Here is a 57,293-nt window from a genome sequence, read left to right as displayed (position 1 = left end):
CCGCCGCGCAGTGGACTGGATGACGAGACGGTGAAGATGGTGCAGGGTTACCCGCGCATCCTTTATATCTCCTGCAATCCGCAAACGCTGAGCGACAACTTAGAGACGCTGTCGCAGACGCATGAGGTGACACGGCTGGCGCTGTTCGATCAGTTCCCTTATACCCACCATATGGAATGCGGCGTACTTCTGACGCGCAAAGCCTGAAAAAAAACGGGAACCCTGAGGTTCCCGTTGTTTCATCTCTCGCCTTTACTGATTGCGTTTGCGCTTGAAGCGCGTCGCAATCCAGAACACCAGCGCCACCATCAAAATGGTCGGAATGAAGTTCGAGCCGATATCCGGATATTCTGCCCGCACCAGTGCGCTATAAACCAGGATCCCCAGCAGGAAAAACGCCGCCGCCAGTCCCGGCATACCGTCAGGCATGTTGGTGTTCAGATAACGCTGATGCAGACACCAGGCAGCCAGGCCGAGCGCGATCAGCGGAAAAATCGAAAACGGAACAAAAGCGCTGAACAGCACGGAAAACGAGCCGTTAATCGCTAAACCGGTAATAAAAGCCAGTAACAATGTGCCTTTATCGCGGGAACTCGGGTGGGTCATGGCCTGATCCTTATTCATTGCTCTTCGGGTTTTTCCAGGGTGACCGCCAGTCTTTCTTGTTCCCGGCGGTACCAGTAATAGGCGCCTTTGGCGATCATGCGGAGTTGCAGCACCAGACGATCTTCCAGCTTACGGCGCTGTTCGGCATCGACATCCAGCGCTTCTGCCCCGGCGCTGAAGACGATAGTCACCATCGCTTCGGCCTGCGCTTCGGTAAAACTGCGCGGCATGCGATTTTCGACCTCAAGATAATCCGCCAGTTCAGCGATAAAATGCTGAATTTCACGCGCGACCGCAGCACGGAAAGCGGCAGAGGTGCCGGAGCGTTCACGCAGTAACAGGCGAAAGGCATTGGGGTTATTGCCGATGAATTCCATAAAGGTGGAAACCGAGGTTTTGATGATGCTGCCGCCCTTGGCGATACGCTGGCGCGCCTGGCGCATCAGCTGTCGCAACATCAGCCCGCTTTCATCCACCATAGTCAGACCCAGTTCATCAACATCCTTAAAATGACGATAAAACGAGGTCGGGGCGATGCCCGCTTCACGGGCAACCTCTCGCAAACTCAGGCTGGCAAAACTGCGTTCGGCGCTGAGCTGACTGAAAGCTGCTTCAATCAGTGTACGTCGTGTACGTTCTTTTTGTTGCGCTCTGACGCCCATTCTCTCAGCCTTTTGCGGTGTTGAGGGGGCACTATAACAAAATTTTCAGCGTACAGAGCAGCAAACTTTGTCACCGCCTGTGAACCTCACTCTTTGCCAAACTGTGATGAAAATCGCTGATAGAATTCAGAAGTGCGCGGCGAGATGTTAGAATCTCGTTGTAAAAATGTATAAATAATAGGACGTATCGGTATGCAAAAGTCTTACGATTACGATGCCATTGTGATTGGCTCAGGACCCGGCGGTGAAGGTGCGGCGATGGGGCTGGTGAAGCAGGGAGCGCGCATCGCAGTGATCGAACGCTACCACAACATCGGCGGCGGTTGTACGCACTGGGGCACCATTCCTTCTAAAGCACTTCGCCACGCCGTCAGTCGCATCATCGAATTCAACCAGAATCCGCTCTACAGCGACCACACCCGACTGCTCCGCTCCTCCTTCGCTGACATTCTTAATCACACTGAAAACGTGATCAGCCAGCAAACGGCGATGCGTCAGGGTTTTTATGAGCGTAACCGCTGTGAGCTTTATCAGGGGGATGCCCGTTTTGTTGACGCCAACACCATTGAGATTGAACAACCTGACGGCACGCGTGAACGGCTGACTGCGGAGAAGTTTGTCATCGCTTGTGGTTCGCGTCCTTATCATCCAGATGACGTCGACTTTACCCATCCGCGTGTCTACGACTCAGATTCAATCCTTAACCTGCATCACGAACCGGGCCACGTAATCATTTATGGTGCCGGGGTGATTGGCTGTGAGTATGCGTCGATTTTCCGCGGCCTGAACGTCAAGGTTGACCTGATCAACACCCGCGATCGTCTGCTGGCGTTCCTGGATCAGGAGATGTCTGACTCCCTCTCTTATCACTTCTGGAACAGCGGCGTGGTGATTCGTCACAACGAAGAGTTCGAGAAGATTGAAGGAGTGGAAGATGGCGTGATTATCCATCTGAAATCGGGCAAAAAGGTCAAAGCTGACTGTCTGCTGTACGCCAACGGCCGTACCGGTAACACCGATTCGCTGTCACTGGAAAATGTCGGACTGGAAGCGGATGGCCGTGGCCTGCTGAAAGTGAATAGCATGTACCAGACTGCACAGCCGCACATCTACGCGGTCGGTGATGTGATTGGGTATCCGAGCCTGGCGTCGGCTGCTTATGATCAGGGCCGGATTGCCGCACAGGCCATCGTCAAAGGGGAAGCCTCCGCGCACCTGATTGAAGATATCCCAACCGGCATTTATACCATTCCGGAAATCAGCTCCGTGGGTAAAACCGAGCAGCAGCTGACAGCGATGAAAGTGCCTTACGAGGTGGGTCGTGCGCAGTTTAAGCATCTGGCGCGGGCGCAGATTGTGGGTATGAACGTTGGCAGCCTGAAGATTCTGTTCCACCGCGAAACCAAAGAGATTCTGGGTATTCACTGCTTTGGCGAGCGGGCGGCCGAAATTATCCACATCGGTCAGGCGATCATGGAGCAGAAGAACGGTGGCAACACGATTGAGTACTTCGTGAATACCACCTTTAACTACCCTACCATGGCCGAAGCCTATCGCGTGGCGGCATTAAACGGCTTAAACCGCCTGTTTTAACGCCGTGTCGAAATGATGTTGCATGTGGGTTTTAATTGCCTCTGCCAGCTGTTCATAACGGCTGCGCAGAGGTGAACCCGGCCGGTAGACCAGCGCGATGGTGCGCTGAGGAACCGGTTTGTAGCAAGGCAGATAGCACACGCCATCGCGGATACGTTCTGGCGGTACCGCCAGCGCCGGAAGCAGCGTAATGCCGCTGCCTGCCGCCACCATATTACGCAGCGTTTCCAGACTGGTGGCCCGGAAATGGGTATCTTCATCCGCGCCCGCCTCAAAGCAGAAGCCCATCGCCTGGTCGCGCAGACAGTGGCCATCTTCCAGCATCAGCAGTTTCTCGCCAGCCAGATCGGACATCGGTACCCGATCGCGATCGCGCCATGGATGATCGGCATAGACCGCCAGCTTCATTGGCTCATCAAACAGCGGCACCTCGATAAAGGCTTCACTCTCTTTGACCAGCGCCAGAATTGCGCAGTCCAGCTTGCCGCTGTCGAGTTGTGCCAGCAACTGCTGGGTTTGCGCCTCATGCAGATACATTTCCAGTTTTGGAAACGTCTGGTGCAGCATCGGAATAATTTGTGGCAGCAGATAAGGACCGGTGGTTGGAATAAGGCCGATATGCAGCGGGCCTGACATCGCTTCCCCTTGCTGACTGGCCATCTCTTTCAGCACTTTCACTTCTCGCAGCACCGTCCGTGCCTGATCCACCAGCAGCAAGCCGGCCTGAGTGAATAGCACTTTACGGCTGGTACGCTCCAGCAGCATCACACCCAGCTCATCTTCCAGCTTACGGATCTGCCCGCTTAACGTGGGCTGGCTGACATGACACGCATCCGCAGCGCGGCGGAAATGACGGTGTTCAGCAAGCGAAACCAGATATTCAAGATCACGAATATTCATTATTACCCTCCAGACCACGATAGTCCGTGGCGATAGATAGAATAGCAATGAACGATTAGCCCTATCAAGGGTGGGCGGGAATAATGCACGCATCAAAATAAGCGGTTCGCCATTAAGGAGAAAAAATGTTTGCAAGTCAGGAAGGTAAAGCCGTTCCGCAGGTCACTTTTCACACCCGCCAGGGCGATCGCTGGATCGATGTAACCACCGATGAGCTGTTTAACAACAAAACGGTGATCGTTTTTTCTCTGCCGGGCGCGTTTACTCCTACCTGCTCATCCAGCCATCTGCCGCGTTACAACGAGCTGTCAGGTGTTTTTGCACAGCACGGCGTGGACAGCATTCTGTGTGTCTCCGTTAATGACACCTTTGTGATGAATGCGTGGAAAGCGGAACAGCGGGCAGAAAACATTACCTTTATCCCTGATGGCAACGGCGAGTTCACCCGCGGCATGGAGATGCTGGTTGAGAAAGCCGATCTCGGCTTTGGCCCACGCTCATGGCGTTACTCGATGCTGGTGCGTAACGGCGTAGTTGAGAAAATGTTTGTTGAGCCGAACAAGCCAGGCGACCCGTTTGAAGTGTCAGATGCCGATACCATGCTGCGTTATCTGGCGCCGGAATTTAAAGTGCAGGAGTCAGTGTCGGTCTTTACCAAGCCAGGCTGCCCGTTCTGCACCAAAGCAAAACAGCTGCTGATGGACCACGGAATTCAGTACGAAGAGATCGTGCTGGGACAGGATGCCACGACCGTCAGCCTGCGTGCCGTTTCTGGCCGGGCAACGGTGCCGCAGGTGTTTATCGGTGGCCGTCATATTGGCGGCAGTGATGACCTGGAGCAGTTCCTGCTGTCAGCGTAAACCTATCTCTGTGTCAGCCGGGAGTGCTGGCCCTTTGATGATGTGCCTATAACAAAAGTAGTAATTCTGAAGCTAGAGGTTGGCGGGCATGTAACATGCCCGCTTTTTTTACCTTGCGATCATCCCCGAGTGACAGATATCAGCCCCCAGGCAGTCCCTTCATTAAATCAGTCAGCAGGCCCTTTACCATAACCAGGCCTTCTTCATAACCGATGAAAGGGCCATAAACAGCACCTGCGACTGCGCCGGCAATCGCCCCGCCAATCATGCCGACCAGAGAGGTCAGACCGCCACCGATACCGATCAGGTCTGATGAGTTTGCGCCACGACCACCTAAAATCGCTAACGTCCAGGCCCCGACCACCGCGCCACCAATCGCACATACGGCACCTTCTGCAATATTAGCCAGTACATTATCGCCATAAGCACCGGAAACGGCATTAACTTCAAAAGCTTTTAACTCACGCATAAAATATCCCCTGTTTATTTATAAAAAATTTTTTGTCTATTATTCCATTCCACCAGATGCAATGGTCTGCGCCAGTTGAATAGCCAGAGGAAGGCTGTAAGAAAGCGAAACCAGCGAGCCACCAATAACGCCGCCAATTCCGCCAATTATTGCGGCGCCAGCAGCCCCTACTATCTGACCAATGAATCCCAGCCCAAAGACGCCCATTGCATCACCGCCGTGCAGAAAGCCAATAGCACCGCCCGCCGCCGCAGCGGCTACGCCGCAGAGAATTGCGCTGGCCAGATGATCGCCAATAAAAAACGCAATATCATTAGGTGTAGTTGTCGCACCTGAAATAGCAAACGTCTCATCAATCGTTAATTCACGCATAAGCCCTCCTGGCTCAAAAAATACATTAAATAAACACCTGTTCGATGCGTTGATAAAGTAGCTTCATTTTTTAGCTTAAGAAATAGTAAAAACTCCATAAAATGGGCAAATGTTATTTCGAGTGTTAAAAGAGCGCGTTTATACGCAAACCACATCCTCCTGACATTCTGTTAAATACTGTCCTGGTGGTGCGTTATAAGTGTGAGGATAATCTGCAGATAAAAGATAAGAATGATGAACAGGCACGGGAGAGGATTGACTGCTGCAAGGCTGGCAAAGCAAGCGCTTTGCCAGCCTGTTTTTTTATGCCAGGCGCTGCTTCGCCTCGCTGAGGGCATGAGCAACCTGCTGCGGTGAAACGCCACCCTGCGCATTACGCTTATCCAGACAGGATTGCAGCGCCAGAATCGGATAGACATCCTCTTCAATGACTGCACTGAACGGCTGTAACTGCGCCAGTGTCAGCGCTTCCAGCGCCACGCCCTGTTTGATCGCCTCTACCACCACTTCTCCGACAATGTGGTGCGCTTCACGGAACGGAACCCCTTTGGCCACCAGATAATCCGCCAGTTCAGTCGAGTTGGCGTAGCCCTGCTCGGCCGCTTCCTGACAACGCGGACGCTTCACCTGCAGGCCATCCAGCACCAGCACCGACATATGCAGGCAGTCGAGCCAGGTATCGAGCGCGTCGAATAATCCCTCTTTGTCTTCCTGCATATCCTTGTTGTAAGCCAGCGGCAAACCTTTCAGCGTCATCATCATGCCGGTCAGTGCGCCCTGTACCCGGCCGCATTTGCCCCGGATCAGCTCCAGCGCATCCGGATTTTTCTTCTGTGGCATCAGCGATGAGCCGGAGGTCACCTTGTCGGACAGTTCGATAAAGCCCGCTTCACCGGTGTTGAAGAAGATCATATCTTCGGCGAAGCGTGACAGATGGACCATGCCGATCGCGGCGTCAGAGAGCAGCTCCAGCACATGGTCGCGGTCAGAAACCGTATCCAGACTGTTGCGGGTCGCCGAGGCGAAACCTAACCAGCCCGCCAGTTGCTGACGATCGATTTCGTAGGCGGTACCCGCCAGCGCGCCGCAGCCCAGCGGGCTGACATCCAGCCGTTTCAGGGTATCCTGCAGGCGGCTTTCATCACGCGCCAGCATTTCGACATAGGCCAGACACCAGTGCGCAAACGTAACCGGCTGCGCCCGCTGCAGATGGGTGTAACCCGGCATCACTGCATCCTGGTTCGCTTCTGCGGTCGCAACCAGCGCCTGCTGCAGCTCACGCGTTGCGCCCAGCAGCGCGTCGACCTGCATTTTGCACCACAGCTTGAGATCGGTAGCGACCTGATCGTTACGGCTACGGCCGGTGTGCAGTTTTTTGCCCAGCGCACCGACTTTGTCGATCAGCTGACCTTCTACCCAGCTATGGATATCTTCAGCATCGCTCTGCAGAATCTGCTCAGGATTGGCGCGCACTTCCGCCAGCAAGGCAGTCAATGCTGCTTCCAGCTGCTGCTGCTCATCCTGGGTCAGGACATTCACCGTCACCAGCGCTTTGGACCAGGCGACAGAACCCATGATGTCCTGCTCCGCCAGGCGGTAGTCGAAGCGCAGCGAATCGTTGAACTGTTTGAAACGTTGATCTGCTGCCTGGGTAAACCGTCCACCCCAAAGTGCCATGGGAAAACTCCTTCAAATCGTTAAACAAAGGGCGGCATAAATGCCGCCCCTGATCTCAAACGGTGAGGCGAGGCGTACCTCGCCTGAGAATTACTTCTTCTGCTCGTTCAGGGCGCGGATGCGCGAAGAGAGCGAGAACAGACGGATAAAGCCGCCAGCATGACGATGGTCGTAAACTTCGTCTTCGCCGAAGGTCGCGAACTCTTCGGAGTAGAGGCTGTTCGGTGAACGCTTCTGCGTCGCCGTGGCCTGACCTTTGTAGAGCTGCAACACCACTTCGCCATTCACTTCTTCAGCCAGTGATTCCGCAGCGGCCTGAATTGACTTACGCAGCGGTGCGAACCAGCGGCCGTCGTAGACCACGTAAGACATCTCCTGACCCAGCTGCTCACGCCATTTGAAGCTATCGCGATCCAGTACCAGCTGCTCAACCGCACGCAGCGCGTTAACCATGATGGTGCCGCCTGGGGTTTCATAGCATCCACGGGACTTGATGCCGACCAGACGGTTTTCAACGATATCGATCCGGCCCACACCGTGTTTCGCACCGATCACGTTGAGTTTTTCCAGACACTGGAACGGGCTCAGTTTTTCGCCGTTCACTGCCACTACCCGACCCTTTTCAACGGTCACGGTGACTTCTTCCGGCTGATCCGGCGCTTCTAAAGGATCGACGGTCCAGACCCAGCAATCTTTATTCGGTGCATTAGCCGGGCTTTCAAGCACGCCGCCTTCGGTGGAGATGTGCCAGGCGTTTTCATCGCGGCTGTAGATTTTTTCCAGCGACGCGGTGGTCGGAATGTTGCGCTCTTTCAGGTAGTCCAGCAGCGCTTCACGTGACCGCAGGTTCCATTCACGCCATGGCGCGACCACTTTCAGCTGCGGGGCCAGCGCGGTGTAGGTGGTTTCGAAACGCACCTGATCGTTACCTTTACCGGTTGCACCGTGACAGAGTGCATCCGCGCCCACTTTCAGCGCCAGCTCAACCTGAGCTTTCGCGATGATAGGACGCGCCATCGAGGTGCCCAGCAGATAGGTGCCTTCATACAGAGCGCCGGTCTGCAGCACCGGGTAAACGTAATCGCTGATGAACTCTTCACGCAGATCAACCACGTGACACTCAGAGGCACCGGACTGCAGCGCTTTCTTCTCTACGCCTTCAAGATCGCTGCGCTCCTGACCGATATCGGCCACAAACGCCACCACCTCACAGCCGCCGTAGTTCTCTTTCAGCCACGGAATGATGGCGGAAGTATCAAGACCACCGGAGTAAGCCAGAACGATTTTTTTGATGCCTTGCGTTTGCATTTCGTAATCCTTGAATCAGAGTCGTTAAGCGAGAATCCGGGTGCCAATCGGCACGCCGTTAAACAGGTCAGGCAACCGCTCAGCGTGACGCCAGCTGGCGATATCCACCGGGCGGCCCAGCGTACGCGCCGCATCCAGCGCAGCGTGCACCTTCACAATCATGCCATCGGTAATAATGCCCTGGGTAATCAGCTGCTCAGCTTTGTCGGCGGTCATCTCTTCGATGCGCTGACCTTTGCCGTCGAGAATACCGCTGACGTCTGACAGCAAGACTAAATCAGCGCCAAGGGTCGATGCCAGCGCCGTCGCAGCCTGGTCGGCGTTGACGTTCATCAGTTCGCCGTCGTCAGTGATGCCGATAGAACTGACGACCGGCATATAACCAGCGGCCAGCAGGGTGTTCATCAGCGCCGGGTTACCCGGCATGGCGTGACCCACGTGGCCCAGTTCTTCATCAAACGGGGTGACGTTAACCATGCCGGCATCGCCAAGGCAGAGGCCAACCGCGTTGATGCCGGTTTTTTTGGCCCACGCCAGCAGGGTTTTGTTGGCAGTTCCCGCCAGCGCACCGGTAATAATGTCGATCTGATCGGCCGGCGTGACGCGCAGGCCGTTCTTTTTCTTCACCGGCAGCGCCAGCTTTTTCATCAGCTCATCCACCAGGCAACCGCCACCGTGAACAATAATCAGCGGACGCTGATGGGCACTGCGATAAGTCAGCAGCGCATCAAACAGACGGGCCAGCGCTTCTTCGCTGTCTAACAGCACACCGCCCAGCTTGATAATCAATGGATTGGTCATGGTTTACTCGTCCGTTAGGTCAGTGAGGTGGTTTCAGGGAAGCCGAAGCGGATATTCAGACACTGGACTGCCTGCGACGCGGCGCCTTTCAGCAGGTTATCTTCGGCGGCCACCACAATCAGGTGCTCATCCTGTACCTCAAAACCGATGTCGCAATAAGGCAGACCCACCACCGCTTTCAGTGCCGGAACGCCCTGCTCGTAGAGCCGGACCAGTGGCTTATCGTGATACGCGCGCTGGAACACTGCCGCCACGTCTTCGCGGCTCACGCCCGGATTTAACCGGCAGGTTATCGTCGCCAGAATACCGCGCGGGAAGTTGCCCAGATGCGGCGTGAAAATCACCGGCGTACCAAGATGCGCCACGATTTCCGGGTGATGACGATGGTTGAACAGACCGTAAGGCTGCAGGCTGACTTCGCAAAAGCTGGTGCCGACGCTGGCTTTACGCCCTGCGCCGCTCACGCCGCTGGTGGCGTTGATCACCGGCCACTGTGCCGTATTCAGCAGGCCCGCCTCCACCAGCGGTTTCAGCGCCAGCTGGGCCGCCGTCGGGTAACAACCCGGCACGGCCACCAGCTGTGCCTGCTTAATCTGCTGATGCTGATATTCCGCCAGGCCATAGACCGCTTTATCCAGCCAGTCGCCATGCTGATGGGTGAAGCCATAGAAGCGGGTATAAAACGCGGGATCATTGACGCGGAAGGCACCGGACAGGTCGAATACCACACAACCGGCCTTGAGAAATTCCGGAGCCAGATCGTGGCTGACTTCATGGGCCGTCGCCAGAAAAACCACATCCACTTTATCTGCCCATTCCGCCGCATGGCTCAACGGCTGTAGCGGCAGATCCACCACCCCTTTCAGCTGCGGATGCAGATCGGACAAGCGCTTACCCGCATCGGGACTTTGCGCCGAAACCGCTAAAGCGGTTATGTTGATATCTGGATGGCGATTCAGGAAGGTGGCGAGCTCTACGCCAGCGTAACCACTGGCACCCACGATCAGCGTATTCAACATCAGGCTGTAACCCTTTTTACAGTCACACGTTCCGGGTCGCGGCCTTGCCCCGTTGCCCACAATGTCGTTTGCAGCGATTTAAGGTTCACATGCAGACGACGTTAATGTATTTTTATTCACTATTAATGCATGAATATTGATACATCCTAACTCAAGGACCGTCAACAGTGAAGACAAAATTACCGCCTTTTATCGAACTCTACCGCCAGTTGATCGCCACACCGTCAATCAGTGCAACCGATGCCGCACTGGACCAGAGTAATGAAACTTTAATCAATTTGCTGGCTGGCTGGTTTCGCGACCTCGGCTTCAGCGTTGAAGTTCAGCCGGTGCCCGGCACCCGCAATAAATTTAATATGCTGGCCCGGACCGGTGACGGCGCAGGCGGGCTGCTGTTAGCCGGTCATACTGACACCGTGCCGTTCGACGATGGCCGCTGGACCCGCGATCCCTTTACCCTGACCGAGCACGACAACAAACTCTACGGCCTCGGCACCGCAGATATGAAAGGCTTCTTCGCCTTTATTCTCGATACGCTGCGGGATGTGGATGTCACGACGCTGAGCAAGCCGCTCTACATCCTCGCCACCGCCGATGAAGAGACCACCATGGCCGGCGCTAAATATTTTTCTGAATCGACCCAGCTGCGTCCGGATTGCGCCATCATTGGCGAACCGACCTCACTCAAGCCGGTTCGCGCGCACAAAGGGCACCTGTCGAATGTGATCCGTATCGAGGGGAAATCGGGCCACTCCAGCGATCCGGCGCGCGGCGTCAACGCCATTGAACTGATGCATGAATCGATCACCCATCTGATGCAACTGCGCAATACGCTGAAAGAGCGCTATCACCACGATGGTTTCGCTATTCCCTATCCCACGATGAACTTCGGGCATATTCACGGTGGCGATGCGGCTAACCGCATCTGCGCCTGCTGTGAACTGCATATGGATATCCGGCCGTTGCCGGGCTTATCGCTCAGCGATCTGGATGGACTGCTGAACGACGCGCTGGCCCCGGTCAGTGCGCGCTGGCCTGGCCGTGTGACGGTCGCAGAGCTGCATCCGCCGATTCCGGGTTACGAATGCCCGGCGAACCATGAACTGGTCAGCGTGGTCGAGAAATTACTCGGTACGCCAACCGAAGTGGTGAACTACTGCACCGAGGCACCCTTTATTCAGCAGCTCTGCCCGACGCTGGTACTGGGTCCGGGCTCGATCAATCAGGCGCATCAGCCAGACGAATTTATTGATACCGCATTTATTAAGCCGACGCGGGCGCTTATCAGTCAGGTTGTGCAGCATTTTTGTCACTGATTAACAGCAAATGGGGCATTTCACTGTGATATCAGTAAAATGCCCGGTCATTCTGCGGGATTTAACAATAAGAATAACTTATCCCGCTCCGTCCCAAATAAATTCCATGAATTTCGGTTAGTTAGCCGCATGTTCGCCCCACTTTAACGCATTTGACGTGGACAGGTTTACGTGGCTAGATAAAAGACGTTGTTATGCCCACCGGGTAACTATCCAGATATTTTCAGATTGCAGACAGGCGGCAACTGAGCAAATTCCCCGTACATTACCGGGAAGATAAAGTTGCTGCTTTTTCTGCTGCCTGAAAAGGGTCGGGTGTAGAAGTTTTTCAAGACGATAAGGGTGTCAGGGTCCAATGAACGAACAATATTCCGCAATGCGAAGTAATGTCAGTATGCTCGGCAAACTGCTCGGGGATACGATTAAGGATGCGCTGGGCGAGAACATCCTCGACCGGGTGGAAACCATCCGTAAGCTCTCCAAGTCATCCCGTGCAGGTAATGACACTCATCGTAAGGAACTGCTTAATACGCTGCAAAACCTCTCCAATGACGAGTTACTGCCGGTGGCCCGCGCGTTTAGCCAGTTTCTGAACCTCACCAACGTGGCTGAGCAGTACCAGACCATCTCGCACAGCGGTGAAGGCGCAAACCATCCTGAACTGCTGAAAAAGACCTTCGAGACCCTGAAACAGCAGAAAGATATCAGCGAAACCGCGATCCGTGAGGCGATTGAGTCGCTGTCGCTGGAGCTGGTGCTGACTGCGCACCCGACCGAAATCACCCGCCGCACGCTGATTCACAAGCTGGTGGAGGTCAACAGTTGCCTCAAGCAACTCGATCACAGTGACATTTCCGATTACGAACGTAACCAGATTATGCGCCGTCTGCGCCAGCTGGTGGCGCAGGCCTGGCATACCGACGAGATCCGCAAATATCGTCCGACCCCGATTGATGAAGCCAAATGGGGCTTCGCCGTGGTCGAGAACAGCTTATGGGAAGGCGTTCCGGCTTTTCTGCGCGAGCTGAACGAGCAGGTCGAAGAAGCCTTCGGGATTAAACTGCCGGTCGATTTCGTGCCGGTGCAGTTCACCTCATGGATGGGCGGCGATCGTGACGGCAACCCTAACGTCACAGCCGCCATTACCCGCCACGCGATGCAACTGAGTCGCTGGAAAGCGGCCGATCTGTTCCTGCGTGACATTGGCGTGCTGATCTCTGAGCTGTCGATGTCGGAGTGCAGCGAAGAAGTGCGCGAACTGAGCGGCGATCCGGACGCGCTGGAACCTTACCGGATGATCCTGAAACGTCTGCGCAGTCAGCTGATGACCACGCAGGCATTCCTTGAACGTCGACTGAAAGGCGAACGTCTGCCGCGTCCGGCGGACCTGCTGGTCTCCAACGACCAATTGTGGGATCCGCTGTATGCCATTTATCAGTCACTGCAGCAGTGCGGCATGGGCATCATCGCCAACGGCCAACTGCTGGATACGCTGCGCCGCGTGAAGTGCTTTGGCGTGCCGCTGGTGCGTATCGACCTGCGCCAGGAGAGCACCCGTCATACCGAAGCCATTGCGGAAGTGACCCGCTATCTCGGCCTCGGCGATTATGAAAGCTGGTCCGAAGCGGACAAACAGGCCTTCCTGATCCGCGAATTGAATTCAAAACGTCCGCTACTGCCGCGCAGCTGGGAACCCAGCGATGAGACGCGCGAAGTGCTGGAAACCTGCCGCGTTGCGGCTGAAGCCCCACAGGGCTCGATCGCCGCTTACGTTATCTCAATGGCGAAAACGCCGTCTGACGTGCTGGCGGTCCACCTGTTACTGAAAGAAGCGGGCATCAACTATGCCATGCCGGTGGCACCGCTGTTTGAAACGCTCGATGACCTGAATAATGCCAACGACGTGATGAGCCAGCTGCTGAGCATTGACTGGTATCGCGGCTTTATTCAGGGCAAACAGATGGTGATGATTGGCTATTCTGACTCGGCGAAAGATGCCGGCGTCATGGCAGCCAGCTGGGCGCAGTATCAGGCGCAGGATGCGCTGATCAAAACCTGTGAAAAAGCCGGGATTTCGCTGACGCTGTTCCACGGACGCGGCGGCACCATTGGCCGTGGCGGCGCACCGGCACATGCGGCTCTGCTGTCACAGCCACCGGGCAGCCTGCGTGGCGGCCTGCGCGTCACCGAACAGGGCGAGATGATCCGCTTCAAATATGGTTTACCGGAAGTCACCATCGCCAGCCTGTCGCTCTACACCGGCGCGATTCTCGAAGCGAACCTGATGCCGCCGCCGGAGCCAAAACGCGAATGGCGCGACATCATGGATCAGCTCTCTGCCGACTCCTGTGCGATGTATCGTGGCTATGTGCGTGAAAACGAAGATTTTGTGCCTTACTTCCGTTCAGCGACACCGGAGCAGGAGCTGGGTAAACTGCCGCTGGGCTCACGTCCGGCCAAGCGTCGTCCTACCGGCGGCGTAGAGTCGCTGCGTGCGATTCCATGGATTTTCGCCTGGACGCAAAACCGTCTGATGCTCCCTGCCTGGCTGGGTGCCGGTGCGGCGCTGCAACAGGCGATGGCGGCGGGCCATCAGGATCAGCTGGAAGCGATGTGCCGCGACTGGCCGTTCTTTTCCACTCGCCTCGGCATGCTGGAGATGGTGTTCTCGAAAGCCGACCTGTGGCTGGCGGAATATTACGATCAGCGGCTGGTCGAAAAATCACTCTGGCCGCTGGGCAAACAGCTGCGCGACCAGCTGGATGCGGATATCAAAGCGGTACTGACCATTGCTAACGACTCTCACCTGATGGCCGATCAGCCGTGGATTGCTGAGTCGATTGCGCTGCGTAACGTCTATACCGATCCTCTTAACGTGCTGCAGGCGGAACTGCTGCATCGTTCACGTGCTCAGGAAGCCCGTGGTGATGAGCCGGATGCACGCGTAGAGCAGGCATTAATGGTGACCATTGCGGGTGTGGCAGCCGGCATGCGCAATACCGGTTAAGCCGGTGCAGGCGCGGTATTCGCGCCTGCTACTGATAACAAAAAAGTCGGGATAAGCCCGACTTTTTTATTGGCTGGAGCGGTCGAATCAGGCGGCCGCGACGGCGGGACGCACCCCCAGAGTGTGGCAGATGGCATAACTCATTTCGGCACGGTTCAGCGTGTAGAAGTGGAAATCTTTCACGCCTTCGCGCGACAGAATCTTCACCATATCCATCGCGATGTTGGCACCTACCATTTTGCGCGTCTCAGCATCATCATCCAGCCCGGCAAACATTGCATTCATCCAGCCCGGCACGCGTACATTGGTCAGCGTGGCGAAGCGTTGCAGCTGTTTAAAGTTCGACACCGGCAGAATACCGGGCACGATCTCTACGTCGATACCGGTCGACACACAGCGATCGCGGAAGCGTAAATAGCTTTCGACGTCGAAAAAGAACTGGGTGATCGCCCGGTTCGCGCCGGCATCAATTTTGCGCTTCAGGTTAATCAGATCGGCCTGCGCGCTTTTGGCTTCCGGGTGGACTTCCGGATAAGCCGCAACCGATATATCAAAATCACCAACCTCTTTCAGCAGCGAGACCAGATCGCAGCCATACATTTCTGGCTTACCGCCGCCTGGCGGCAGGTCACCGCGCAGCGCCACGATATGGCGGATACCGTTGTTCCAGTAATCCTGCGCGATGGTGCGTAACTCTTCTCGCGTGGCATCGACACAGGTCAGATGCGGCGCGGCTTCCAGACCGGTGCGATCTTTAATCCCTTTGATGATGCTGTGGGTACGATCGCGCTCGCCAGAGTTCGCGCCGTAGGTGACAGAGACGAATTTTGGTTTCAGGCTGCTCAGGCGATCGATTGAGGTCCACAGCGTCGCTTCCATTTCGCTGGTACGCGGCGGAAAGAATTCAAATGAGACATTAATTTGCCCGTTCAGCTCTGCCAGGCTCTGGTTTAGCGCTTCGCGCTGATTGGCATGAAAGAAACTCATCCTGCATCCTCATCGATCACATCGGTTAACTGTCGATCTGTAAACATCCATACGTTTAGACGTCCAGATGTTCAAAATGACCGAATCCAGCATCAGCGTCAACTAAAAAATGATCAACGGCGGTGATAAATTTTCATTCAACCTGAAGGTAATTCATGATGGGTGTGGATTAAAGACGAGAACAGGCGCCGAAGCGCCTGAGAAGAAAGGATTACAGCAGTTGCGCCAGGCGATTGATATCTGACTGAATGGCGCCCGCTGTGACATCACGTCCCGCACCCGGACCGCGGATCACCAGCGGATTATCACGATACCAGCGGCTTTCAATGGCAAAAACGTTATCGCACGGCAACAATGCGGCCAGCGGATGCTCCGGTCGCACGGCTTCGACGCCGACCCGGGCTTTGCCGTTGCCATCAAAACGGGCAACATAGCGCAGCACTAAGCCCAGCTCCTGCGCAGCTTCCAGTCGTTGCAGCATCTGCTCATTCAGCTCTTCACCATTTTCAAAGAAATGGTCGATCGAACCCTGCTGGCCGTTATCCGGCACCAGAGATTCAACCCGAACCTGATCCGGTTCGATGTCGTATCCCGCTTCACGCGCCAGAATCACCAGCTTACGCATCACGTCCTGTCCGGAGAGATCGACGCGCGGATCGGGCTCGGTTAAACCCTGCTGCCACGCCTGATCCACCAGCTCGGTGAACGGCACCGTGCCGTCAAACTGCAGGAACAGCCACGACAGCGTGCCAGAGAAGATGCCGCTGATCGCCAGGATAGTGTCGCCGCTGTCGCGCAGATCGCGCACCGTGTAGTTAATCGGCAGGCCAGCCCCTACCGTGGCGTTATATAACCAGTGACGCCCGGTTTTGGTAAAGGCATCGCGGATTTGCCGCCACGTCTGGCTGTCCGACGCGCCCGCTACCTTATTAGCACTGATGACGTGAAAACCGTGACTGGCGAAATCGAGGTACTGCTGCGCCAGCGGCGTGCTGGCCGTAACGTCCAGCACCACTAAGTCGTCAAACGGGTGCGCCCGCATCCACAGGAACAGCGATTCTTCATCACGTTCTACCGCTTCATCATCAAAGAAGGCCAGCGCCCGGCTGGCGTCCAGTCCGTCGTAACTCAGCAGGCTACGGCGGCTATCGGCCACACCGGCCAGCACAAATTCAAATCCGGTACGGGCCGACAGGTTTTCGTGATCACGCGCAAACAGTTCCAGCCAGCGCGAACCGATATTACCTTTACCGAACAGCATCAGGCCAATGCGCTTTTCCGCCCGGAACAGCGACTGGTGCAATCCCTGGATCAGATGACGGGTCGGACCGACGCGCAGCACCGCCACCACGCTGATGTGCTCTTCTGACTGCCAGATAAACTCTACCGGCTGGTCTTTTAACTGCTGCCAGAAACGGTGGGTATGCAGCGGATTGCGGGTGACGCCCGCGCCCACCAGCGCCACCAGCGCCAGCCCATCACGCAGTTGCAGATGGCCCGGCAGACCGGCATCCTGGAGCAGCGAAAAAGCGCTGTTGACCACTTCTGAGGTGTAGCAGAGCTGCAGCAGTTGGCGGTCGGGATGTACACCCACCGCCAGCGGACGTAGCTGGGCGCGCTTCAGCAGCAGATCGATCTCTTTATGCAGCAGGCTGAAATCGTGCTGTTCCGGCAGCAGAATCTCAATCAGGCAAACGTCATCGTGACTGGTCACAATACGGGCGCCGGTACCGGAAGCCAGTACGCGCTCAATGCGGGTTGAACCCTGCTCCGGCTGGTAGCTGCAGCGCAGTTGCAGATCAATGTCGCTGCCCGAGACCGGCTGCAGTGTGCGGGTATGCAACACCGGGGCGGCAAGGCGCGCCAGTTCACTGGCTTCATCCAGCCTTAACAACGGCAGCAGACAAGCATCCGACACTTTACGCGGATCGGCACTGTACACGCCGGCCACATCGCTCCAGATGGTGACGCGACCAACGCCCGCCAGCGCGCCAATCTGCGTCGCGGAATAGTCGGAACCGTTACGTCCGAGCAGCACCGTTTCACCGGCGTCGTTACGGCTGATGAAGCCGGTCACCACGATGCGCTTGTGCGGATGTTGTGCCAGCAGGGTTTGCAGCAGTGGCCACGACTTGCCTTCATCCACCTGCGGTTGCGCGGCCCGTTCAGCACGCAGAAAATCGCGCGCATCCAGCCAGCAGGCCTGCATATCACGCTGGCTCAGCACCGCGGCCATCAGGCGGGCCGACCAGATTTCACCGTGCCCGACCACTTCGGCATACACCGCGTCCGTCAGCGTGCCATCCAGCAGGGCGGCCAGCTTCTCCAGATCGCGGATGAATGCCGAGACTAACGGTTCAGCGATCTCAGCAGGCAGCAGCGCGCTAATCAGCTCGCTTTGATAACGCCGTAAAGCCTGTTGCACCTGGTGCGCAGACAACCGATCGCTCTGGCTGAGCTTCAGCCAGCTAATCAGCTGGTTGGTGGTCGAGCCTGCCGCCGACACCACCATCATGTCGCCCGGCTGGCTGTAGTCCGCCATAATACTGGCCACACGCTGATAGCAGCGTGCATCCGCCAGGCTACTGCCGCCAAATTTATGCAACTGCCTGATATCCGGCGTTCCCGCGCCTGCTGAAATCGTCATGCTTAACCCTCGGCTGCGATCCGGAATGCATTATCCAGATCGGCAATTAAATCTTCGTGATCTTCGATGCCGACAGAAACACGCAGCAGCGTGTCGGAGATGCCGGCTGCGGCCCGTGCTTCTGCCGACATTCCCGCATGCGTCATGGTCGCGGTGTGGGAAATCAGACTCTCCACCCCGCCCAGTGATTCCGCCAGCGTAAATAGCCGCAGCGCTTTCAGGAAGCGGCGCAGCAGGGCCTCATCACCGTCGACCTCGAAGCTCAGCATCGCACCAAAACCGCGCTGCTGGCGCACTGCATGTTCGTGTCCGGCGTTTTCCGGCAGCGAAGGATGATACAACTTTTTCACCTGCTTCTGTTGCTTCAGGTAATCAACAATTGCTAATGCGTTGCGTTGCGCCGCAGCCATGCGTGGCGCTAAGGTACGGATGCCGCGCAGCAGCAGATAGCTATCAAACGCCGAACCGGTGACGCCAATGTTGTTAGCCCACCACGCCAGGTCGGTCGCCAGCTGAGGATCTTTGGCAATGACCGCGCCCGCCACCACGTCAGAATGACCGTTGAGGTATTTGGTGCAGGAGTGGATCACCAGGTCCGCGCCCAGTGCCAGCGGATTCTGTAACGCCGGACTCATAAAGGTGTTATCCACTACGCTGAGGGCGCCAGCAGCGCGTGCGGCGCCGCAGATCGCACTGATATCGACCACGCGCAACAGTGGATTGCTGGGGCTTTCGATCAGCACCAGCTTCGGTTTTTCATCCAACGCCGGCTGCAGCGCATTCAGGTCACCCTGATCGACAAATTTCACCCGATAAGCACCGCGCTTGCTCAGGCTGTCAAACAACCGGTAGCTGCCGCCATAACAGTCGTGTGGTGCCACCAACAGGTCGCCAGGCTTCAGGAACACCGTCGTCACCAGGTGAATAGCCGACATGCCGGTATTGGTTAATACCGCGCCTGCCCCGCCTTCCAGTTCGGCCAGCGTCCGTTGCACCACATCGCGGGTTGGATTACCGCGACGTGAATAGTCATGTGCGCGTGGCTCGTTGAAATCCAGGAAGTTATAGGTGCTGGAGAGGTGAATCGGTGGGACAACGCAGCCATATTGCTCGTCATCATTCAAACCGCTGCGTACTGCGATGGTTGCCTGTTTGCGCGTCATGGGGCTTATTGTTCCTGAAATGTGAAATGTTGAGGCACAGGATATCACCCTCTAATTAGACGTCAATACATCTGGACATCTAAATGTCTTTGCGTATAGATTGAGCAGAAACGCAATAACCGCTAAAATTATGCGTCATCGCCTGGCGCTCACCCGATAATTCAGACGCTGTGAGCGAAGAAAACCCGCCATATCAGGGGTCAGGCAGGGAAAAATCAGGCATAATTCGCTGATTTCCTCACTTTTAACGTTTATTAATTAAGGTATCCCATGGCTGAATGGAACGGCGAATATATCAGCCCGTACGCCGAGCACGGTAAGAAGAGCGAGCAGGTCAAGAAGATTACGGTTTCTATCCCATTGAGCGTGCTGAAGATTTTAACGGATGAGCGTACCCGTCGTCAGGTCAACAACCTGCGTCACGCCACCAACAGTGAGCTACTGTGTGAAGCGTTTTTGCATGCTTTTACCGGCCAGCCACTGCCAGATGATGTTGACCTGCGTAAAGAGCGCAGCGATGAGATTCCGGAAGAAGCGAAAAAGATCATGCGCGACATGGGTATCGATCCAGATACCTGGGAATATTAATCCGTCAGGCCTGTTTCGCTTAACATCGCTTTGTTTCAGATGAGCAGTCTCCGCAAGGGTGCTGCTCATCTGACCTTAATCTGTGGTGACGCATTTTCTATCTTCCCGCCTGCCCCGCCATTCTGACTTTTTTCAGTACGATTTATTCGTATAGTAATAACATCCATCGCATTTTTATATTATCGGGATATTTTCATTCCAGGATGAGATTATATTCAATTACTGAATGGAGGAATTACTATTGTTCCTGATTAGCTGACTCCGTAAGATTTCCGCCAAAGCAATGAGTCTGCAGGAAGCATGATGGCACTGAAATCTATAACAAAAAAACAAAAGCGCTTATTTTTAATTATTAATCTGTTTACCCTTTCGGCCTTTTCCTTTTCCGGCCTGGCAAATGCAGTGCTGCCGGTGGCAGAAAAAAACAGCGAAGCTAATGCACTTTTACAGGACCAGATTCGCAAACAACAGTTAATCCCCAAACCACAAAAAAGCGTATCTGAGAAAAAGGGTATTGAACGTCAGGCGATCCGTTTTCCACACGAATCGAATTGCTACCAAATTGATAAGGTTTATTTACGTCAGGATAGCAAAAAACTTCACCTTGAAAAATTACGTTATTTTACCTCTCAGGCCGAAGGTCAATGTCTGGGTATTGCGGGCATAAATCTGCTGGCAAAAACCCTGCAAAACGAAATTATCAGGCTGGGCTATATCACCACACGGGTTAACTTACCCAATCAGAATTTATCAGATCATGCGTTAACCTTTGAAATAAATGCCGGTAAAATTGGCAATATCGTGGTTAATAAAGCCAGCGGCGATTATATCAGTCTGCGTAATACCCTGCCGCTGAAAGCGGGCGACATCCTCGAACTAAGCGATCTCGAACAGGGCAGTTTTAATCTGCAGCGCGTACCGGGTTCGCAGGTCAGGATCAATGTATCACCTGGCCGTGAGAAAAATAAAAGTGATCTTTATATCCAGCGCGAACAAGATAAATACTGGCAGGTGGGGGCGTGGATCAATGATGCGGGTTCGGTCTCAACCGGGCGTTATCAGGGAGGCGCAGCACTCTATTTAAATAACATCACCTCACTGAGTGACACGCTATATGCTTCCTATGGCCACGACATCGCGCCAAAACATACCGTAAAAGGTAACAGTAATAAATCGATTGGCTATTCTGTTCCATGGGGTTACTGGTGGCTCGATCTGTACGCCAGCCAGAGCCAGTATCAACAATATATGATCGGTAACTGGACCAACTGGCGGCTGAATAACAAAAACAGCTACTACAGCGCGCAACTTAATCGCCTGCTCTCGCGTACCGAACATCAGACTACGACGGCTGGCCTGCAAATATTCAATACCGAATCCCGCTATGCGCTCAATGGTTTCGATCTCGTCAGCATGCATAAGAAAAATGCGGGATGGAAAGCCGTACTGCAACATCAGCTCAGTTACGATAATGCCGGTCTGGCAGCCAGCCTGAGTTACCAAAAAAAGATGCCATGGTTTAATAGTCATCAGACTGTTGAGCAGGAATATAAACTCATCGATAAAGAAGGCAGGATTGTTACCTTAGATCTGCAAGGCTCCGTGAACTTCCTTTTTTACGGTAACTGGCTGAACTATTCTCCCCATTTTAGCCTGCAATATTCACCCGATAATGTTTCTTCGCTGAGTCGTTTTTCACTGGCAAATCGCTGGACGGTACGCGGATTCGATGGTGAAAATTCGCTTCAGGATAATAAGGGATGGTACTGGCGCAACGACATCAGCTGGATATTTCCCGACAAGGCCATACAACCTTATATCGGCGTTGATGCAGGTCAGGTTTATGGCCATCAGAGTCAACAATATTACAACGGGAAAACGGTTATCGGCAGCGTCGTTGGCTTGCGAGGTAAATATCAGCAAACCTACCTTGATCTTTTTTCCGGCACGCCTCTTAAAAAGCCACAGGGCTTTCACACGGATCCCCTTACGCTGGGTTTCTCTCTGCAATGGAAATACTGAGAAAAGGAGGAAAATTTTACCATCACTACCGTTAAACAGAGTTTAAAAACATCATTACTTAAAGGGATAAAAATGAAAAGTCTTAAAATTAATTTATTATTTCTGGCGACGTTAGCTACGCTCAGCAGTCAGTCTTCCTTTGCTGCACTTGATCTTTACACCCATGCAAATGGTGCAACGGTGGTTAATATCAATAAAGCCGATGCGAATGGTCTTTCGCATAATATGTACCAAAAATTCAATGTCCCTACTCAGGGCATGGTGATTAATAACAGCACCACCGATTTAATCCGTGAAAGCGGTAATCTTTCTCACAACAGTAATCTGGACGGCCCTGCCAGCCTGATTCTTAATGAGATCATTTCAAAAAATCCATCTTATCTCAACGGTTATATAGAAGTTGCTGGCCAGAAGGCTGATGTGATTATCGCCAACCCTAACGGCATTAGCTGTTCTGGCTGCGGCTTTATTAATACCGGCCGGGCCACGCTCACCACCGGCACGCCAACCTTCAGCGATGGTGCATTTACCGGCTTTAACGTGGCACAGGGTTCGCTTGCTGTCAGCGGTGATGGCCTGAAAGGGGCAGATTATACCGACCTGCTGGCGCAGCAAATTAACATCCGCGGTCAGGTAGAGACCAGCCAGTTGAACGCTATCGCCGGTAGCTATGATTACAATATTGCTTCCGGCCAGGTGACGGCAGCGGAAAACAGCGTGCGTTACGCTAACAGTATTGATGTCAGCGCGCTGGGTGGCGTAACGGCGGGGATCATTCAACTGCAAACCACTGAGGCGGGTGCCGGGGTAAATAATAACGGCATACTAAATGCCGTCGGCCTTTCTATCACCTCTGATGGTGCGCTGATCAACAACGGCACCGTTGAAAGTGGCTTTATTAACGCCAAAACTCGCAGCGGAATTATTAATAATGGTCAGCTTTCTTCCCATCAGACAGTGCTGCAGACAGCCGGCTCGTTCACTAACAATGGCACAATTAAAACCACTGATTCTATTGATATCATCAGTGATGGGGCAGTCTTTAATAGCAGTCATGGGCAAATCGATGCAGCTGGAGATATCGGTATCATTGCTCAGGCCGGTAATATTGATAACGCCGGTAAAATCACCAGCGGGAAAGATCTGACAATGCTGACCGGCTTTGGACTGGTTGGTGAAGAAGTTAAAGCTAAATTCAACACCAGTCTGCTTAATTCCGGCTCAATGCAGGCCAATAATATCAGCCTGCTCGCGGTAAACGAGATTAATCTGTTGTCAGGTGGAGACGTCACCGCGCAAGGCGCAGCATATATTTCTGCTGCAAAAGTCTCTAACGACGCGGCCCTCATCGGACAGAGCGCTTCCGTCGCGGCTAAAGAGGTGCGGAATAGCGGGGTGATGCAGACTACCGGACTGTTAAGCGTAGAGGGCAAAAACGGGATATATAATACCGGCAGCATGGAAGCGGGAACGCTGGCGCTGATTACCGATGAGAAAATCAGTAATTCATCCTGCGTATGGTGGGTATTTTGCACCAAAGGCACCATGAAGGCCGATAAAATCACCATTACTGCGCCTAAGATCGCGAGTCTGCGTGAGCTGGATGGCAACTATACGACGCAGACCCTTGAACTGAATAAGCCTGTAGCACCATCAGAACCGGGCACCAGTTTGTAATAAACCTACCCGCCAGTAAAAAAACGCTATAAAAAAACCCAGCCGAAGCTGGGTTTTTCTTGCCGCCGAACCCGCAGGTTCAGGTGCCTTTTAATCTTATTTTTTAGCGCCTGGCACGCTGAAACGCTTGTTAAAGCGGTCAACACGGCCACCAGTTGCCACTTCACGCTGCTTACCGGTATAGAACGGGTGGCATTTACCACAAACGTCCAGGTTCAGTTCGTGAGTCAGTGTTGAACGGGTGTGAATCTCGTTGCCGCAGGTACATTTGATAGTAACTGCTTCGTATTTCGGGTGAATACCTTGTTTCATGGGAAACCTCAGATAAGGCCGTGTCGCTCTCCGTGCCAGGTCGTAACCCGCACAGCACCACACGCGGTTGAACAAAAAGGGTGGACTCCGGCAAGATCTTTCTCACCGAAGGCGCAACATTATACAGCTAACTTCTGATTGCTGCAAATCTCTGCTGAGATACCCGCCATCGGGGCCAGCGTGTACACTATCTTCCCCGATGATTGAGCCGGAAAGAGATTGCTATGCCCGTTGTTCAGGTTGCCCTGCCCGTCCCCTTGCCCCGCCTGTTTGACTATCTGCCTCCTGTGGGTGCGCAGCCAGTAATTGGCGGTCGTGTGAGCGTGCCCTTCGGCAATCGCAAAATGATCGGCATTGTCGTTGCGCTGCGTGACAACAGCGATCTGCCGGAAGCGCAACTGAAGCGCGTTGCGGAGGTGCTGGACAGCGAATCACTCTATCCGCCGTCGTTGTGGCGCATTCTCAACTGGGCGGCCAGCTACTACCATTCGCCGACTGGCGAAGTGCTGAGCCATGCGATACCGGTGCTGCTGCGTCAGGGTAAACCGGCGCAGGATAATCCATTATGGCAATGGGTGATCACCGAGCAGGGTCGCGCTACAGCACCCGAAAGCTTAAAACGCGCGCCGAAACAGCAGCAGGCGCTGGCCGCCTTACGTCAGCGGCCGCTCTATCGTCATCAGGTCAGCGAACACGATCTGACGGATGCGGCAATGCAGGCGCTGCGGGCTAAAGGTCTGTGCGATCTGCATGAACATCAGCCGCAGATGCATGACTGGCGCACCACCTTCGCGATCAAAGGCGAACGCCTGCGGCTGAATACCGATCAGGCGATGGCGGTCGGCGCAATCCGGGCAGAAGATGAACAGTATGCCGCGTGGCTGCTGGCGGGCATCACCGGCTCCGGCAAAACCGAGGTTTATCTCAGCGTGCTGGAGAATGTGCTGTCACGCGGCAAGCAGGCGCTGGTGCTGGTACCCGAAATTGGCCTAACCCCGCAAACCATTGCCCGTTTCCGTGAGCGCTTTGATGCGCCGATCGATGTGCTCCACTCTGCCTTAAATGACAGTGAACGGCTGGCGGTATGGCTGCGCGCGCGACGGGGCGAAACGGCTATCGTGATCGGCACCCGCTCGGCCCTGTTTACTCCACTGGCGCGTCCTGGGGTAATCATCATTGATGAAGAGCACGACAGCTCCTATAAACAGCAGGAAGGCTGGCGGTACCAGGCACGCGATCTGGCAGTATTCCGCGCGCATGAAGAGAACATCCCGATAGTGATGGGATCGGCGACACCGGCGCTGGAGACGCTGCACAACGTACGCAGCGGTAAATATCGTCAGCTCGACCTGACGAAACGCGCCGGCAATGCCCGACCGGCCCTGCAACAGTTGATCGATCTGAAAGGCGTGCAGCTGACTGGCGGCCTGGCACCGGCGCTGATCGGCAAAATGCGTCATCATTTGCAGGCCGACAATCAGGTCCTGCTATTTCTGAACCGCCGCGGCTTTTCACCGGCCCTGTTGTGTCACGATTGTGGCTGGATTGCCGAATGTTCGCGCTGTGACCGCTACTACACATTGCATCAGCATCACCGCCAGCTACGCTGCCACCATTGCGACAGCCAGCGACCGCTGCCTAATCAATGTCCGCAATGTGGCTCGACCCATTTGCTGCCGGTGGGCGTCGGCACCGAGCAGCTGGAACAGCAGCTCGGCACGCTGTTTCCCGGCATCCCGGTATCGCGCATCGATCGTGATACCACCAGCCGCAAAGGTGCGCTGGAGCAGCATCTGGCCGATGTTCATCGCGGCGGCGCCCGCATCCTGGTCGGTACCCAGATGCTGGCAAAAGGCCACCATTTCCCCGACGTCACACTGGTCTCGCTGCTGGATGTGGATGGTGCCCTGTTCTCCGCTGATTTCCGCGCGGCAGAACGGTTTGCCCAGCTCTACACGCAGGTTGCCGGTCGCGCCGGCCGGGCCGGTAAACAGGGCGAAGTGCTGCTGCAGACCCACCATCCGGAACACCCGTTGCTGCAGACCCTGCTGCATAAAGGTTATTTTGCCTTTGCCCAGCAGGCGCTGCTGGAGCGCCAGGCGGTGTTCCTGCCGCCATGGAGCCGCCACGCACTGTTCCGGGCGGAAGATATGGATAACCAACAGGCGGCGGAATTTCTGCAGCAGCTGCGAAATCTGCTGGAATCGAGCCCGCTGAATGACAGCGCGATGTGGTTTATGGGACCACTACCCGCCCTGCAGCCAAAACGCAGCGGCCGCTGGCGCTGGCAGTTGCTGGTGCAGCATCCTTCACGCCAGCGTCTGCAACAGTTACTGAGCAGCTCATTGCCGCTGGTTTCGACCCTGCCCGCCGCGCGCAAAGTAAAATGGACGCTGGATATCGATCCCACCGAGAGCTGATACGGCTGACACTGCGAGCCAGATCGAAAAAAGTCGCATAAGTCACAATTTTTATGCAAATTAAGTAACAACCAGCCGGGCAATCGTTAACAATGTTGCCCGGCTTGCTTTTAGGTCAGGCAAAACAGAATCGAACGCGCCATAACGCGTCAGGAGCATGTGTTGGAGCAGAATCAACAACCGCCCGCCGCCACCATGAAAGACGTAGCGGAAAAAGCGGGCGTCTCAACCGCCACCGTTTCGCGTGCGCTGATGAACCCGGAGAAAGTCTCTGCCGCCACCCGGCAGAAAGTTGAGCAGGCGGTTGCGGCGGTGGGATATGCGCCGCATGGGCTGACCCGCAACGCGCGCCGTAACGATACCCAGACCATTCTGGTGATTGTTCCCGACATCTGCGATCCCTTCTTCAGCGAAATCATTCGCGGCGTCGAAGTCACGGCGGCCGCAGAGGGCTATCTGGTCCTGATTGGCGACTGCGCGCACCAGAATCAGCAGGAAAGAACCTTTCTGAACCTGATGCTGACGCGGCAGATCGATGGCATGGTGCTGCTGGGTTCACAGCTCCCCTTTGATGCCAGCGTCGATGAACAGCGCAATTTGCCACCGATGGTGATGGCAAATGAGTTTGCGCCGGAAATGTCACTGCCCACCGTACACATCGATAACCTGACCGCCGCGTTTGAAGCGGTCAATCATCTGCTGCAGTTGGGACACCGGCAAATCGCCTGTATCGCCGGACCGGAAGAGATGCCGCTCTGTCAGTATCGCCTGCAGGGTTACGTCCAGGCGATGCGCCGCAGCGGCTTAACCGTCGATCCCACCTATATTGTACGGGGCGATTTTACCTTTGAAGCGGGCGTGGCGGCGATGAAACAACTGCTGTCGCTACCACAACCGCCACGCGCCCTGTTCTGCCACAGTGATATTATGGCGCTCGGGGCGATGAATCAGGCCAGACGCAGCGGACTGCGGATACCGGACGATCTGTCGGTCGTCGGGTTTGATGATATTGAGCTATCGCGTTACTGCGAGCCACCGCTGACCACCGTGACGCAGCCGCGTTATCAGATCGGCCGGGAAGCGATGTTGCTGCTGCTGGATGAGTTGCAGGGCAAACGCGTCAGCAGTGGATCGCGGCTGCTGGATGCCGGGCTGACCATTCGTGGCAGCACGGCGCCAGCAAAAAAGCGTGAAAAATAAGCGAAATCTGGCACTTTTTTCAGTAGATTCTTAAGGCGAACACTGCTGGTCAAAGTTCCGGCCCTTAAGTAACATGGCGGACTCCTTGCCGGGCGCGTAAAAACTATCGATTCGCCCATTTGGCACTATTTTTTGAAGGGTATCAGAACGAGAGTGGCACAAAAAGATTATGTAGGCCGCGGGCGTTCAACAGGGACGCGTCGCAAAAAAAGCCCCAGCCGTGGCAAGAAGAGTAAGGGCGGTTCGGGAACATCAAAATTGATGATTGTACTGGCGGTTGCGGTGTTGGTGACCTTTGCCGGTGGTTTATGGTTCCTGGCGCATCACAAGAAAGAGGACGTGCCGGTCATTACGGATCATAAAGCCAACGGTAATGGCTTACCGCCTAAGCCAGAAGAGCGCTGGAAGTACATCAAAGAGCTGGAAAATCGCCAGGTCACCGTGCCGACGCCTATCGAGCCCTCATCAGGCGGTGAAGTGAAGTCGCAGACGCAGCTGACCGACGAGCAGCGCCAGTTGCTGGAGCAGATGCAGGCCGACATGCGTCAGCAGCCAACGCAGCTGAACGAAGTGCCGTGGAACGAACAGACACCGGCTCAGCGTCAGCAAACGCTGCAACATCAGCAGCAGTTGCAGCAACAACAACAACGCCAGCAGTTGCAGGCGCAACAGCAGCAGCAACGTCAGCAACAATTGCAGCAGCAACAACAGCGTCAGCAGCAGCAGCAGCAGCAGCAGCAAAATGTACAGCGCCAGACGCAGCCTGCACCGATTACGCGTGAGCCGGTGTCACAACCGAAACCGCAGGAAACGGCGAAGGCCAAGCCCGCCGAGAAAGCCTCTTCTCAGCGCTGGATGGTGCAGTGTGGCTCCTTCAAAGGCACTGACCAGGCGGAATCGGTACGTGCTGGCTTAGCCTTCGAAGGTTTTGAAAGCCGGATTACTACCGGCGGCGGCTGGAATCGTGTGGTTATCGGGCCTTATAAAGACCGCGCCACCGCCGATAGCACCCTGAAACGCCTGCGCAGTTCCGGTCACTCCAGCTGTATTCCGCTCGCCGTCGGGGGTTGAAACCCGACAAACCCGCCCCATATCTGTTTGCATGATCCTCCGCGCCTGGTGCGCGGAGCCTTTTTCCGAATGCAACAAGGGGTCTGCCCGTGACAACAATAGTAAGTGTACGACGCAACGGCCAGGTAGTGATTGGCGGTGATGGCCAGGCTACGCTCGGCAATACCGTGATGAAAGGCAACGTTAAAAAAGTGCGTCGTTTATACAACGATAAAGTGATCGCCGGGTTCGCTGGCGGCACTGCAGATGCCTTCACCCTGTTTGAACTCTTCGAACGTAAACTGGAAATGCATCAGGGCCACCTGGTGAAAGCCGCGGTTGAGCTGGCCAAAGACTGGCGTACTGACCGCATGCTGCGCCGCCTTGAAGCATTACTGGCGGTCGCCGATGAGTCAGCGTCGCTGATCATCAGCGGCAACGGTGATGTCATCCAGCCTGAAAATGATCTGATCGCCATCGGTTCCGGTGGTCCTTTCGCCCAGGCAGCCGCCCGTGCGCTGCTGGAAAATACTGAGATGGGTGCACGCGACATCGTCGAAAAATCGCTGAACATCGCGGGTGATATCTGCATCTACACTAACCATAACGTTAATTTCGAAGAATTACCGTCCAAGGCGTAAGGATTAAAACATGTCTGAGATGACTCCGCGCGAAATCGTCAGCGAGCTGAACCGTTTTATCATCGGCCAGGACAGCGCTAAGCGCGCCGTGGCCATTGCGCTGCGTAACCGCTGGCGCCGCATGCAGCTTGACGAAGAACTGCGTCATGAAGTAACACCGAAAAACATTCTGATGATCGGCCCGACCGGTGTCGGTAAAACCGAGATCGCCCGTCGACTGGCTAAACTGGCGAACGCGCCGTTTATTAAAGTCGAAGCGACCAAATTCACCGAAGTAGGTTATGTCGGTAAAGAAGTGGACTCGATCATCCGCGACCTGACTGACTCCGCCATCAAAATGGTCCGCAGTCAGGCGATTGAAAAGAACAAATACCGCGCCGAAGAGATGGCGGAAGAGCGCATCCTTGATGTGCTGATCCCACCGGCGAAAAATAACTGGGGCCAGCCAGAGCAGGCACCTGAGCCGTCAGCCGCCCGCCAGTCTTTCCGTAAAAAACTGCGCGAAGGTCAGCTGGATGACAAAGAGATTGAGATCGACCTGGCCGCCAGCGGTCCGGGCGTTGAGATCATGGCACCTCCGGGCATGGAAGAGATGACCAGCCAGCTGCAGTCGATGTTCCAGAACCTCGGCGGCCAGAAACAGAAGCCACGCAAGCTGAAGATTAAAGAAGCAATGAAGCTGCTGGTAGAAGAAGAAGCGGCCAAACTGGTCAATCCGGAAGAGCTGAAGCAGGAAGCCATTGAGGCGGTCGAGCAGCACGGTATCGTGTTTATCGATGAGATCGACAAAATCTGTAAGCGCGGCGGCCAGAATGCCGGCGGCCCGGATGTATCACGTGAAGGAGTTCAGCGCGACCTGCTGCCGCTGGTTGAAGGCTGTACTGTTTCAACCAAGCACGGCATGGTGAAAACTGACCACATTCTGTTTATCGCCTCCGGCGCTTTCCAGGTGGCCAGTCCGTCAGATCTGATTCCGGAACTGCAGGGTCGTCTGCCGATTCGCGTTGAACTGCAGGCGCTGACCGTGAACGATTTCGAGCGCATTCTGACTGAACCGAACGCGTCGGTAACCGTGCAGTATAAAGCGTTGATGAACACTGAAGGCGTTAACATCGACTTCACCGCCGACGGTATTCGTCGTATCGCTGAAGCGGCCTGGCAGGTGAACGAGACCACCGAAAACATCGGTGCGCGTCGTCTGCATACCGTGCTGGAACGTCTGATGGAAGATATCTCTTATGACGCCAGCGATCGTCACGGCGAATCCGTCACCATTGATGCTGACTATGTCGGTAAACATCTGGATGAACTGGTGGCCGACGAAGACCTGAGCCGCTTTATCCTCTAATCGGCGCGATCAGCACTTTTCTGAAGCCCAGCCATCCGGTTGGGCTTTTTTATGCATGCTCTTGATGCAACGCTGCTTTTTTCCACTGATGATTTTGCCAACAATCAGCATAAAGCGATATACTTACCGCTCCTGTGGCAAACAGACGAAACCCTTATGAAATACGATACATCTGAACTCTGCGATATCTACCATGAAGAAGTGAATGTTGTTGAACCGCTTTTTTCAAACTTTGGTGGGCGCACTTCATTCGGTGGTCAGATTACCACAGTGAAATGCTTTGAAGACAACGGCTTACTTTACGACCTGCTGGAAGAAAATGGCCGGGGTCGGGTGCTGGTGATTGACGGCGGCGGCTCGGTGCGTCGGGCGCTGGTCGATGCCCAGCTGGCGCGCCTGGCGGCCACTAACGAGTGGGAAGGCCTGGTGATTTACGGTTCAGTTCGTCAGGTTGATGAACTGGAAGAGCTGGAGATTGGCATTCAGGCGATCGCGGCGATCCCGGCTGGCGCAGCCGGTGAAGGGATTGGTGAAAGCGATGTGCGCGTCAATTTTGGCGGCGTCACCTTCTTTTCCGGCGACCATCTCTATGCCGATAACACCGGTATCATTCTGTCAGAAGACGCGCTGGACCTCGAATAACGCCAGCCATGAAAAACGGGTGCCTGAGCACCCGTTTTCACGTCAGCTGAGGCTTCAAACCTCTTCCATTTTTCCCAGCAATGCGCGCAGACGTTCCTGCCATACGTGTTGCTCTTCTTTCAGGTGCTGATTTTCACGCATCAGCGCATCGTGGTTGCCCGCGACTTGTTGCGCATCGTTACGCAGTGCGTTGTTCTGCTCTTTCAGCTCTTCGATTTCCATCTGCAACAGGGTGATGGTATCAATCGCCTGCTGTACTTTCGCTTCCAGTTTCTCAAACACTTCAAATGACATCTTTCTGACCTCTCCTAAATTCCTGCAAGGCGTTGATGATGCCAGCGTAAGCCAGCAACGTTGTCCCGATTGTATGTAGCCTCACCCCGCAAGTCCAGCAACGCGGGCGCGCCGGGCGCAGTCTGTAACACTTTTCAGCCAATCCCTAAGATTCCGCTGCGCTTATCGCGGCTGCACTTTTGCCGCCTGCACCGGCCGCGGCAGTAAGTGCCGAATGATGATTTAAGAAAGCCAGAATACGCGAAAACGCGCATTTTTATGACGCAGTACACAAAAAACGATTTCGCTATTTCTCGTTTATGTTCGTTAACGATAAATTTACATCAGCCCTACAATAAAGCTGGGTGACTCATGGACTGAGAACAAAAACTGATAAAATTTAACCTCGCTTCAGGAACAATTATTATGAGTCAGACAACTAACACGCTCAAAGGTCAGTGTATTGCCGAATTTCTGGGGACCGGCTTGATCATTTTCTTTGGTGCAGGCTGTGTAGCTGCGCTGAAACTCGCCGGCGCCGCCTTCGGTCAGTGGGAAATTTGTATTATCTGGGGCCTGGGTGTTTCCATGGCCGCCTACCTTACTGCCGGTATTTCAGGTGCGCATCTGAATCCGGCTATTACCGTTGCGCTTTGCCTGTTCGCCAATTTTGAAGGGCGTAAAGTCGTTCCCTACATCGTGGCGCAGGTTGCCGGCGCTTTCTGTGCTGCCGCGCTGGTGTACGGTCTCTACTACAGCCTGTTTATCGACTACGAGCAGAGCCATCAGATGGTGCGCGGCACGGTTGAAAGTCTCGACCTGGCGGGCATCTTCTCTACCTACCCTAACCCGCACATCGGTGTTGGTCAGGCTTTCCTGGTTGAGATGGTGATCACTGCAGTATTAATGGCGGTCATTATGGGCCTGACGGATGACGGCAACGGCATTCCACGGGGTCCGCTGGCACCCCTGTTGATCGGCCTGCTGGTAGCGATTATCGGCGGCGCGATGGGTCCCCTGACCGGCTTCGCCCTGAACCCGGCACGTGATTTCGGACCGAAGATCTTCGCATGGCTGGCAGGCTGGGGTAACGTTGCCTTTACCGGCGGTCGTGACATCCCTTACTTCCTCGTGCCGATTTTTGGCCCGCTGGTTGGTGCTTGCCTGGGTGCAGTCGCTTATCGCGTACTGATTGCCCGTTACCTGCCAGGCACAGCTCAGGAACCGGCCAGCGTTCCAGCAGAAAAACCGGTTGCGCGCGCTCAGCAGCGTAAAGCGTAAGTTTCACCTTTTATCATCAGGACAGAATTTATGACTACCACCGATAAAAAATATATTGTCGCGCTCGATCAGGGCACAACCAGTTCACGTGCGGTGATCCTCGATCACGACGCCAACATTGTAGCGGTATCGCAGCGTGAATTTACCCAAATCTACCCGAAAGCGGGCTGGGTTGAGCATGACCCGATGGATATCTGGGCGTCACAAAGCTCGACGCTGGTTGAAGTGCTGGCGCACGCCGACATTCGCTCTGATGAGATCGCAGCCATTGGTATCACCAACCAGCGTGAAACCGCCATCGTCTGGGACAAAGAGACCGGCAAGCCAATCTATAACGCCATCGTCTGGCAGGATCCACGTACCGCTGATTATTGCCACAAGCTGAAGAAAGAGGGGCTGGAAGAGTATATCCAGCACACCACCGGCCTGGTGATTAACCCGTACTTCTCCGGCACCAAAGTGAAGTGGATCCTCGACCATGTGGAAGGCGCGCGTGAGCGTGCAAAACGTGGTGAGCTGCTGTTCGGTACCGTTGATACCTGGCTGGTATGGAAAATGACGCAGGGTCGGGTGCATATCACCGATTACACCAACGCCTCACGTACCATGATGTTCAATATCCACAAGCTGGAGTGGGATCAGCGCATGCTGGATATCCTGGATATCCCGCGTGAAATGCTGCCGGAAGTGAAATCATCGTCAGAAGTTTACGGCCAGACCAACATCGGGGGTAAAGGCGGTACGCGTATTCCTATCGCCGGGATTGCCGGTGACCAGCAGGCCGCGCTGTATGGCCAGCTGTGCGTTCAGCCTGGCATGGCGAAAAACACCTACGGTACCGGCTGCTTTATGCTGATGAACACCGGCACCGAAGCGGTCACCTCCACGCACGGCCTGCTGACCACCATCGCCTGCGGTCCACGCGGTGAAGTGAACTATGCGCTGGAAGGCGCAGTGTTTATCGGTGGTGCCTCCATTCAGTGGCTGCGTGATGAGATGAAGCTGATCAGCGATGCGGCTGACTCTGAATACTTCGCCATGAAGGTGAAAGATACCAACGGCGTTTACATGGTCCCGGCCTTTACCGGCCTGGGTGCGCCTTACTGGGACCCGTATGCCCGCGGCGCCATCTTCGGCCTGACGCGTGGCGCCAATGCCAACCACATCATCCGTGCGACGCTGGAGTCTATCGCCTATCAGACCCGCGATGTGCTGGAAGCGATGCAGAACGATGCCAACACCCGTCTGCAGGCGCTGCGTGTGGATGGCGGTGCGGTTGCCAACAACTTCCTGATGCAGTTCCAGTCTGACATTCTCGGCACCCGCGTTGAGCGCCCGGAAGTGCGTGAAGTCACGGCGCTGGGCTCTGCCTACCTGGCAGGTCTGGCAGTCGGCTTCTGGCAGGATCTGGATGAAGTCCGCTCTAAAGCGGTGATTGAACGTGAGTTCCGTCCAAGCCTGGAAACCACCGAGCGTAACTTCCGTTATGCCGGCTGGAAGAAAGCCGTCGCCCGTGCTCAGGCATGGGAAGATCAAGAGTAAGATCAACGCCCGCGACCGTTGCTGTCGCGGGCCTTTTCCCCGCCGCTCTCCCCCGCTGTGTTACACTGCCTGCCTGTTTTTTGTCAGGTAGATGCCATGAAACGAGAACTTGCGATTGAATTTTCCCGCGTAACCGAGGCTGCCGCGCTGGCAGGCTATCACTGGTTAGGACGCGGCGACAAAAATGCGGCCGACGGTGCCGCTGTCCATGCTATGCGCCACGTACTGAACTCGATTGAAATCGACGGTCAGATTGTGATCGGTGAAGGCGAAATCGATGAAGCGCCGATGCTCTACATCGGTGAGAAAGTCGGTACCGGGCGCGGCGATGCGGTCGATATCGCGGTCGATCCGATCGAGGGCACCCGGATGACCGCCCTCGGCCAGGCAAACGCTTTGGCGGTAATGGCCGTCGGCGACAAGGGCAGCTTTCTTCATGCACCCGATATGTACATGGAAAAGCTGATTGTGGGTCCGGCTGCGCGTGGGCAGATCAATCTCGACCTGCCGCTGGAAACTAACCTGCGAAATATTGCCGCGGCGATGAATAAACCGCTGGCACAGTTAACCGTGTCGATTCTGGCGAAGCCGCGCCATGACGCGGTCATCAGCGAGCTGCAACAGCTTGGCGTGCGGGTATTTACCTTCCCGGATGGCGACGTCGCGGCCTCAATCCTGACCTGCATGCCGGACAGCGAAGTGGATGTGATGTATGGCATCGGCGGCGCACCGGAAGGCGTGGTTTCAGCGGCGGTGATCCGCGCGCTGGACGGCGATATGCAGGGCCGGTTACTGCCGCGTCATCAGGTTAAAGGTGACAGTGAAGAGAACCGGCGGCTGGGCGAACAGGAGCTACAGCGCTGTGCTGAGATGGGTATTGAAGCGGGTAAAGTGCTGCCGCTGGATGAGATGGCGCGCAACGACAATGTGGTGTTTGCCGCCACCGGCATTACCAGCGGCGACCTGCTGAAGGGCATCACGCGTCAGGGCAATATCGCCACCAGTGAAACCCTGCTGATTCGCGGTAAGTCACGCACCATTCGCCGCATCCAGTCGATTCACTACCTCGACCGTAAAGATCCGGCGCTCCATCCGTTTATCCTGTAACCGGCTGGTTGCCGCGCTCCGGCTGACGTGAGAGCGGCAACCAACACAGCAGCATCACCAGCGCAGTAAAGAACATCAGCATTCCGAGGCTGAACTGATCGTGCTGCGGCATCAGCGCCGACAGCCACGCCACCAGACCGGATCCGAGATTCTGCATCCCGCCAATCAGTGCGCCCGCGCTGCCAGCCAGCCAGGCGTAAGGTTCCATTGCGCCCGAGGTTGCCAGCGGGAACAGCATGCCGGCACCAAAGAAAAACAGCGCCGCCGGCACCAGCAGCGTCCAGATATTCATCACGCCAAACCAGGCCGGCACCCACATCAGCACTCCAGCCAGCAGGCAGCTATTAACGCCCCACCACATCAGGCTGTGCCAGGAGCCCTGCTCGCGTCCGGCGAACCAGGCACCAAAAAAGGCCGCCGGAATCGGCAGGATAAACAGAATGCTGACGGTCAGGCTGTTCAGGCCGAGCACGCCGCCCAGCAGTACGCCACAGCTCGACTCAAACACCGCAATCCCCGCCAGCGCGCCAATCAGCAGTACAATATAGCGAACGAAATTGGCGTCACTCAGCAAACGGACATAGCGCTTAAAGAACGGCGTGACTTCTGCACTGTAGGGACGGGTTTCCGGCAGCCAGCGCGCCATAGAGGCGGTGACGGCCAGGCAGAGCAGCAGCAGGAAGGCGAAACAGGCATGCCAGCCAAACAGCTGTGTCAGCAGAGCGCCAATCACCGGTGCCAGCAGCGGGCTGACCAGAATCCCCATATTAAGCAGGCTGTTGGCCCGGCGTAGCGCGTGTCCCTCGTAGAGATCGCGCGGCATGGTACGGGCCATTACGCCCGCTACGCCGGTTCCCAGTCCCTGCACCGCGCTGCCAAGCACCAGCATATTAAGCGACGTGGCCATCAATGCGGTGATCGCGCCGATCATAAAGATCATCATCCCCGCCAAGATCACCGGCCGGCGTCCGACACTGTCCGACAGGGGACCGTAGATCAGCTGCGATCCACCGTAGGTCATCAGATAGGCTGCCATCACCCGTTGCAGCGCACCATCGCGTACGTTTAGCGCGTCAGCCATGGCGGCCATCGCCGGTACATAGATGGTCTGCGCCATCTGCCCGACTGCCACCAGCACAATCAGCATCACCAGCAAGCGGCGATTTTCCAGTTTATTCATCATGATTGAGTAACATATCTGTCTGAGAAAAGAGGTTAAAACAGCCGTTAACCGGCTGAGTGTTTCGTTATGGCGTGAAAAATATCAGGATTAAATGACAAAGCGAGAGGCAGCGAAAAAGGGTCGGACTTGCGCCCGTCAAGTTTATGCACCAGCTTGTAAAGGTAACGCAACAGTTTGTCGATTAGAGCCTTTGTCCGGACGCAGGGTAGCAATCTCGCGGCACAGTCGCGAAAATAGCCATCTGCCTGAATAATCAACAACCAGGGAGTGATTATGGCCGAGTGGGTCAATGCTCAAGTGAAGGAAGTTAAAAACTGGACGGATGCGCTGTTCAGCCTTCGGGTTCAGGCGCCAGTCGATCCGTTTATCGCCGGCCAGTTTGCCAAGCTGGCGTTAGAAATTGATGGCGAACGTGTCCAGCGTGCTTACTCCTACGTCAATGCGCCTAAAGATGACCTGCTGGAGTTCTATCTGGTCACCGTACCGGACGGCAAGCTCAGCCCGCATTTACACGCGCTGCGTCCTGGCGATCAGGTAATGGTGACCAAAGAGGCGGCCGGTTTCTTTGTGCTGGATGAGGTACCGGACTGCCGGACCTTGTGGATGCTGGCGACCGGCACCGCCATCGGTCCTTATCTTTCTATGCTCCAGCAGGGCGAAGGTCTGGACCGGTTTGAAAATATCGTGCTGGTTCATGCGGCGCGTTACGCTGCTGACCTGAGTTTTTTGCCGCTGATGCAGCAGTTACAGCAGGTTTATCACGGCAAGCTGCATATCCAGACGGTAGTCAGCCGCGAACAGATCGCCGGTTCACTCACCGGCCGGGTGCCTGCGCTGATTGAAAATGGCGAACTGGAACGCGCAGTGGGATTACCGCTCGATGCCGACAGCAGCCACGTAATGCTGTGCGGCAACCCGCAGATGGTGCGTGATACCCAGCAATTGCTTAAGGAGACGCGCGAGATGCGCAAACACCTGAAGCGCAAACCGGGCCACATCACCAGCGAACATTACTGGTGAGCCGCCTGCCAGTAACGCACAGGCTGCGCCGCGGCACCAAACCGGTTATCGCCGGGGGTGCCGCGAAACACGCCGAGATCGAGTAGCAGTCCAGCCAGTATCACAAATGGAATGGCCCGTCCCACCAGCCACGGCAGGATGCCGTCTAACATGCTCCAGTTTCCCGCCACCAACAGCCAGGCTGCAATCAGTAAAAATCCCCAGTAGCCGCGACGATTACGATCGTGCAGACGCTTTACCAGCACCGCGCTGGCGGGCCACAGCAGGCATACCACGCCGAATGCGGCCATTTGCGTATCCAGCCACTCATTCGCCGCTAAAACGAATAATAAGGTGGTCGTCAACAGCCAGACCGCCTGCCAGATCCAGAAGTCACGTCGCCCCAGCCGGCCACGATAAGAAAAACACCATTGTTGTAACGTCATGCATTATTGTCCCAGCAGAAATTAAAGCCGCCGCGCTTTTGACCTCGCGGATAAAAACCGTTCTAATTTGGGCCTGAGTTTACTGGTTAGGGTCGACAAAATGAAGAATTTGCCTGGCGCACTGCTGTTATCGCTTGCGCTGACGGTTCCGGCATTTGCCGCCGATCCGCAACCGCAGGATCGGGCCGACGCGCTGCCCGCTGCGCCTTATCTGCTGGCGGGTGCGCCCACCTTTGATATGACGATCGGCCAGTTTCGCGAAAAGTACAATCTGGCTAACCCGGCATTGCCGCTGCTGGAGTATCGCGCCATCGATAATCGCGGTGACAAAAGCAACCTGACGCGCGCCGCCAGCAAGATTAACGAAACCCTGTATGCCTCGACGGCGCTGGAGCCGGGAACCGGCAAAATCAAAACGCTGCAGATTACCTGGCTGCCGCTGCCCGGTCCGGATCAGAGTGCGTCACAGGAGAAAGCGCTGGCCTATATGACCGCTTCGCTGCGCTTCTTCGTCCCGGGTTTAAGCGCTGAAGAGGGGCGTAAAAAGCTGGATGGATTGCTGAAAGAAGGTAAGGGATCGCCCTACTATGCTCACGTCGAAGGCGCGTTGCGTTTTGTGGTGGCTGACAATGGCGACAAGGGATTAACCTTTGCGATTGAACCGGTCAAACTGGCGCTCGCGACCCCCTGATGATGTGGGCAAAAATGACGAAAAGCAAAGCCATCGCCACATTTGATCTCTATACTGTCTGGCAGACAACGCTGCCAGCTGGCAGTGATTTTTCATGTATCGCGTTATGCGGAGGATAGAATGCGACATCCACTGGTTATGGGTAACTGGAAGTTGAATGGCAGCAAGCAGATGACAGCCGAACTGATCGACGGTCTGCGCAAGGAACTGTCCGGCGTTGATGGGTGTGGCGTTGCCATTGCACCGCCAACCGTCTATCTCGAGCAGGCGAAACATGCCATCTCTGGTAGCCACATCGCACTGGGTGCGCAGAACGTAGACGTTAACCTGTCTGGCGCCTTCACCGGTGAAGTTTCTGCCGAGATGCTGAAAGATATCGGTGCGAAATACATCATCATCGGTCACTCCGAACGCCGCACCTACCATAAAGAAAGCGACGAATTCATTGCGAAGAAATACGCAGTGCTGAAGTCAGTGGGTCTGGTACCGGTGCTGTGCATTGGCGAAACCGAAGCAGAAAACGAAGCGGGTAAAACCGAAGAAGTCTGCGCGCGTCAGCTGGATGCCGTGCTGGAAACGCAGGGCGCCGAAGCGTTTAAAGACGCGGTCATCGCTTACGAGCCAGTCTGGGCTATCGGTACCGGTAAATCAGCGACCCCTGCGCAGGCGCAGGCGGTGCATAAATTTATTCGTGATCATATCGCGAAGAAAGATGCGGCGATCGCTGAACAGGTCATCATTCAGTACGGCGGTTCGGTCAACGATAAAAATGCTGCTGAGCTGTTTACCCAGCCCGACATTGATGGCGCGCTGGTTGGCGGTGCGTCACTGAAAGCCGATGCGTTTGCCGTGATTGTTAAAGCGGCAGCAGCGGCGAAAAATGCCTAAGCGCTAATGCGCACCCTGAAGGCGGCTAATTAAGCCGCCTTTTTTATTGGCGAGATCAGCTGACAGCGATGATCCTGCACCTCTTCCGCTGAACCACGGTTCAGCAGCAGCCAGTTACGCTCAATCGCCATCAACACCAGCCGTCCGTCAGATAAACCCGCCAGCGCCAGACCATATTTTCCCATCGCCGTACGTGCCTGTGGCACCTCATCCGCCAGACGGATGAAAACGCTTTGCTGTGCCAGCTCTGCGGGCGTCAGCGTGCGCAGCCAGTAGCGATGATTGCGCAGCGTGGTCGCCTGCCACCGCGCCGTAAGCTGCGGCATCAGCTGATCAAGCTGCTGACGCACATCCGGCCGTAAACAGGAGAGATGAATATGGAGCTGGTTCTGGGTGCGGCCGTACTGTGCGTTGATCGCCAGCGAAAGCACCCGATCGTCGATCGGTGAGCCGCGCCGTTGCGCCAGTAACTGGCGTTCATGCCAGGCGAAAGCAAAATAGTTGGGCGTGGTGGTCTTCAACAGCTGCGGACTTTCAATGCCAGTGATTTTATCGAGCGGGATCAGCAGATATTGCAGCGGGCCGTGAATATCTTTCAGCGTGGCGTAGCGATGCTGCAGATCAACCCGCTGGCAGGGAGCCGGCTCGCCATGCCGCAGCTGATTGGGCAGACACTTTTCGCTGACGATTTGCCACAATGCATCGGCGTTTTTTTTGAAATGAAGGGCGGCGGCCAGCATGCCCGCAATCACCAGTATCAGCAGAAACGCAATCAGACCGACTGCGCGACGACGTGGCTGCATAACAATGCTTCCTGTGGGATTCAGCAGCCTGCATCCTCGCCTGGCGATACGCTAATGTCACGGAGAATTGTTTGGGCGGGCCAGCAAATGGCGATGAACGGGAGAGCACAGAGACGCGGCCAGCGCAGGGCGCGCTGGCCGCACCCGATTACGGTTTCATTACCTGGTCGTAGCTGCCGCCATCGGCGAAGTGCGCTTTTTGTGCCTGGGTCCAGCCGCCAAATTTATCCTGAATGGTAAACAGCTTCACTGGCGCAAAGGTGCTGGCGAATTTTTTCGCTACTTCAGCATCACGCGGGCGATAGTAGTTCTGCGCAGCGATGGTCTGGCCTTCTGGCGAGTAGAGATATTTGAGGTACGCATCCGCCACCTTGCGAGTGCCCTTCTCATCCACCACTTTGTCGACTACCGATACGGTGGGTTCGGCCAGAATAGATTCACTCGGCGTAACAATCTCGAACTTGTCTTTACCCAGCTTGTTAACCGCCAGATACGCTTCGTTTTCCCAGGCGATCAGCACATCACCGATACCGCGCTCAACAAAGGTATTGGTTGCGCCACGCGCGCCGGAATCCTGCACTTCAACGTTTTTAAACAGCGCCCGGACGTAGGCCAGTGCTTTAGCCTGATCGCCGTTATTGTGATCCAGTGCCCAGCCCCAGGCGGCCAGATAGTTCCAGCGTGCGCCGCCAGACGTTTTCGGGTTCGGGGTAATCACCGATACGCCCGGCTTGATCAGATCGCTCCAGTCATGGATCCCTTTGGGGTTGCCTTTGCGTACCAGGAAGACGATGGTTGAGGTGTACGGTGCGGAGTTGTCGGGCAGGCGCTGAAGCCAGTTTTTGTCGATACGACCACGCTCGGCAATCGCATCTACGTCGGATTGCAACGCCAGGGTGACCACATCGGCACGAATGCCGTTGATGACCGAGGTAGCCTGCTTACCGGAACCGCCATGAGACTGACGGACCACGACGTTATCGCCGGTTTCCTGTTTGTAGTGCGCACTGAACGCTTTGTTGTATTGCTCATACAACTCGCGTGTCGGATCGTAGGAAACGTTTAATAACTGGATGTCTTTCGCCAGCACGCTGGTTGAGGCCAGCAACAGGGTAATTCCGATACTCCACTTGTTCATTACGCACTCTCCCAATATCGTTATGGGCTAAGCGTGACATAAACCATTACAGAGCTAAAAGAATTAAAAATAAGCTGTTATAACCGTGCGGAATATACAGGCGAGCAGATCGGGCGTGCTGTACTGCACGCCCGCAGAAGGGATCAGTAAAGCTGTTTAGCGGTATCCAGCCAGTCGCGCTTGAACGGACGCTTCATATTTTCAATCGCGTCGATGATGTCGTGATGCACCATCTTCTCGTTCTGGATGCCGACGCAACGTCCGCCGTAACCCTGCATCAGCAGTTCAATGGAGTAGGCTCCCATGCGTGACGCCAGAATACGGTCGTAAGCACAGGGTGCGCCGCCACGCTGAATATGACCCAGCACGGTTGAACGGGTTTCGCGTTTGGTTTCGGTTTCGATGAAGCGTGCCAGATCGTCGATATCGCAGATATGTTCGGTGATCGCCACGATAGCGTGCTTTTTACCTTTGGCGATGCCGGCTTTGATCTCCGCCACCAGCTCTTCGCGGGTGTAAGGGATTTCCGGCAACACGATAAATTCGCAGCCGCCCGCAATCGCCGCCGCCAGCGTCAGGTCACCGCAATAGCGGCCCATCACTTCAACAATCGAAATACGCTGATGCGAAGAAGAGGTATCGCGCAGACGGTCAATCGCCTCGACCACGGTTTCCAGCGCGGTGAAATAGCCAATGGTGTAATCGGTACCGGCTACGTCGTTATCGATGGTGCCGGGTAAACCGATGCAGGGAAAGCCCATCTCAGTCAGGCGTTTGGCGCCCATATAAGAACCGTCACCGCCAATAACCACCAGCGCATCGATGCCACGCTTTTTCATGTTTTCAATCGCGACCTGACGCACATCTTCATTACGGAATTCAGGAAAGCGTGCAGAACCGAGGAAGGTGCCGCCGCGGTTGATCATATCAGAGACGCTATAGCGATCGAGGTTGATCATGCGATCTTCATACAAACCCAGATAACCGTCATAGATCCCAAAAACTTCCAGTCCTTCACTCAGCGCGGAACGTACCACTCCACGAATAGCTGCGTTCATGCCTGGGGCGTCGCCGCCGCTGGTCAATACACCAATTTTTTTGATCATGACAACCTCTGGATTGTTCAAAACTAAGGGTTAATCCTGCCTGTCGATCGCTGCTGAGCATCATTCTTGCGATTAGCGCGACACGTGATGGCAGATAGTATATCAAAGGCTTGCTGCTGAATTGATTCAGGTCAGACAACTTTTCACTATTTTTTGCAGCAATGTTAGCGTTACGTCATGCCTTTCGTATCAGCTTGATTCATTTAAGTTAAAAACCTAAAGAATCTTCTCTCTCGAACGGTACCACAGAACAGGGATCCTGATGGATAATTACGTCCGAACCGGGAAATTCTTTGCGTAATGCTTTCTCAACCTGGTCGGCAACACGGTGTGCCTGCACCAGCGGCAGCTGATCTTCCAGCTCCAGGTGTAGCTGAATAAATTTGGTGGGTCCGGACTGGCGGGTACGCAGATCGTGTACCCCCTGAACCCGCGGCCACTGCGTCGCTATCGTCAGAATCCGCTGCCGTTCCTCTTCCGGTAACGCGCGATCCAGCAGCGCCTGTACCGCCTCATATCCCATCCGCAGCGCGCTGTAGAGAATGAACACGCCAATGCCCAGCGCAAACAGCGCGTCCGCGCGGGCGAAGCCGTAACCGCTCAGCACCAGCGCGATCAGGATGGCACCATTCATAATTACATCTGACTGATAGTGCAGCATATCGGCCCGGATCGCCTGGCTGCGGGTTTTGCGCACCACCCAGCGTTGAAAGGCCACCAGTATCAGGGTCGAGGCCAGTGCCACCACGGTTACCACGATGCCGACGCCAGGCGCACGGAGTACGTTTGGTGAAGCGAGATGTTGCAGGCCGGTCAGAAACAGGAACAGTGCGGAGCCCGAGATAAACATGCTTTGCGCCAGCGCCGCCAGCGATTCCGCTTTGCCGTGTCCGAAGGTGTGGTTTTCATCCGCCGGTTGCAGCGCATATCGCACCACCAGCAGATTGGTCAGCGAGGCGGCGATATCGACCAGTGAATCGACCAGCGCAGCCAGCAAGCTCACTGAACCGGTGTACCACCAGGCGAAAATCTTTACGATTAACAGCACAGACGCAAGGATAGTCGCGGCCAGAGCAGCACGCTTTACCAGTCGACCATAAGAGGGTTGCATGCCAGGTTCCGTATGCAGCATCAAGGGAGATGCGCACCCAAATGAAAGAATGGCTAAAGTTTAACACTGCTGTCAGAAGACCGCTTAATTGTGATCAAAGAGAGGGATGTCGGCCGGGGAGAACGCGATAATAAAAACAAGCCCCGACCACAGCAGGAGGACGGGGCACAGTGCTTAACACATCAGGGCCAGCATTATTTCATCTGCCAGCCGCGTCAGGGCGTGAGACAGCAATTACTTTTTGCCGCCTTTTTTTCCTGCTTCTGATGCTTTTTCACGATCGTTTTTGAAATTTCCGCCGCCGCTGTTCTGGCCGCCTTTTTTACCAGCTTCAGATGCTTTCTGCGGATTTTCTGCGAAATTACCTGAACCACCACGATGCTCTGCCATAACTTACTCCGTTAATAGATTCATTCAGGACGACATAATGTGGTTGTTGCTCCCTGAGACTTCGCGAAGACACTTCACTTCCCTGCAGTGACAGGATTAAGTGTAGAAGCTGGACCTGATCCAGCAAGCGCAACGCGGGGAATGCAGGCCGTTGAAAACCCAGGTTAATCTGATGACTTCCGCGCATAAGTTCATATATATCAATTCGTTAATAAATTACCTGCAGCGGCAAATACTCCCGGTGCGCTTAAGCGCAGTCATCGTGCGTAAACAGAGTTAAACGGCGGTGATCGGTAGCGCAGGCTGACTAAGCGCTAATCAAATGGCGTTTTTATTGCGGAGTGATGATTACTGTCAAAGCAAAAAAACCAGTAAAAAGATAAAAAAAACCCCCGCATCATGCGGGGGAAGACAGGGATGGTGTCTATGGCAAGGAAAACAGGGATACTATGTTACTGGTTACTGCTGGTACTACTCACTGCTTGCAGTGATGATGCTGACTGCAAATTCGATAAATGACGCAGCTCATTCAGTCGCTGCTGGTAGTTCTTCTGCAACGTGGCCTGCTGGGCCGGCGTTAGCAGATGAAACATTTGATTCTGTACACGCGCCATCTCGACCTGTTGTTCAACCTGAACTCTGGCGATGGTTTCCGCCTTCTCGCGGATGGCCGTTTCGTTAAATTTGTCTGCAGTCACTAACTCATGCAGAGCGGCGATATCATCAAGACGGACCGCCGGGCGTTCGTGTCGGGCCTGTTGCATCAGGTCACGCATCTGCTGACGCTGCTGTTCGGTCAACTCGATGCCCTCGAACATGTGGCTTTGCGGATTTTGCGTCATACTGCCTGTCGGCAATCCGCCATGATGCATCTCGTCAATCGTCGTCGTATCTTTTGCACCTGCGCTGGCGAGACTGAGAGCCATCGCTGAGGCAAGGACGACGGCGGTTAATGTGCGCATCGTTTACTCCAGTTCGTTCCGTTTTGCGATTCAACGAGAGCCAGTGTACGGCGATAGCTGCAAACATCCGTCAGGGGGTGTAAAACTACGTAAAGCGATGGATAGGTGCGCCAGGAACACGGTATTTTGCCTGCGGAGGGCTACAAAAATGAATAAAATCCTGTTGGTAGATGATGACCGCGAATTAACTTCGCTTTTAAAAGAACTGTTAGAAATGGAAGGGTTTGAGGTGGTGGTAGCCAGCGACGGTGAACAAGCGCTGAACCTGCTTGATAACTCCGTTGATCTGCTGTTACTGGATGTGATGATGCCGAAGAAGAACGGTATCGACACCCTGAAAGAACTGCGACAGCAACATCAGACTCCGGTCATCATGCTGACCGCGCGCGGTAGCGAGCTGGATCGCGTACTGGGCCTCGAACTGGGCGCGGATGACTATCTGCCTAAACCGTTTAACGATCGTGAGCTGGTGGCCCGTATCCGCGCTATTCTGCGCCGCTCTAACTGGAGTGAACAGCAACAGCAGCAGGACAACAGCTCACCGACGCTGGAAGTCGACTGCCTGCGGCTTAATCCGGGTCGCCAGGAGGCCAGCTTTGATGATGTGACGCTGGATCTGACCGGCACCGAATTCACCCTGCTCTATCTGCTGGCACAGCATCTGGGTCAGGTGGTGTCGCGTGAACATCTGAGTCAGGAAGTGCTGGGTAAACGCCTGACGCCGTTTGACCGGGCGATTGATATGCACATCTCCAACCTGCGCCGTAAGCTTCCTGAGCGTCGTGATGGTCATCCATGGTTTAAAACCTTACGCGGCCGGGGCTACCTGATGGTTTCGGCATCATGATTGGCAGTCTGACCACCCGCATCTTTGCCATCTTCTGGTTAACCCTGGCGTTGGTATTGATGCTGGTGCTAATGGTGCCCAAACTCGATTCCCGACAGATGACCTCGCTGCTTGAAAGTGAACAGCGGCAGGGCATCATGATTGAGCAGCACGTTGAAGCCGAGTTGTCACAGGATCCGCCTAACGATCTGATGTGGTGGCGCCGGTTATTCCGTGCAGTAGAAAAATGGGCGCCGCCGGGTCAGCGGCTGCTGTTAGTGACCAGCGAAGGCCGGGTAATCGGCGCGCAGCATAATGAAATGCAGGTTATCCGCAATTTTATCGGCCAGTCCGATAATGCGGATCATCCGCAGAAAAAGAAGTATGGTCGGGTTGAACTGGTGGGGCCGTTTGCGGTTCGGGACGGTGAAGATAACTATCAGCTCTACATGATTCGTCCAGCCAACAGTTCTCAGCTCGATTTCATCAATCTCCTGTTTGATCGCCCCTTATTGCTGCTGATCGTGACAATGCTGATCAGTTCGCCGCTGTTGTTGTGGCTGGCCTGGAGCCTGGCACGTCCGGCCCGTAAGCTGAAATATGCTGCCGATGAAGTCGCCAGCGGTAACCTGCGTCAGCATCCGGAACTGGAATCGGGCCCGCAGGAGTTCCTGGCTGCCGGCTCCAGCTTTAATCAGATGGTCAGTGCGCTGGAACGGATGATGACCGGTCAGCAACGTCTGCTGTCAGACATCAGCCATGAGCTCCGTACGCCGCTTACCCGACTGCAGCTGGCAACGGCGCTGCTGCGTCGTCGTCAGGGCGAGGGCAAAGAGCTGGAGCGCATTGAGATGGAAGCGCAGCGTCTGGATGGCATGATTAACGACCTGCTGGTGCTGTCGCGCACCCAGCATAAAAATGCGCTGGTCAGTGAGGCGATGAAGGCGAATCAGCTGTGGAACGGGGTGCTGGAAGATGCCCGCTTCGAAGCCGAGCAGATGGGCAAGAAGATGGACATACCTTATCCGCCGGGTCCATGGCCGCTTTACGGCAATCCGCACGCGCTGGAGAGTGCGCTGGAGAATATCGTGCGTAACGCGCTGCGTTATTCAAACAGCCACATCAGCGTCAGCTTCTCGGTCGATATCGCCGGTATCACGGTACATGTCGATGATGATGGTCCTGGCGTCAGCCCGGAAGATCGCGAACAGATTTTCCGACCGTTTTACCGTACTGATGAAGCGCGCGATCGCGAATCGGGCGGCACCGGCCTCGGTCTGGCCATCGTCGAAACCGCCGTGCAGCAACATCGCGGCTGGGTTAAGGCCGATGACAGCCCGCTTGGCGGCCTGCGCCTGACGATCTGGTTACCGCTCTACTCCTCCGGTCGACAATAATTTGCTATGCTTCGGCCCTCGTTATTGGGGGCCTTATGCTTAACATTGTGTTGTTTGAACCAGAAATCCCGCCTAATACCGGCAATATCATTCGCCTGTGCGCCAATACCGGCTTTCAGCTCCACCTGATTGAGCCACTCGGCTTTGCCTGGGATGACAAACGCTTACGTCGTGCCGGTCTGGATTATCACGAATTTACCGCCATCAAATTCCACGCAGACTATGCGGCATTTCTGGCGGCAGAATCGCCCGCGCGGCTGTTTGCCCTGACCACCAAAGGCACGCCAGCGCACAGCGCAGTGCAGTATCAGGCCGGGGATTATTTACTGTTTGGTCCGGAGAGCCGCGGATTGCCGGCTGAGATTTTGCAGGCCTTACCGGCACAACAGAAGATTCGTATACCGATGCAGGCCGAAAGCCGCAGTATGAATCTGTCGAATGCGGTCTCGGTGGTGGTGTATGAAGCGTGGCGCCAGCTCGATTACGCTGGCGCACTGATTAAAGGCTAGATGCCGTCGCCAAACTGAAAGCCCGCCAGGCTGCCGTTGAAGTGCTGATCCATATCCATTGACGGCTTATCACTGCCGGGTTTACCCACGATGCGCGCAGGCACGCCTGCGGCGGTGGTGTGCGGTGGCACAGGCTGCAGGACCACGGAACCCGCGCCGATTTTTGCTCCGCGTCCGACCTCAATGTTACCGAGGATTTTCGCCCCGGCACCAATCATCACCCCTTCACGGATTTTTGGATGACGATCGCCGCTGGTTTTGCCGGTCCCGCCGAGCGTAACTGACTGCAGGATCGAGACATCATTCTCAACCACTGCCGTTTCACCAATCACAATGCCGGTCGCATGGTCGAGCATGATGCCGTGACCAATGTTAGCGGCAGGATGGATATCAACCGCAAATGAGACGGAAATTTCATTCTGCAGATAAACCGCCAGCGCACGGCGTCCCTCGTTCCACAACCAGTGGCCGATACGGTACGCCTGTAAGGCGTGGAAGCCCTTAAGATAGAGCAGCGGCGTGGAATATTTGTCCACCGCCGGATCGCGCTGACGGACCGCCTGAATATCATAGGCGGCTGACAGAATCATCGTGGGGTCTTCGCGATACGCTTCTTCGACAATTTCACGGATGGCGATCGCGGGCATAATCGGATTGGCCAGCTTATTAGCCAGCATATAACTCAAGGCACTACCGAGATTCTCATGCTTAAGCAATGTCGCGTGGTAAAAGCTGGCCAGCATCGGCTCACAATCAGCCAGGGCTCGCGCTTCTGCTTTGATATTATTCCAGACCAGTTCTAACTCATCAGACGACATTGCTGTTTTCTCCCGATAAAAAAAGCGCCTGAATGGGCGCTACAGGTGATGACGCTACGCTTCCTGCTTTAGCTATTGCTGTTTTCGTCCTTCCTTGTCCGCCCCAGCAGGCTTAATGCTGCATCCCGCGCGGGTTTTTCGCAATACAACACCTGATAAATCTGCTCGGTGATCGGCATTTCGACGCCGACACGCGCAGCTAACGCTCTGACTTCTTTGGTGTTTCGGTAGCCTTCTACAACTTGTCCGATAATGCGTTGCGCGCTATCTACATCCTCACCTTGTCCCAGCATCATGCCAAAACGACGGTTGCGCGACTGATTATCGGTACAGGTCAGTACCAGATCGCCCAATCCCGCCATGCCCATAAAGGTGGTGGGATCGGCACCCAGCGCCGCGCCAAGACGGCTCATTTCCGCCAGCCCGCGCGTAATTAATGCGGTACGTGCATTGGCACCAAAACCGATGCCATCCGAAATACCGGCACCGATAGCAATCACGTTTTTCACCGCCCCGCCCAGCTGTACGCCGATAAAGTCAGGGTTGTTGTAAACGCGAAAACTTTTACCACAGTGCAGCTTCTGCTGCAGATCGTCAGCAAACTGCGCATCGGTCGCCGCCAGTGCAATCGCGGTCGGTAAACCTGCCGCCAGCTCTTTCGCAAAGGTCGGGCCAGAGATCACTGCCAGCGGAATCGCCTCGCCAACGATCTCACGCGCCACATCCTGCAGCAGACGTCCGGTCTCTTTTTCCAGCCCTTTGGTCGCCCAGACAATACGCGAATCGGCACGCAATTCCGGCTTGATCTGCTGCAGCACATCACCAAAGACGTGACTCGGCACCACAATCAACAGATCGCGGCTGGCCGCAATGGCTTTCGCCAGGTCCGGCTCAAGGGAGAGATTATCAGGGAACGGCACATCGGGCAGGAAGGCGGTATTACAGCGGTCAGACTGAAGTTGCGCCAGGTGCGCCGGGTTATGTCCCCACAGCAGCACCGGATGGCCGTTACGGGCCAGGGTAATCGCCAAAGCGGTGCCGTACGAGCCGGCACCGATGACGCTAATCGAAGCGTGAGTAGTCATCAGGCATCCTGATGTGGTTCGGCGCCTTCTTCACCTTGCTGCTGCTGCAGGTAGTTCATGAACAGCGCATCAAAGTTAACCGGCGCCAGGTTCAGCTGCGGGAAAGTACCACGTGAAACCAGGCTGGTAATGCATTCGCGGGCATACGGGAACAGGATGTTCGGGCAGTAAGCACCCAGGCAATGGGCCATCTGCGTGCCTTCGATACCGCTGATAGTGAAAATACCGGCCTGCTGAACTTCACACAGGAAAGCGGTCTCTTCACCCACGGTTGCGGTTACAGTCACACGCAGCACGACTTCATAAACTTCGTCAGCCAGTTGGGAAGATGCAGTATCCAGATCCAGTTTTACGTCCGGCTCCCACTCTTTCTGGAAAACCTGCGGCGCGTTAGGCGCTTCAAATGAGATATCTTTGGTGTATACGCGCTGAATCTGGAATTGCATTTCGTTAGTGTTGTGTTCTGACATGTGACCAGGTCCTATAAGTGAGAATGTCCGGCGTAAAATTACGCCTGCAGTAAAGGATCTAAACCTTCGCGATTATCGAGTGCAAATAAGTCGTCGCAGCCGCCAATGTGCTGCGCATCAATGAAAATCTGAGGCACGGTAGTACGACCGCTGCGCTTAATCATCTCTTCACGTTTCGCCATGTCCCCATCAATGGGAATCTCCTGGAACGATACGCCTTTTTGCGTTAACAGCGCCTTCGCCCGATGGCAGTAAGGGCAGGTCGCTTTGGTATACATCTCGACATTTGCCATGATTTAGCACCTCAGTAAGATTATTTACCGCGAATTAACGGCAGATTTTCACCGCTCCAGCCGCTGATGCCGTCTTTCAGCACCGATACCTGAGTAAAGCCAGCAGCACTCAGATGGGCAGCAGGATCGGCCGCGCTTTGTCCGGTCGCGCACACCACGATGATCGGCTGTGCTTTATGTTTTTCCAGTTCGCCTAAGTTGCCTTTTTTAATCTCTGCGGCTGCCACATTCAGCGCGCCTGAGATATGCCCTCTGCGAAAATCGTCGCGCGAACGCACGTCTACAACTACCGCGTCCTCTTTGTTAATCAGGCGGGTTGCTTCACCGCGGCTGATGGTTTTTACCTTAGAGAACATTCCTTTAACGGTAGTCACAATCACCAGAATGAGTAAAACAACCCATGCCAGACTGAGGATGGGGTGATTGCTTGCAAACTGCATAATTTCTTGCATGAGGGGTAACGACTCCAGACCGGGCTAATAAGCTAAAACAAGGGTTCTGAGTATACCTGCGCCACTTCTCATGTACAGATGCTAAGCGGCCAGAGTGGCAATTTGAGTAGCATTTTCCAAAAAAATCTGGCTAAAGCACAAAAATGGCGTAACGCTTAGGCGATGTCCTGTAAAAACCGGACATAACTGGAAAAGCAAATGCCGGTGCGGTTTACTGGTAAGCGGCGGTTCATCGTGGAATAATCATTGGCCTATGAAGGGAAAAACAACCGTTTCGCACACAAGGACCCGTCGCAACGGCGATAACCTGCCGTTGTCCACACATCTGTCCACCCTCTCCCTTAGCCTGCTTTGTGCGGGCGTACTGTTATTGCCAACCGCCGCGCGCAGTGCGGAAGACAGCAAATCTCAACTGCAATCTATTCAGCAAAACATCGCCGAAAAAGAGAAAAGCGTTAAAGCGCAAAAACTACAGCGCAGCAAACTGCTGGATCAGTTGCAGAGTCAGGAAAAAATCATCGCTCAGGCCAGCCGTCAGCTGCGCGAAACCCGGAATAGCCTGACAGCATTGAACAATGACATCAGCCAGCTCGCCAGCTCGATCGCCCGGCTTGAAAAGCAGCAGACACAACAGGAAAAGCTGCTTTCACAGCAGCTCGACGCCGCGTTTCGCCAGGGCCAGCATAATGGCCTGCAACTGCTGCTGGGTGGCGAAGAAAGTCAGCGCAGCGAGCGCATTCTGGCCTATTTCGGTTACCTGAATGCCACGCGTCAGAAGAGCATTGAGGCGCTGCAGCAGACACGACAGGATTTGAACCAGCAGAGGGCCTCGCTGGAGCAGAAGCAACAGCAGCAGAAAGGCCTGTTAGCCCAGCAGCAAAGCCAGCAGCAGAAACTGCAGCAGGCGAGCGCAGCACGTAAGAAAACCTTGTCGGTACTGGAAAGCGCGCTGGAAAAAGATCAGGCCGATCTGGTGGAGATGCGCCAGAACGAAACCCGCCTGCAGGACAAAATCGCCCGGGCAGAGCGTGAAGCACGGGAACGTGCTGCCCGCGAAGCGCGTGAAGCGGAAAAAGTGCGTCAGCGTCAGGCGCAGGCGAAAGCCAAAGGATCAAGCTATCAGCCGACCCAGAGTGAACGCGAGCTGGTCGCCCGAACCGGCGGCCTGGGTCGCGCGGGCGGTCAGGCCTTGTGGCCGGTACGCGGACGTATTGAGCATCGCTTTGGCGAACAGCTACAGGGTGAGCTGCGCTGGAAAGGGCTGGTGATTGATGCGCGCGAAGGCACCGAGGTGAAAGCCATCGCCGACGGTCGCGTACTGATGGCCGACTGGTTACAGGGCTATGGTCTGGTGGTGGTACTGGAGCATGGTAAAGGCGATATGAGCCTGTATGGCTACAACCAAAGCGCTCTGGTGACCGTCGGTGCACAGGTGAAAGCCGGTCAGCCTATTGCGCTGGTCGGTACCAGCGGCGGCCGTGGCACACCGTCGCTCTATTTTGAAATTCGACGTCAGGGACAGGCCGTCAACCCACTCCCGTGGTTAGGAAAATAAGTTTTGCTACAACTTCGAAAAATCTCCGTACTGCTGAGCAGTTTGCTGCTCAGCTACGCTGCCCACGCCGGCAAACTCGCGATTGTGATTGATGATGTCGGTTATCGTCCGACCGAAGAGAACAAGGTTCTGCAGATGCCGCAGGCGATCTCGGTTGCCGTGCTGCCCAATGCGCCGCACGCGCGTGAAATGGCCACCAAAGCGCATCAGAGTGGCCACGAGGTATTGATCCATCTGCCGATGGCACCGCTCAGCAAGCAGCCGCTGGAGAAAGATACCTTAACGCCGGAGATGAGCAGTGAAGAGGTAGCACGCATCATGCGTAATGCAGTCAGCAACGTGCCTTATGCGGTGGGTCTCAATAACCATATGGGCAGCAGAATGACCTCCAGCCTGCCCGGCATGCAAAAAGTGATGCAGGCGCTGAACCACTACAATCTCTACTTCCTGGATAGCATGACCATCGCCAACAGCCAGGCAGTGCCGGCGGCGCAGGGTACCCAGGTCAAAGTGCTGAAGCGCAGAGTTTTTCTGGATGACAGCCAGGATATTAACGCCATTCGCCAGCAGTTTAGCCGCGCGGTAAAGCTGGCGCAGCGTGATGGCTACGCCATCGCCATTGGTCATCCGCATCCCAACACGGTCCGGGTGCTGCAGCAGATGTTACCCACGCTGCCGGCTGAGATTACCTTAGTCCGTCCCAGCCAGTTGCTGAACGAGCCGCTGCATAATGGCACTCGCCCGCCAGCCACATCGGTAGCGCCAACCAAGCCCGCTTCTCCGCGCTTCCAGCCGCCAGGGCTGTGTAAGCCGAAACGGCCGCTGACACCGGTTCCGGCGACCCGAGCACTGGAAGTGGTAGGCGAAAGCGTGAGCCAGAGTCCGCTGTTTAAGCAGGTAAAAAGTCTGTTCTGAATTTGCTATGAATGCTAAGTATGCAGCTTAGCGTTCATTTCTACGCAGAAATTACTATAATCCCGGGTCGGGCCATGAGGTGCTGTGTGGAATATTGAGACGGATGACGATTAATAAACAAAAAATTCTGCTGCTGGATAACGGCAGAGAATGGGGAGGCGGCACCAACAGCATGCTGGAGCTGCTGAAGCGTATTGATCGTCAAAAATTTGATATCACCTGCTGCTTCTACCACAACTACGGTCGCGGCAACGGCGAAACCATCGAGTCCGCGCTGCTTGCACTGGATATTCCGGTATTCTTTATTCCACAAATCAAACAACCGCGCTGGGCCAAAATCGTCAAAGAAGTGGCGCGCGCGCTGCTGTTTTTCAATAAAAAACTCAAGAAGCGCGCCATCGATCTGATTGATGAGCGCTGGCGTATCATCCCCAACGCCAGCAAAATTAACTCGTTGTTACAGCTCGGCAAGTACGACACCCTGTACATGAATAACCAGCCCAGCACCAATATTGAAGGGTATCTGGCGGCGCGAGGCCTGAATGTGGCTGTGGTCCAGCACTGTCGTATTGATCCGTTGCTGGAGCCGCGGCTGGTAAAAATGGTCAATCAGGATTGCCAGGCGGTGATTGCGGTCTCCGAGGGCGTGAACGCCACGTTACGTAAGCACGGCGTGAATGCAGATCGCTGTTTTACCGTCAGTAACGCCATCGATATTCACCAGCCGCTGCCTGACCGCCTTGAGGTGCGTCAGCGCTTTAAACTGGCTCCTGGCACCTTTGTGTTTGGCTCCATCGGCTCACTGATCCTGCGTAAATCCAATCATCATACGTTGCAGGCGCTGGGCCGCTTCAAACGTGCCAATCCGGATGCCGACTGGAAAATGGTTATTGTGGGTGCCGGGCCTGAATTACAGCACCTGCTGCAGCTGGCGACGGCGGAAAATATTCAGAACCACGTGGTGTTTACCGGCTTCCAGAATAACGCGCTGGATTATCTCACCGCCTTCGATGCGTTTATTCTCGCGTCGCGCAGTGAAGGTCTGCCACGGGTGGTGCTGGAAGCGATGCTGGTGAACACCGTCGTCGTCGGTTCGCGCGTGGTCGGTACTGCCGAATTGATCAGTCATGATGAAACCGGGTTGCTGTTTGATTACGGCAATGTGGTGCAACTGACCCAGCATCTTACTGCGTTATGGCAGGATGCGGATTTACGTCAGCGACTGATCAATGCGGCAGGCAAGCGCGTGCGCGAACAATACGCTATTGAAACCTACGTCAGCGGCGTCGAAAATATTCTTCAGAGCGTCGTCAGAGAAAAACCCCATGCTTAATTTTTTAAATCCTCGCTATCGCCATATCCGGGCGCGCCATAACCTGCCCTACGATCAGGCGGACGTGCAGGGTGAGGTGACGGTGACCTCGGTGGTGATCCCCTGCACCGGCGCGGATTACATTGAAGAAGCCCTGCTCAGCGCCACGTTTGCCGCGCGCTTTGCAACGCAGATAGAAGAGATTGTTATCGTCAGCGATCAACCTGCGGCGGCCTTTGGTGAACTGCCGGCCAAAACCCGGGTTGCGACGCTGGACGTTCCGCATCGCGAGGAAAACTATCGCTATAAGCAGATCTATCGCAGCCGGTTGATCAAACTGCAGGCCCCCCTGCAGGCCAAAGGCGACGGCATTCTGATGATCGATTCTGACCTCAATCTGCTTAAGATGCCTGACATCAGAATGAAGCCAGGCCATCTCTACTCCAGCTTCCGTCAGGGCAAAATGATTGCCAAACTGGAAGGCGCACCAAAAGAGGGGATTCCCGCCTATTACCTGCCCAGTATTCGTCCTTACCTGGTCGACCATGTAAACAGTGCTTATCTGGCGGCGACGCGGGCGGTCTGGCAGCGTATTTCACCGCTGTGGCTGACGCTGTTTAATGATACCTGGCATTTAATGAATGACAGTCAGCCACCGACCGATCAACCGCCGCTGGCGGTATTGCTGGATATGCTGGATCTCAGGACCGTTAATCTGGGTGAATGGGCTAACTGGCCGGTTTCGAAGAAAATGGGCGGTCAGTCAGCCGTCATCCCGGCAGAGGTGGTGGGCGCACACGGCGGCTTCCCGCTGTCGGAATGGCAAAAATACCTTAGCGATCCCCGCCAGCCGCTGATGTTCAAAGGTCAGGATTACACCCGCAAGGTGCGCTACCTGACCGATGAAGAGAAAAAGCAGGCGTAATAACGCGGCCGCGCAACGGCCGCTTTATGTTTAATCCCAGTTGAGGATCACTTTGCCGGAGTGTCCGGAACGCATCTCATCAAAGCCCTGCTGAAAATCATCAATCGCATAGCGATGGGTAATAATCGGCGTTAAGTCGAGCCCCGACTGGATCAGCGCCGCCATTTTATACCAGGTTTCAAACATCTCGCGACCGTAGATCCCCTTAATAAACAGACCTTTAAAAATCACCAGGTTCCAGTCGATCGCCATCTCACCCGGTGGGATACCCAGCAGCGCTATCCGCCCACCGTGATTCATCACCTCAAGCAGCGTGCGGAAAGCCGGCGGCGCGCCCGACATTTCCAGCCCGACATCAAATCCCTCGGTCATCCCCAGCGAATGCATCACCTCACGCAGATCTTCTTTTGCCACATTAACCGCCCGGGTAACGCCCATTTTCTGCGCCAGCGCCAGTCGGTATTCATTAATGTCGGTGATCACCACATTGCGCGCGCCAACGTGACGACAGACCGCCGCCGCCATAATGCCGATAGGACCGGCTCCGGAGATCAGCACGTCCTCACCGACCAGATCAAACGACAGCGCGGTATGTACCGCATTCCCGAACGGGTCAAAAATCGCCGCCAGCTCATCGGAAATGTTGTCAGGAATTTTGAATGCATTGAATGCCGGGATCACCAGATATTCGGCAAAACAGCCCTGACGGTTAACGCCCACCCCGATGGTATTGCGGCACAGATGGGTGCGTCCGGCACGGCAGTTGCGGCAATGGCCGCAGGTGATGTGGCCTTCGCCTGACACCCGATCGCCAATAGAAAAACCTTTGACCTCCTGGCCGACCGCCACCACTTCACCCACATATTCATGGCCAACAATCATCGGCACCGGGATCGTTTTGCGCGACCAGTCATCCCAGTTGTAGATGTGTACGTCGGTCCCGCAGATGGCCGTTTTACGGATTTTTATCAGCAGGTCGTTATGGCCCGGCTCAGGAACAGGCGCATCAGTCACCATCCAGATGCCCGCTTCTTTTTTCAGTTTGGCGAGTGCTTTCATGGTCATTTCCTCAGGCGATAACGCCCAGTTGTTTGCCGATTCGGGTAAAGGCCGCGACCGCGCGTTCCAGTTGCTGCTGAGTATGGGCAGCAGAAATCTGGGTGCGAATGCGCGCCTGACCTTTGGGCACCACCGGATAGAAGAAGCCGGTGACGTAGATGCCTTCCTGCTGCAGCAGGCGGGCAAACTCCTGCGCCACGCTGGCTTCGCCCAGCATCACCGGGATAATGGCGTGATCGGCACCGGCCAGGGTAAAGCCTGCCGCAGTCATCTGCTCACGGAAGAAGCGGGCGTTATCCCACAGCCGCTGACGCAGGCCGTCGCCTTCGCTCAGCAGATCAAGCACCCGCAGAGAGGCGGCAACGATTGCAGGTGCCAGTGAGTTGGAAAACAGATAAGGACGCGAACGCTGACGCAGCCACTCGACCACTTCCGCTTTCGCCGCGGTGTAACCGCCTGATGCGCCGCCC

56 protein-coding genes (2 of these 56 cut by a window edge) are annotated in these 57,293 nt (G+C 55.3%); 27 read left to right on the top strand and 29 right to left on the bottom strand.

What is annotated here, in order from left to right; translation table 11 throughout:
• Positions 1 to 207, top strand: the final stretch of a protein-coding gene (gene trmA, locus AABB92_RS21825) for a tRNA (uridine(54)-C5)-methyltransferase TrmA (RefSeq protein ID WP_031377632.1). The gene continues 897 nt to the left of window position 1, outside the view; 207 of the gene's 1,104 nt are visible here — the last part of the coding sequence; its start codon lies beyond the left edge, outside the window; it ends in the stop codon at positions 205 to 207.
• 45 nt (positions 208 to 252) lie between these two features.
• Here trmA and AABB92_RS21820 read toward each other — a convergent pair whose 3' ends face one another.
• Complete coding sequence (locus tag AABB92_RS21820) at positions 253 to 606, bottom strand: YijD family membrane protein (RefSeq protein ID WP_031377633.1); 354 nt, start codon at positions 604 to 606, stop codon at positions 253 to 255.
• 14 nt (positions 607 to 620) lie between these two features.
• Positions 621 to 1,268 carry an HTH-type transcriptional repressor FabR gene (gene fabR, locus AABB92_RS21815; protein WP_003851200.1) on the bottom strand — a complete coding sequence of 216 codons (648 nt, stop codon included), beginning with the start codon at positions 1,266 to 1,268 and terminating at the stop codon, positions 621 to 623.
• Positions 1,269 to 1,460: 192 nt separating this feature from the next.
• Between fabR and sthA the strand changes: the two genes are divergently transcribed.
• Complete coding sequence (gene sthA, locus AABB92_RS21810; RefSeq protein ID WP_031377634.1) at positions 1,461 to 2,861, top strand: Si-specific NAD(P)(+) transhydrogenase; 1,401 nt, start codon at positions 1,461 to 1,463, stop codon at positions 2,859 to 2,861.
• Here sthA and oxyR read toward each other — a convergent pair.
• Positions 2,844 to 3,761, bottom strand: a complete 918-nt coding sequence (gene oxyR, locus AABB92_RS21805; RefSeq protein ID WP_031377635.1) for a DNA-binding transcriptional regulator OxyR — start codon at positions 3,759 to 3,761, stop codon at positions 2,844 to 2,846. The genes sthA and oxyR overlap by 18 nt on opposite strands.
• Positions 3,762 to 3,886: 125 nt before the next feature.
• On the opposite strand from oxyR, the gene AABB92_RS21800 reads away from it, so the two are divergent.
• Positions 3,887 to 4,621 carry a glutathione peroxidase gene (locus AABB92_RS21800; RefSeq protein WP_031377636.1) on the top strand — a complete coding sequence of 245 codons (735 nt, stop codon included), beginning with the start codon at positions 3,887 to 3,889 and terminating at the stop codon, positions 4,619 to 4,621.
• 139 nt (positions 4,622 to 4,760) lie between these two features.
• Here the strand turns inward: AABB92_RS21800 and AABB92_RS21795 are convergent, their stop codons facing one another.
• The 6 genes from AABB92_RS21795 to argC form a co-directional block, all read right to left on the bottom strand.
• Positions 4,761 to 5,090, bottom strand: coding sequence for a hypothetical protein (locus AABB92_RS21795; protein WP_031377637.1), 330 nt, complete (start codon positions 5,088 to 5,090; stop codon positions 4,761 to 4,763).
• 39 nt (positions 5,091 to 5,129) lie between these two features.
• On the bottom strand, positions 5,130 to 5,462 hold the full coding sequence (locus AABB92_RS21790) for a hypothetical protein (RefSeq protein WP_052720670.1): 333 nt from the start codon (positions 5,460 to 5,462) through the stop codon (positions 5,130 to 5,132).
• 303 nt (positions 5,463 to 5,765) lie between these two features.
• Positions 5,766 to 7,139: an argininosuccinate lyase gene (argH, locus tag AABB92_RS21785; protein WP_031377639.1), complete on the bottom strand. Its 1,374-nt coding sequence runs from the start codon at positions 7,137 to 7,139 to the stop codon at positions 5,766 to 5,768.
• 90 nt (positions 7,140 to 7,229) lie between these two features.
• Positions 7,230 to 8,447, bottom strand: coding sequence for an argininosuccinate synthase (locus tag AABB92_RS21780; RefSeq protein WP_031377640.1), 1,218 nt, complete (start codon positions 8,445 to 8,447; stop codon positions 7,230 to 7,232).
• A 24-nt stretch (positions 8,448 to 8,471) separates the two neighbouring features.
• Complete coding sequence (gene argB / locus AABB92_RS21775; RefSeq protein WP_031377641.1) at positions 8,472 to 9,248, bottom strand: acetylglutamate kinase; 777 nt, start codon at positions 9,246 to 9,248, stop codon at positions 8,472 to 8,474.
• A 14-nt stretch (positions 9,249 to 9,262) separates the two neighbouring features.
• Positions 9,263 to 10,267: an N-acetyl-gamma-glutamyl-phosphate reductase gene (argC, locus tag AABB92_RS21770; RefSeq protein WP_031377642.1), complete on the bottom strand. Its 1,005-nt coding sequence runs from the start codon at positions 10,265 to 10,267 to the stop codon at positions 9,263 to 9,265.
• Between the two features lie 167 nt (positions 10,268 to 10,434).
• On the opposite strand from argC, the gene argE reads away from it, so the two are divergent.
• A complete protein-coding gene (gene argE / locus AABB92_RS21765; protein ID WP_031377643.1) occupies positions 10,435 to 11,583 on the top strand; it encodes an acetylornithine deacetylase in 1,149 nt (382 codons plus the stop codon).
• Positions 11,584 to 11,938: 355 nt separating this feature from the next.
• Positions 11,939 to 14,590, top strand: a complete 2,652-nt coding sequence (ppc, locus tag AABB92_RS21760) for a phosphoenolpyruvate carboxylase (protein WP_046289526.1) — start codon at positions 11,939 to 11,941, stop codon at positions 14,588 to 14,590.
• A gap of 87 nt (positions 14,591 to 14,677) precedes the next feature.
• On the opposite strand, the gene metF is transcribed toward ppc, so the two are convergent.
• The 3 genes from metF to metB all read right to left on the bottom strand — a co-directional run bounded on the left by metF (position 14,678) and on the right by metB (position 19,387).
• Entirely contained in the window at positions 14,678 to 15,577 is a 900-nt protein-coding gene (gene metF / locus AABB92_RS21755; protein WP_031377644.1) for a methylenetetrahydrofolate reductase, read from the bottom strand.
• A 211-nt stretch (positions 15,578 to 15,788) separates the two neighbouring features.
• On the bottom strand, positions 15,789 to 18,224 hold the full coding sequence (locus AABB92_RS21750) for a bifunctional aspartate kinase/homoserine dehydrogenase II (RefSeq protein WP_046289525.1): 2,436 nt from the start codon (positions 18,222 to 18,224) through the stop codon (positions 15,789 to 15,791).
• A 2-nt stretch (positions 18,225 to 18,226) separates the two neighbouring features.
• Complete coding sequence (gene metB / locus AABB92_RS21745) at positions 18,227 to 19,387, bottom strand: cystathionine gamma-synthase (RefSeq protein ID WP_031377645.1); 1,161 nt, start codon at positions 19,385 to 19,387, stop codon at positions 18,227 to 18,229.
• A gap of 270 nt (positions 19,388 to 19,657) precedes the next feature.
• Between metB and metJ the strand changes: the two genes are divergently transcribed.
• The 3 genes from metJ (at position 19,658) to AABB92_RS21730 (ending at position 23,674) form a co-directional block, all read left to right on the top strand.
• Positions 19,658 to 19,975, top strand: coding sequence for a met regulon transcriptional regulator MetJ (gene metJ, locus AABB92_RS21740; RefSeq protein WP_003851225.1), 318 nt, complete (start codon positions 19,658 to 19,660; stop codon positions 19,973 to 19,975).
• 300 nt (positions 19,976 to 20,275) lie between these two features.
• The gene (locus AABB92_RS21735) at positions 20,276 to 21,997 is read left to right on the top strand and encodes a ShlB/FhaC/HecB family hemolysin secretion/activation protein (RefSeq protein ID WP_238585877.1); all 1,722 of its coding nucleotides are present in this window, start codon (positions 20,276 to 20,278) and stop codon (positions 21,995 to 21,997) included.
• A gap of 72 nt (positions 21,998 to 22,069) precedes the next feature.
• Positions 22,070 to 23,674 (top strand): filamentous hemagglutinin N-terminal domain-containing protein, encoded by a 1,605-nt coding sequence (locus tag AABB92_RS21730; protein ID WP_031377647.1) that lies wholly within the window; start codon positions 22,070 to 22,072, stop codon positions 23,672 to 23,674.
• Positions 23,675 to 23,770: 96 nt separating this feature from the next.
• Here AABB92_RS21730 and rpmE read toward each other — a convergent pair whose 3' ends face one another.
• Positions 23,771 to 23,986: a 50S ribosomal protein L31 gene (gene rpmE / locus AABB92_RS21725; protein ID WP_003851227.1), complete on the bottom strand. Its 216-nt coding sequence runs from the start codon at positions 23,984 to 23,986 to the stop codon at positions 23,771 to 23,773.
• A gap of 224 nt (positions 23,987 to 24,210) precedes the next feature.
• Here rpmE and priA point away from each other — a divergent pair, with 224 nt between their 5' ends.
• The 6 genes from priA (at position 24,211) to rraA (ending at position 31,287) form a co-directional block, all read left to right on the top strand.
• Entirely contained in the window at positions 24,211 to 26,406 is a 2,196-nt protein-coding gene (priA, locus tag AABB92_RS21720; RefSeq protein ID WP_031377648.1) for a primosomal protein N', read from the top strand.
• A 162-nt stretch (positions 26,407 to 26,568) separates the two neighbouring features.
• Complete coding sequence (gene cytR, locus AABB92_RS21715; RefSeq protein ID WP_031377649.1) at positions 26,569 to 27,606, top strand: DNA-binding transcriptional regulator CytR; 1,038 nt, start codon at positions 26,569 to 26,571, stop codon at positions 27,604 to 27,606.
• Positions 27,607 to 27,759: 153 nt separating this feature from the next.
• Positions 27,760 to 28,677, top strand: a complete 918-nt coding sequence (gene ftsN / locus AABB92_RS21710; protein ID WP_046289524.1) for a cell division protein FtsN — start codon at positions 27,760 to 27,762, stop codon at positions 28,675 to 28,677.
• Positions 28,678 to 28,766: 89 nt separating this feature from the next.
• Complete coding sequence (hslV, locus tag AABB92_RS21705; protein ID WP_031377651.1) at positions 28,767 to 29,297, top strand: ATP-dependent protease subunit HslV; 531 nt, start codon at positions 28,767 to 28,769, stop codon at positions 29,295 to 29,297.
• A gap of 10 nt (positions 29,298 to 29,307) precedes the next feature.
• Complete coding sequence (gene hslU / locus AABB92_RS21700) at positions 29,308 to 30,645, top strand: ATP-dependent protease ATPase subunit HslU (RefSeq protein ID WP_031377652.1); 1,338 nt, start codon at positions 29,308 to 29,310, stop codon at positions 30,643 to 30,645.
• Between the two features lie 156 nt (positions 30,646 to 30,801).
• The gene (gene rraA / locus AABB92_RS21695) at positions 30,802 to 31,287 is read left to right on the top strand and encodes a ribonuclease E activity regulator RraA (protein WP_009088032.1); all 486 of its coding nucleotides are present in this window, start codon (positions 30,802 to 30,804) and stop codon (positions 31,285 to 31,287) included.
• Between the two features lie 54 nt (positions 31,288 to 31,341).
• Here the strand turns inward: rraA and zapB are convergent, their stop codons facing one another.
• Positions 31,342 to 31,581, bottom strand: coding sequence for a cell division protein ZapB (zapB, locus tag AABB92_RS21690; RefSeq protein WP_031375614.1), 240 nt, complete (start codon positions 31,579 to 31,581; stop codon positions 31,342 to 31,344).
• Between the two features lie 405 nt (positions 31,582 to 31,986).
• On the opposite strand from zapB, the gene AABB92_RS21685 reads away from it, so the two are divergent.
• From AABB92_RS21685 to glpX, 3 genes are all read left to right on the top strand, one after another.
• Positions 31,987 to 32,841 carry an MIP/aquaporin family protein gene (locus AABB92_RS21685; RefSeq protein ID WP_031375613.1) on the top strand — a complete coding sequence of 285 codons (855 nt, stop codon included), beginning with the start codon at positions 31,987 to 31,989 and terminating at the stop codon, positions 32,839 to 32,841.
• A gap of 30 nt (positions 32,842 to 32,871) precedes the next feature.
• On the top strand, positions 32,872 to 34,383 hold the full coding sequence (gene glpK, locus AABB92_RS21680; RefSeq protein WP_046289522.1) for a glycerol kinase GlpK: 1,512 nt from the start codon (positions 32,872 to 32,874) through the stop codon (positions 34,381 to 34,383).
• Positions 34,384 to 34,479: 96 nt separating this feature from the next.
• Positions 34,480 to 35,490: a class II fructose-bisphosphatase gene (gene glpX / locus AABB92_RS21675; RefSeq protein WP_031375612.1), complete on the top strand. Its 1,011-nt coding sequence runs from the start codon at positions 34,480 to 34,482 to the stop codon at positions 35,488 to 35,490.
• Here glpX and emrD read toward each other — a convergent pair.
• A complete protein-coding gene (emrD, locus tag AABB92_RS21670) occupies positions 35,480 to 36,673 on the bottom strand; it encodes a multidrug efflux MFS transporter EmrD (RefSeq protein ID WP_031375611.1) in 1,194 nt (397 codons plus the stop codon). The genes glpX and emrD overlap by 11 nt on opposite strands.
• Positions 36,674 to 36,946: 273 nt before the next feature.
• On the opposite strand from emrD, the gene fpr reads away from it, so the two are divergent.
• On the top strand, positions 36,947 to 37,693 hold the full coding sequence (gene fpr, locus AABB92_RS21665; RefSeq protein WP_031375610.1) for a ferredoxin--NADP(+) reductase: 747 nt from the start codon (positions 36,947 to 36,949) through the stop codon (positions 37,691 to 37,693).
• Here the strand turns inward: fpr and AABB92_RS21660 are convergent.
• Positions 37,684 to 38,118, bottom strand: coding sequence for a DUF805 domain-containing protein (locus AABB92_RS21660; RefSeq protein WP_031375609.1), 435 nt, complete (start codon positions 38,116 to 38,118; stop codon positions 37,684 to 37,686). The two genes, fpr and AABB92_RS21660, sit on opposite strands and share 10 nt — an antisense overlap.
• 100 nt (positions 38,119 to 38,218) lie before the next feature.
• Here AABB92_RS21660 and AABB92_RS21655 point away from each other — a divergent pair, with 100 nt between their 5' ends.
• Together AABB92_RS21655 and tpiA are read left to right on the top strand one after the other, a co-directional pair.
• Positions 38,219 to 38,809 carry a DUF1454 family protein gene (locus AABB92_RS21655; protein ID WP_031375608.1) on the top strand — a complete coding sequence of 197 codons (591 nt, stop codon included), beginning with the start codon at positions 38,219 to 38,221 and terminating at the stop codon, positions 38,807 to 38,809.
• A gap of 120 nt (positions 38,810 to 38,929) precedes the next feature.
• A complete protein-coding gene (tpiA, locus tag AABB92_RS21650; RefSeq protein WP_031375607.1) occupies positions 38,930 to 39,697 on the top strand; it encodes a triose-phosphate isomerase in 768 nt (255 codons plus the stop codon).
• Positions 39,698 to 39,726: 29 nt separating this feature from the next.
• Here tpiA and AABB92_RS21645 read toward each other — a convergent pair whose 3' ends face one another.
• The 6 genes from AABB92_RS21645 to cpxP form a co-directional block, all read right to left on the bottom strand.
• Positions 39,727 to 40,500, bottom strand: a complete 774-nt coding sequence (locus tag AABB92_RS21645; protein ID WP_046289521.1) for a CDP-diacylglycerol diphosphatase — start codon at positions 40,498 to 40,500, stop codon at positions 39,727 to 39,729.
• Positions 40,501 to 40,648: 148 nt separating this feature from the next.
• Complete coding sequence (locus tag AABB92_RS21640) at positions 40,649 to 41,638, bottom strand: sulfate ABC transporter substrate-binding protein (RefSeq protein WP_031375606.1); 990 nt, start codon at positions 41,636 to 41,638, stop codon at positions 40,649 to 40,651.
• A 143-nt stretch (positions 41,639 to 41,781) separates the two neighbouring features.
• A complete protein-coding gene (gene pfkA / locus AABB92_RS21635) occupies positions 41,782 to 42,744 on the bottom strand; it encodes a 6-phosphofructokinase (protein ID WP_046289520.1) in 963 nt (320 codons plus the stop codon).
• Between the two features lie 208 nt (positions 42,745 to 42,952).
• Entirely contained in the window at positions 42,953 to 43,855 is a 903-nt protein-coding gene (fieF, locus tag AABB92_RS21630; protein ID WP_031375604.1) for a CDF family cation-efflux transporter FieF, read from the bottom strand.
• Between the two features lie 234 nt (positions 43,856 to 44,089).
• Positions 44,090 to 44,245 (bottom strand): con-10 family general stress protein, encoded by a 156-nt coding sequence (locus AABB92_RS21625; protein WP_031375603.1) that lies wholly within the window; start codon positions 44,243 to 44,245, stop codon positions 44,090 to 44,092.
• 452 nt (positions 44,246 to 44,697) lie between these two features.
• A complete protein-coding gene (gene cpxP, locus AABB92_RS21620; protein ID WP_031375602.1) occupies positions 44,698 to 45,207 on the bottom strand; it encodes a cell-envelope stress modulator CpxP in 510 nt (169 codons plus the stop codon).
• 148 nt (positions 45,208 to 45,355) lie between these two features.
• Between cpxP and cpxR the strand changes: the two genes are divergently transcribed.
• From cpxR to trmL, 3 genes are read left to right on the top strand one after another with little or no spacing between them, the layout of a single operon-like run.
• A complete protein-coding gene (cpxR, locus tag AABB92_RS21615) occupies positions 45,356 to 46,054 on the top strand; it encodes an envelope stress response regulator transcription factor CpxR (protein WP_031375601.1) in 699 nt (232 codons plus the stop codon).
• A complete protein-coding gene (gene cpxA / locus AABB92_RS21610; RefSeq protein WP_031375600.1) occupies positions 46,051 to 47,430 on the top strand; it encodes an envelope stress sensor histidine kinase CpxA in 1,380 nt (459 codons plus the stop codon). Before cpxR ends, cpxA begins: the two co-directional genes overlap by 4 nt.
• Positions 47,431 to 47,465: 35 nt before the next feature.
• Complete coding sequence (gene trmL, locus AABB92_RS21605) at positions 47,466 to 47,939, top strand: tRNA (uridine(34)/cytosine(34)/5-carboxymethylaminomethyluridine(34)-2'-O)-methyltransferase TrmL (protein WP_031375599.1); 474 nt, start codon at positions 47,466 to 47,468, stop codon at positions 47,937 to 47,939.
• Here the strand turns inward: trmL and cysE are convergent.
• The 5 genes from cysE to AABB92_RS21580 form a co-directional block, all read right to left on the bottom strand.
• Positions 47,936 to 48,757: a serine O-acetyltransferase gene (gene cysE / locus AABB92_RS21600; protein ID WP_046289519.1), complete on the bottom strand. Its 822-nt coding sequence runs from the start codon at positions 48,755 to 48,757 to the stop codon at positions 47,936 to 47,938. The two genes, trmL and cysE, sit on opposite strands and share 4 nt — an antisense overlap.
• 68 nt (positions 48,758 to 48,825) lie before the next feature.
• Positions 48,826 to 49,842, bottom strand: a complete 1,017-nt coding sequence (gpsA, locus tag AABB92_RS21595; protein ID WP_031375598.1) for an NAD(P)H-dependent glycerol-3-phosphate dehydrogenase — start codon at positions 49,840 to 49,842, stop codon at positions 48,826 to 48,828.
• Positions 49,842 to 50,312, bottom strand: a complete 471-nt coding sequence (gene secB, locus AABB92_RS21590) for a protein-export chaperone SecB (protein WP_031375597.1) — start codon at positions 50,310 to 50,312, stop codon at positions 49,842 to 49,844. Before secB ends, gpsA begins: the two co-directional genes overlap by 1 nt.
• A 38-nt stretch (positions 50,313 to 50,350) precedes the next feature.
• A complete protein-coding gene (grxC, locus tag AABB92_RS21585; protein WP_008926942.1) occupies positions 50,351 to 50,605 on the bottom strand; it encodes a glutaredoxin 3 in 255 nt (84 codons plus the stop codon).
• 20 nt (positions 50,606 to 50,625) lie between these two features.
• Complete coding sequence (locus AABB92_RS21580) at positions 50,626 to 51,057, bottom strand: rhodanese-like domain-containing protein (RefSeq protein WP_031375596.1); 432 nt, start codon at positions 51,055 to 51,057, stop codon at positions 50,626 to 50,628.
• Between the two features lie 253 nt (positions 51,058 to 51,310).
• Here AABB92_RS21580 and envC point away from each other — a divergent pair, with 253 nt between their 5' ends.
• The 4 genes from envC (at position 51,311) to AABB92_RS21560 (ending at position 55,764) form a co-directional block, all read left to right on the top strand.
• Positions 51,311 to 52,612 (top strand): murein hydrolase activator EnvC, encoded by a 1,302-nt coding sequence (gene envC, locus AABB92_RS21575; protein WP_046289517.1) that lies wholly within the window; start codon positions 51,311 to 51,313, stop codon positions 52,610 to 52,612.
• A 3-nt stretch (positions 52,613 to 52,615) separates the two neighbouring features.
• On the top strand, positions 52,616 to 53,527 hold the full coding sequence (locus AABB92_RS21570) for a divergent polysaccharide deacetylase family protein (RefSeq protein ID WP_031375595.1): 912 nt from the start codon (positions 52,616 to 52,618) through the stop codon (positions 53,525 to 53,527).
• Positions 53,528 to 53,630: 103 nt separating this feature from the next.
• Positions 53,631 to 54,860: a glycosyltransferase gene (locus AABB92_RS21565; RefSeq protein WP_031375594.1), complete on the top strand. Its 1,230-nt coding sequence runs from the start codon at positions 53,631 to 53,633 to the stop codon at positions 54,858 to 54,860.
• The gene (locus AABB92_RS21560) at positions 54,853 to 55,764 is read left to right on the top strand and encodes a hypothetical protein (protein WP_031375593.1); all 912 of its coding nucleotides are present in this window, start codon (positions 54,853 to 54,855) and stop codon (positions 55,762 to 55,764) included. The genes AABB92_RS21565 and AABB92_RS21560 overlap by 8 nt, the downstream gene beginning before the upstream one ends.
• Before the next feature lie 30 nt (positions 55,765 to 55,794).
• Here AABB92_RS21560 and tdh read toward each other — a convergent pair whose 3' ends face one another.
• Positions 55,795 to 56,823, bottom strand: coding sequence for an L-threonine 3-dehydrogenase (gene tdh / locus AABB92_RS21555; RefSeq protein WP_031375592.1), 1,029 nt, complete (start codon positions 56,821 to 56,823; stop codon positions 55,795 to 55,797).
• A gap of 10 nt (positions 56,824 to 56,833) precedes the next feature.
• On the bottom strand, positions 56,834 to 57,293 hold the end of the coding sequence (locus AABB92_RS21550; RefSeq protein WP_031375591.1) for a glycine C-acetyltransferase. It continues 737 nt past the right edge of the window; 460 of the gene's 1,197 nt are visible here — the last part of the coding sequence; the start codon falls outside the window, past its right edge; the stop codon is at positions 56,834 to 56,836.

This window comes from Pantoea brenneri, from assembly GCF_038594305.1.
Lineage (GTDB): Bacteria > Pseudomonadota > Gammaproteobacteria > Enterobacterales > Enterobacteriaceae > Pantoea > Pantoea brenneri.
This window is presented reverse-complemented; position numbering and strand designations above follow the sequence as displayed.

Bases quoted from the DNA above. Each gene is read 5' to 3' on its own strand.
- AABB92_RS21820 (WP_031377633.1), bottom strand. From the start codon at position 606: ATGACCCACCCGAGTTCCCGCGATAAAGGCACATTGTTACTGGCTTTT.
- fabR (WP_003851200.1), bottom strand. From the start codon at position 1,268: ATGGGCGTCAGAGCGCAACAAAAAGAACGTACACGACGTACACTGATT.
- sthA (WP_031377634.1), top strand. From the start codon at position 1,461: ATGCAAAAGTCTTACGATTACGATGCCATTGTGATTGGCTCAGGACCC.
- oxyR (WP_031377635.1), bottom strand. From the start codon at position 3,761: ATGAATATTCGTGATCTTGAATATCTGGTTTCGCTTGCTGAACACCGT.
- AABB92_RS21800 (WP_031377636.1), top strand. From the start codon at position 3,887: ATGTTTGCAAGTCAGGAAGGTAAAGCCGTTCCGCAGGTCACTTTTCAC.
- AABB92_RS21795 (WP_031377637.1), bottom strand. From the start codon at position 5,090: ATGCGTGAGTTAAAAGCTTTTGAAGTTAATGCCGTTTCCGGTGCTTAT.
- AABB92_RS21790 (WP_052720670.1), bottom strand. From the start codon at position 5,462: ATGCGTGAATTAACGATTGATGAGACGTTTGCTATTTCAGGTGCGACA.
- argH (WP_031377639.1), bottom strand. From the start codon at position 7,139: ATGGCACTTTGGGGTGGACGGTTTACCCAGGCAGCAGATCAACGTTTC.
- AABB92_RS21780 (WP_031377640.1), bottom strand. From the start codon at position 8,447: ATGCAAACGCAAGGCATCAAAAAAATCGTTCTGGCTTACTCCGGTGGT.
- argB (WP_031377641.1), bottom strand. From the start codon at position 9,248: ATGACCAATCCATTGATTATCAAGCTGGGCGGTGTGCTGTTAGACAGC.
- argC (WP_031377642.1), bottom strand. From the start codon at position 10,267: ATGTTGAATACGCTGATCGTGGGTGCCAGTGGTTACGCTGGCGTAGAG.
- ppc (WP_046289526.1), top strand. From the start codon at position 11,939: ATGAACGAACAATATTCCGCAATGCGAAGTAATGTCAGTATGCTCGGC.
- metF (WP_031377644.1), bottom strand. From the start codon at position 15,577: ATGAGTTTCTTTCATGCCAATCAGCGCGAAGCGCTAAACCAGAGCCTG.
- AABB92_RS21750 (WP_046289525.1), bottom strand. From the start codon at position 18,224: ATGACGATTTCAGCAGGCGCGGGAACGCCGGATATCAGGCAGTTGCAT.
- metB (WP_031377645.1), bottom strand. From the start codon at position 19,387: ATGACGCGCAAACAGGCAACCATCGCAGTACGCAGCGGTTTGAATGAT.
- metJ (WP_003851225.1), top strand. From the start codon at position 19,658: ATGGCTGAATGGAACGGCGAATATATCAGCCCGTACGCCGAGCACGGT.
- AABB92_RS21735 (WP_238585877.1), top strand. From the start codon at position 20,276: ATGATGGCACTGAAATCTATAACAAAAAAACAAAAGCGCTTATTTTTA.
- AABB92_RS21730 (WP_031377647.1), top strand. From the start codon at position 22,070: ATGAAAAGTCTTAAAATTAATTTATTATTTCTGGCGACGTTAGCTACG.
- rpmE (WP_003851227.1), bottom strand. From the start codon at position 23,986: ATGAAACAAGGTATTCACCCGAAATACGAAGCAGTTACTATCAAATGT.
- priA (WP_031377648.1), top strand. From the start codon at position 24,211: ATGCCCGTTGTTCAGGTTGCCCTGCCCGTCCCCTTGCCCCGCCTGTTT.
- hslU (WP_031377652.1), top strand. From the start codon at position 29,308: ATGTCTGAGATGACTCCGCGCGAAATCGTCAGCGAGCTGAACCGTTTT.
- rraA (WP_009088032.1), top strand. From the start codon at position 30,802: ATGAAATACGATACATCTGAACTCTGCGATATCTACCATGAAGAAGTG.
- zapB (WP_031375614.1), bottom strand. From the start codon at position 31,581: ATGTCATTTGAAGTGTTTGAGAAACTGGAAGCGAAAGTACAGCAGGCG.
- AABB92_RS21685 (WP_031375613.1), top strand. From the start codon at position 31,987: ATGAGTCAGACAACTAACACGCTCAAAGGTCAGTGTATTGCCGAATTT.
- glpK (WP_046289522.1), top strand. From the start codon at position 32,872: ATGACTACCACCGATAAAAAATATATTGTCGCGCTCGATCAGGGCACA.
- glpX (WP_031375612.1), top strand. From the start codon at position 34,480: ATGAAACGAGAACTTGCGATTGAATTTTCCCGCGTAACCGAGGCTGCC.
- emrD (WP_031375611.1), bottom strand. From the start codon at position 36,673: ATGATGAATAAACTGGAAAATCGCCGCTTGCTGGTGATGCTGATTGTG.
- fpr (WP_031375610.1), top strand. From the start codon at position 36,947: ATGGCCGAGTGGGTCAATGCTCAAGTGAAGGAAGTTAAAAACTGGACG.
- AABB92_RS21660 (WP_031375609.1), bottom strand. From the start codon at position 38,118: ATGACGTTACAACAATGGTGTTTTTCTTATCGTGGCCGGCTGGGGCGA.
- AABB92_RS21655 (WP_031375608.1), top strand. From the start codon at position 38,219: ATGAAGAATTTGCCTGGCGCACTGCTGTTATCGCTTGCGCTGACGGTT.
- tpiA (WP_031375607.1), top strand. From the start codon at position 38,930: ATGCGACATCCACTGGTTATGGGTAACTGGAAGTTGAATGGCAGCAAG.
- AABB92_RS21645 (WP_046289521.1), bottom strand. From the start codon at position 40,500: ATGCAGCCACGTCGTCGCGCAGTCGGTCTGATTGCGTTTCTGCTGATA.
- AABB92_RS21640 (WP_031375606.1), bottom strand. From the start codon at position 41,638: ATGAACAAGTGGAGTATCGGAATTACCCTGTTGCTGGCCTCAACCAGC.
- pfkA (WP_046289520.1), bottom strand. From the start codon at position 42,744: ATGATCAAAAAAATTGGTGTATTGACCAGCGGCGGCGACGCCCCAGGC.
- fieF (WP_031375604.1), bottom strand. From the start codon at position 43,855: ATGCAACCCTCTTATGGTCGACTGGTAAAGCGTGCTGCTCTGGCCGCG.
- AABB92_RS21625 (WP_031375603.1), bottom strand. From the start codon at position 44,245: ATGGCAGAGCATCGTGGTGGTTCAGGTAATTTCGCAGAAAATCCGCAG.
- cpxP (WP_031375602.1), bottom strand. From the start codon at position 45,207: ATGCGCACATTAACCGCCGTCGTCCTTGCCTCAGCGATGGCTCTCAGT.
- cpxR (WP_031375601.1), top strand. From the start codon at position 45,356: ATGAATAAAATCCTGTTGGTAGATGATGACCGCGAATTAACTTCGCTT.
- cpxA (WP_031375600.1), top strand. From the start codon at position 46,051: ATGATTGGCAGTCTGACCACCCGCATCTTTGCCATCTTCTGGTTAACC.
- trmL (WP_031375599.1), top strand. From the start codon at position 47,466: ATGCTTAACATTGTGTTGTTTGAACCAGAAATCCCGCCTAATACCGGC.
- cysE (WP_046289519.1), bottom strand. From the start codon at position 48,757: ATGTCGTCTGATGAGTTAGAACTGGTCTGGAATAATATCAAAGCAGAA.
- gpsA (WP_031375598.1), bottom strand. From the start codon at position 49,842: ATGACTACTCACGCTTCGATTAGCGTCATCGGTGCCGGCTCGTACGGC.
- secB (WP_031375597.1), bottom strand. From the start codon at position 50,312: ATGTCAGAACACAACACTAACGAAATGCAATTCCAGATTCAGCGCGTA.
- grxC (WP_008926942.1), bottom strand. From the start codon at position 50,605: ATGGCAAATGTCGAGATGTATACCAAAGCGACCTGCCCTTACTGCCAT.
- AABB92_RS21580 (WP_031375596.1), bottom strand. From the start codon at position 51,057: ATGCAAGAAATTATGCAGTTTGCAAGCAATCACCCCATCCTCAGTCTG.
- envC (WP_046289517.1), top strand. From the start codon at position 51,311: ATGAAGGGAAAAACAACCGTTTCGCACACAAGGACCCGTCGCAACGGC.
- AABB92_RS21565 (WP_031375594.1), top strand. From the start codon at position 53,631: ATGACGATTAATAAACAAAAAATTCTGCTGCTGGATAACGGCAGAGAA.
- AABB92_RS21560 (WP_031375593.1), top strand. From the start codon at position 54,853: ATGCTTAATTTTTTAAATCCTCGCTATCGCCATATCCGGGCGCGCCAT.
- tdh (WP_031375592.1), bottom strand. From the start codon at position 56,823: ATGAAAGCACTCGCCAAACTGAAAAAAGAAGCGGGCATCTGGATGGTG.